This is a genomic window from Micromonospora solifontis, from assembly GCF_003725545.1.
In the GTDB taxonomy this organism is placed as follows: Bacteria; Actinomycetota; Actinomycetes; order Mycobacteriales; family Micromonosporaceae; genus Micromonospora; species Micromonospora solifontis.
In genome coordinates this window covers 1-56,658 of sequence record NZ_RJLN01000013.1, presented here as the reverse complement: position 1 = coordinate 56,658, position 56,658 = coordinate 1, and the positions used below count along the sequence as shown (strand labels likewise).

52 protein-coding genes and 2 pseudogenes (1 of these 54 only partly in view) are annotated in these 56,658 nt (G+C 72.4%); 16 read left to right on the top strand and 38 right to left on the bottom strand.

What is annotated here, in order from left to right; genetic code table 11:
• The 6 genes and pseudogenes from EFE23_RS07000 to EFE23_RS06975 form a co-directional block, all read right to left on the bottom strand.
• Positions 1-708 (bottom strand): annotated as a pseudogene (locus EFE23_RS07000) (arginase family protein); its annotated part reaches 393 nt to the left of the window's first position; the annotation flags it as partial.
• Between the two features lie 67 nt (positions 709-775).
• Entirely contained in the window at positions 776-1,696 is a 921-nt protein-coding gene (locus EFE23_RS06995; protein ID WP_123240071.1) for a tetratricopeptide repeat protein, read from the bottom strand.
• Between the two features lie 138 nt (positions 1,697-1,834).
• The gene (gene icmA, locus EFE23_RS06990; protein WP_123240070.1) at positions 1,835-3,523 is read right to left on the bottom strand and encodes a coenzyme B12-dependent isobutyryl-CoA mutase large subunit; all 1,689 of its coding nucleotides are present in this window, start codon (positions 3,521-3,523) and stop codon (positions 1,835-1,837) included.
• 97 nt (positions 3,524-3,620) lie between these two features.
• A complete protein-coding gene (locus EFE23_RS06985) occupies positions 3,621-4,034 on the bottom strand; it encodes an Asp23/Gls24 family envelope stress response protein (protein WP_123240069.1) in 414 nt (137 codons plus the stop codon).
• A 74-nt stretch (positions 4,035-4,108) separates the two neighbouring features.
• Positions 4,109-5,044 (bottom strand): methylmalonyl Co-A mutase-associated GTPase MeaB, encoded by a 936-nt coding sequence (meaB, locus tag EFE23_RS06980; protein WP_204335078.1) that lies wholly within the window; start codon positions 5,042-5,044, stop codon positions 4,109-4,111.
• A 59-nt stretch (positions 5,045-5,103) separates the two neighbouring features.
• Positions 5,104-6,303, bottom strand: coding sequence for an acetyl-CoA C-acetyltransferase (locus EFE23_RS06975; RefSeq protein WP_123240067.1), 1,200 nt, complete (start codon positions 6,301-6,303; stop codon positions 5,104-5,106).
• Between the two features lie 1,196 nt (positions 6,304-7,499).
• Here EFE23_RS06975 and mce point away from each other — a divergent pair.
• The 5 genes from mce to EFE23_RS06950 all read left to right on the top strand — a co-directional run bounded on the left by mce (position 7,500) and on the right by EFE23_RS06950 (position 14,853).
• A complete protein-coding gene (mce, locus tag EFE23_RS06970; protein ID WP_123240066.1) occupies positions 7,500-7,973 on the top strand; it encodes a methylmalonyl-CoA epimerase in 474 nt (157 codons plus the stop codon).
• Between the two features lie 282 nt (positions 7,974-8,255).
• Positions 8,256-9,611 (top strand): crotonyl-CoA carboxylase/reductase, encoded by a 1,356-nt coding sequence (ccrA, locus tag EFE23_RS06965; RefSeq protein WP_123240100.1) that lies wholly within the window; start codon positions 8,256-8,258, stop codon positions 9,609-9,611.
• A 276-nt stretch (positions 9,612-9,887) separates the two neighbouring features.
• Entirely contained in the window at positions 9,888-11,144 is a 1,257-nt protein-coding gene (locus EFE23_RS06960) for a cell division protein DivIVA (RefSeq protein ID WP_123240065.1), read from the top strand.
• A 167-nt stretch (positions 11,145-11,311) separates the two neighbouring features.
• Positions 11,312-13,327, top strand: coding sequence for a coiled-coil domain-containing protein (locus EFE23_RS06955; RefSeq protein WP_123240064.1), 2,016 nt, complete (start codon positions 11,312-11,314; stop codon positions 13,325-13,327).
• 449 nt (positions 13,328-13,776) lie between these two features.
• Positions 13,777-14,853: an AI-2E family transporter gene (locus EFE23_RS06950; protein WP_123240099.1), complete on the top strand. Its 1,077-nt coding sequence runs from the start codon at positions 13,777-13,779 to the stop codon at positions 14,851-14,853.
• 3 nt (positions 14,854-14,856) lie between these two features.
• Here EFE23_RS06950 and EFE23_RS06945 read toward each other — a convergent pair whose 3' ends face one another.
• The 7 genes and pseudogenes from EFE23_RS06945 to EFE23_RS06915 form a co-directional block, all read right to left on the bottom strand.
• Positions 14,857-15,666, bottom strand: coding sequence for an alpha/beta hydrolase (locus EFE23_RS06945; protein WP_123240063.1), 810 nt, complete (start codon positions 15,664-15,666; stop codon positions 14,857-14,859).
• Positions 15,667-15,732: 66 nt separating this feature from the next.
• Entirely contained in the window at positions 15,733-16,059 is a 327-nt protein-coding gene (locus EFE23_RS06940) for an Rv1322 family protein (protein WP_500786051.1), read from the bottom strand.
• A 66-nt stretch (positions 16,060-16,125) separates the two neighbouring features.
• Positions 16,126-17,202: a hypothetical protein gene (locus EFE23_RS06935; protein WP_123240061.1), complete on the bottom strand. Its 1,077-nt coding sequence runs from the start codon at positions 17,200-17,202 to the stop codon at positions 16,126-16,128.
• A pseudogene (locus tag EFE23_RS06930) lies at positions 17,199-17,694 on the bottom strand (SigE family RNA polymerase sigma factor). Before EFE23_RS06930 ends, EFE23_RS06935 begins: the two are co-directional and overlap by 4 nt.
• Before the next feature lie 40 nt (positions 17,695-17,734).
• Entirely contained in the window at positions 17,735-19,525 is a 1,791-nt protein-coding gene (locus tag EFE23_RS06925) for a 3-hydroxyacyl-CoA dehydrogenase family protein (protein ID WP_123240060.1), read from the bottom strand.
• Between the two features lie 125 nt (positions 19,526-19,650).
• On the bottom strand, positions 19,651-20,715 hold the full coding sequence (locus tag EFE23_RS06920) for an alpha/beta fold hydrolase (protein ID WP_123240098.1): 1,065 nt from the start codon (positions 20,713-20,715) through the stop codon (positions 19,651-19,653).
• Between the two features lie 83 nt (positions 20,716-20,798).
• Positions 20,799-21,338, bottom strand: coding sequence for an FHA domain-containing protein (locus EFE23_RS06915; RefSeq protein WP_233600903.1), 540 nt, complete (start codon positions 21,336-21,338; stop codon positions 20,799-20,801).
• Positions 21,339-21,491: 153 nt separating this feature from the next.
• On the opposite strand from EFE23_RS06915, the gene EFE23_RS06910 reads away from it, so the two are divergent.
• The gene (locus EFE23_RS06910) at positions 21,492-22,994 is read left to right on the top strand and encodes an aldehyde dehydrogenase family protein (protein ID WP_123240058.1); all 1,503 of its coding nucleotides are present in this window, start codon (positions 21,492-21,494) and stop codon (positions 22,992-22,994) included.
• Positions 22,995-23,012: 18 nt separating this feature from the next.
• On the opposite strand, the gene nucS is transcribed toward EFE23_RS06910, so the two are convergent.
• Complete coding sequence (nucS, locus tag EFE23_RS06905; protein WP_123240097.1) at positions 23,013-23,672, bottom strand: endonuclease NucS; 660 nt, start codon at positions 23,670-23,672, stop codon at positions 23,013-23,015.
• Positions 23,673-23,743: 71 nt separating this feature from the next.
• On the opposite strand from nucS, the gene EFE23_RS06900 reads away from it, so the two are divergent.
• A complete protein-coding gene (locus tag EFE23_RS06900) occupies positions 23,744-24,361 on the top strand; it encodes a DUF4126 domain-containing protein (RefSeq protein ID WP_123240057.1) in 618 nt (205 codons plus the stop codon).
• Between the two features lie 63 nt (positions 24,362-24,424).
• Here the strand turns inward: EFE23_RS06900 and EFE23_RS06895 are convergent, their stop codons facing one another.
• The gene (locus EFE23_RS06895; protein WP_123240056.1) at positions 24,425-25,012 is read right to left on the bottom strand and encodes a hypothetical protein; all 588 of its coding nucleotides are present in this window, start codon (positions 25,010-25,012) and stop codon (positions 24,425-24,427) included.
• Positions 25,013-25,682: 670 nt separating this feature from the next.
• Between EFE23_RS06895 and EFE23_RS06890 the strand changes: the two genes are divergently transcribed.
• Positions 25,683-25,979 carry a DUF1540 domain-containing protein gene (locus EFE23_RS06890; protein ID WP_123240055.1) on the top strand — a complete coding sequence of 99 codons (297 nt, stop codon included), beginning with the start codon at positions 25,683-25,685 and terminating at the stop codon, positions 25,977-25,979.
• A 15-nt stretch (positions 25,980-25,994) separates the two neighbouring features.
• Here the strand turns inward: EFE23_RS06890 and EFE23_RS06885 are convergent, their stop codons facing one another.
• Positions 25,995-28,001 carry a protein meaA gene (locus tag EFE23_RS06885; RefSeq protein WP_123240096.1) on the bottom strand — a complete coding sequence of 669 codons (2,007 nt, stop codon included), beginning with the start codon at positions 27,999-28,001 and terminating at the stop codon, positions 25,995-25,997.
• Between the two features lie 166 nt (positions 28,002-28,167).
• On the opposite strand from EFE23_RS06885, the gene EFE23_RS06880 reads away from it, so the two are divergent.
• Genes EFE23_RS06880 through EFE23_RS06870 form a run of 3 tightly spaced genes read left to right on the top strand, consistent with a single transcriptional unit; the run spans position 28,168 to position 30,197 of the window.
• Complete coding sequence (locus EFE23_RS06880; protein WP_123240054.1) at positions 28,168-29,013, top strand: ABC transporter ATP-binding protein; 846 nt, start codon at positions 28,168-28,170, stop codon at positions 29,011-29,013.
• On the top strand, positions 29,013-29,858 hold the full coding sequence (locus EFE23_RS06875; RefSeq protein WP_123240053.1) for an ABC transporter permease: 846 nt from the start codon (positions 29,013-29,015) through the stop codon (positions 29,856-29,858). The genes EFE23_RS06880 and EFE23_RS06875 overlap by 1 nt, the downstream gene beginning before the upstream one ends.
• Positions 29,859-29,918: 60 nt before the next feature.
• Complete coding sequence (locus tag EFE23_RS06870; RefSeq protein WP_123240052.1) at positions 29,919-30,197, top strand: hypothetical protein; 279 nt, start codon at positions 29,919-29,921, stop codon at positions 30,195-30,197.
• Here the strand turns inward: EFE23_RS06870 and EFE23_RS06865 are convergent.
• Together EFE23_RS06865 and murA are read right to left on the bottom strand one after the other, a co-directional pair.
• On the bottom strand, positions 30,185-31,069 hold the full coding sequence (locus EFE23_RS06865; protein ID WP_369410320.1) for a 3-hydroxyacyl-CoA dehydrogenase family protein: 885 nt from the start codon (positions 31,067-31,069) through the stop codon (positions 30,185-30,187). The two genes, EFE23_RS06870 and EFE23_RS06865, sit on opposite strands and share 13 nt — an antisense overlap.
• 42 nt (positions 31,070-31,111) lie before the next feature.
• The gene (gene murA / locus EFE23_RS06860) at positions 31,112-32,551 is read right to left on the bottom strand and encodes a UDP-N-acetylglucosamine 1-carboxyvinyltransferase (RefSeq protein ID WP_123240050.1); all 1,440 of its coding nucleotides are present in this window, start codon (positions 32,549-32,551) and stop codon (positions 31,112-31,114) included.
• Here murA and EFE23_RS06855 point away from each other — a divergent pair.
• Both EFE23_RS06855 and EFE23_RS06850 read left to right on the top strand, forming a co-directional pair.
• A complete protein-coding gene (locus EFE23_RS06855) occupies positions 32,550-33,122 on the top strand; it encodes a cob(I)yrinic acid a,c-diamide adenosyltransferase (protein WP_123240049.1) in 573 nt (190 codons plus the stop codon). The genes murA and EFE23_RS06855 overlap by 2 nt on opposite strands.
• A complete protein-coding gene (locus EFE23_RS06850) occupies positions 33,098-33,517 on the top strand; it encodes a VOC family protein (protein ID WP_123240048.1) in 420 nt (139 codons plus the stop codon). Before EFE23_RS06855 ends, EFE23_RS06850 begins: the two co-directional genes overlap by 25 nt.
• 57 nt (positions 33,518-33,574) lie before the next feature.
• Here EFE23_RS06850 and EFE23_RS06845 read toward each other — a convergent pair whose 3' ends face one another.
• From EFE23_RS06845 to glyA, 14 genes are all read right to left on the bottom strand, one after another.
• A complete protein-coding gene (locus EFE23_RS06845) occupies positions 33,575-34,159 on the bottom strand; it encodes a hypothetical protein (protein WP_123240047.1) in 585 nt (194 codons plus the stop codon).
• Between the two features lie 1,181 nt (positions 34,160-35,340).
• Complete coding sequence (locus EFE23_RS06835) at positions 35,341-35,796, bottom strand: DUF2550 domain-containing protein (RefSeq protein WP_123240045.1); 456 nt, start codon at positions 35,794-35,796, stop codon at positions 35,341-35,343.
• A gap of 12 nt (positions 35,797-35,808) precedes the next feature.
• Positions 35,809-36,087, bottom strand: coding sequence for a F0F1 ATP synthase subunit epsilon (locus EFE23_RS06830; RefSeq protein ID WP_123240044.1), 279 nt, complete (start codon positions 36,085-36,087; stop codon positions 35,809-35,811).
• 135 nt (positions 36,088-36,222) lie between these two features.
• Complete coding sequence (locus EFE23_RS06825; RefSeq protein ID WP_123240043.1) at positions 36,223-37,365, bottom strand: LCP family protein; 1,143 nt, start codon at positions 37,363-37,365, stop codon at positions 36,223-36,225.
• A gap of 216 nt (positions 37,366-37,581) precedes the next feature.
• On the bottom strand, positions 37,582-39,018 hold the full coding sequence (atpD, locus tag EFE23_RS06820) for a F0F1 ATP synthase subunit beta (protein WP_123240042.1): 1,437 nt from the start codon (positions 39,016-39,018) through the stop codon (positions 37,582-37,584).
• On the bottom strand, positions 39,018-39,947 hold the full coding sequence (locus tag EFE23_RS06815) for a F0F1 ATP synthase subunit gamma (RefSeq protein ID WP_123240041.1): 930 nt from the start codon (positions 39,945-39,947) through the stop codon (positions 39,018-39,020). Before EFE23_RS06815 ends, atpD begins: the two co-directional genes overlap by 1 nt.
• A gap of 2 nt (positions 39,948-39,949) precedes the next feature.
• A complete protein-coding gene (atpA, locus tag EFE23_RS06810) occupies positions 39,950-41,602 on the bottom strand; it encodes a F0F1 ATP synthase subunit alpha (RefSeq protein ID WP_123240040.1) in 1,653 nt (550 codons plus the stop codon).
• 85 nt (positions 41,603-41,687) lie between these two features.
• Entirely contained in the window at positions 41,688-42,509 is an 822-nt protein-coding gene (locus EFE23_RS06805; RefSeq protein ID WP_123240039.1) for a F0F1 ATP synthase subunit delta, read from the bottom strand.
• Positions 42,509-43,048: a F0F1 ATP synthase subunit B gene (locus EFE23_RS06800; protein WP_123240038.1), complete on the bottom strand. Its 540-nt coding sequence runs from the start codon at positions 43,046-43,048 to the stop codon at positions 42,509-42,511. Before EFE23_RS06800 ends, EFE23_RS06805 begins: the two co-directional genes overlap by 1 nt.
• Positions 43,049-43,077: 29 nt before the next feature.
• Positions 43,078-43,311 carry an ATP synthase subunit C-like protein gene (locus tag EFE23_RS06795; protein WP_046563803.1) on the bottom strand — a complete coding sequence of 78 codons (234 nt, stop codon included), beginning with the start codon at positions 43,309-43,311 and terminating at the stop codon, positions 43,078-43,080.
• Positions 43,312-43,379: 68 nt separating this feature from the next.
• Entirely contained in the window at positions 43,380-44,177 is a 798-nt protein-coding gene (atpB, locus tag EFE23_RS06790) for a F0F1 ATP synthase subunit A (protein ID WP_123240037.1), read from the bottom strand.
• 11 nt (positions 44,178-44,188) lie between these two features.
• Positions 44,189-44,425 carry an AtpZ/AtpI family protein gene (locus tag EFE23_RS06785; protein ID WP_123240095.1) on the bottom strand — a complete coding sequence of 79 codons (237 nt, stop codon included), beginning with the start codon at positions 44,423-44,425 and terminating at the stop codon, positions 44,189-44,191.
• A gap of 174 nt (positions 44,426-44,599) precedes the next feature.
• Complete coding sequence (locus EFE23_RS06780; protein ID WP_123240036.1) at positions 44,600-45,034, bottom strand: hypothetical protein; 435 nt, start codon at positions 45,032-45,034, stop codon at positions 44,600-44,602.
• Positions 45,027-46,316 carry a serine hydroxymethyltransferase gene (glyA, locus tag EFE23_RS06775; protein ID WP_123240035.1) on the bottom strand — a complete coding sequence of 430 codons (1,290 nt, stop codon included), beginning with the start codon at positions 46,314-46,316 and terminating at the stop codon, positions 45,027-45,029. The genes EFE23_RS06780 and glyA overlap by 8 nt, the downstream gene beginning before the upstream one ends.
• Positions 46,317-46,351: 35 nt before the next feature.
• Between glyA and EFE23_RS06770 the strand changes: the two genes are divergently transcribed.
• Complete coding sequence (locus tag EFE23_RS06770; RefSeq protein ID WP_123240034.1) at positions 46,352-47,818, top strand: SDR family oxidoreductase; 1,467 nt, start codon at positions 46,352-46,354, stop codon at positions 47,816-47,818.
• Positions 47,819-47,906: 88 nt separating this feature from the next.
• Here EFE23_RS06770 and EFE23_RS06765 read toward each other — a convergent pair whose 3' ends face one another.
• From EFE23_RS06765 to prmC, 4 genes are all read right to left on the bottom strand, one after another.
• Complete coding sequence (locus EFE23_RS06765; RefSeq protein ID WP_123240033.1) at positions 47,907-50,021, bottom strand: transglycosylase domain-containing protein; 2,115 nt, start codon at positions 50,019-50,021, stop codon at positions 47,907-47,909.
• Between the two features lie 111 nt (positions 50,022-50,132).
• Positions 50,133-50,744: an arsenate reductase/protein-tyrosine-phosphatase family protein gene (locus tag EFE23_RS06760; RefSeq protein ID WP_123240032.1), complete on the bottom strand. Its 612-nt coding sequence runs from the start codon at positions 50,742-50,744 to the stop codon at positions 50,133-50,135.
• On the bottom strand, positions 50,745-51,389 hold the full coding sequence (locus EFE23_RS06755) for an L-threonylcarbamoyladenylate synthase (protein ID WP_123240094.1): 645 nt from the start codon (positions 51,387-51,389) through the stop codon (positions 50,745-50,747).
• Positions 51,389-52,336, bottom strand: a complete 948-nt coding sequence (gene prmC / locus EFE23_RS06750; protein WP_123240031.1) for a peptide chain release factor N(5)-glutamine methyltransferase — start codon at positions 52,334-52,336, stop codon at positions 51,389-51,391. Before prmC ends, EFE23_RS06755 begins: the two co-directional genes overlap by 1 nt.
• A 76-nt stretch (positions 52,337-52,412) precedes the next feature.
• On the opposite strand from prmC, the gene EFE23_RS06745 reads away from it, so the two are divergent.
• The gene (locus EFE23_RS06745; RefSeq protein WP_123240030.1) at positions 52,413-53,966 is read left to right on the top strand and encodes a GGDEF domain-containing protein; all 1,554 of its coding nucleotides are present in this window, start codon (positions 52,413-52,415) and stop codon (positions 53,964-53,966) included.
• 120 nt (positions 53,967-54,086) lie between these two features.
• Here EFE23_RS06745 and prfA read toward each other — a convergent pair whose 3' ends face one another.
• Both prfA and rpmE read right to left on the bottom strand, forming a co-directional pair.
• Positions 54,087-55,175 carry a peptide chain release factor 1 gene (prfA, locus tag EFE23_RS06740; RefSeq protein WP_123240029.1) on the bottom strand — a complete coding sequence of 363 codons (1,089 nt, stop codon included), beginning with the start codon at positions 55,173-55,175 and terminating at the stop codon, positions 54,087-54,089.
• 112 nt (positions 55,176-55,287) lie between these two features.
• Positions 55,288-55,512, bottom strand: coding sequence for a 50S ribosomal protein L31 (gene rpmE, locus EFE23_RS06735; protein WP_120679469.1), 225 nt, complete (start codon positions 55,510-55,512; stop codon positions 55,288-55,290).
• A gap of 250 nt (positions 55,513-55,762) precedes the next feature.
• On the opposite strand from rpmE, the gene EFE23_RS06730 reads away from it, so the two are divergent.
• The coding region (locus EFE23_RS06730; RefSeq protein ID WP_123240028.1) for a phosphatase domain-containing protein at positions 55,763-56,658 on the top strand (896 nt) is incomplete at its 3' end.

Genomic DNA, 56,658 nt, shown 5'->3' with positions numbered 1-56,658 from the left:
GTCGAGCACGTCCACGTCGATGTGCACCCAGTAGCCGGCGCAGTCGGCCAGCTGCTCGTGCGCCCACTGGGCGGTGCGGGCCGCCCCCTCGGCGCGCAGCGCCGGCACCGGCCGGGTGGTGATGCCGGCGGCCTGCAGGTCCAGCCGGTACTCGTCCTGCGCCCGGATGCCGAGCACCACCACGTCGATGTCGCGGAAGTAGGGGCGTCGCCCCTCGATGGCCGCCAGGTCGGCCTGGCCCCGGCCGGTGACCAGGGCGAGGTCCTCGCCCGCCGCCGCGCCCACGTACGAGGCGTTGCCGGGGTGGCGGAAGTCGGAGTGGCCGTCGACGAAGACCAGCCCGACCCGGCCGCCGACGGCCTCGCCGAGCCGGTGCATGGCCAGCGCCGAGCCGAGCAGCACCGAACAGTCCCCGCCCAGCACCAGCGGAAACTCGCCCCGGTCGATGATCGCGCCGATCCGGTCGGCCAGCGCCACCGAGTAGCCCGAGATCTCCCGGGCGTGGCAGACGCCGTCGCCGGGGCGCCAGTCGCCGGGATCGTACCGGGGCGGGGTGAGACAGCCGGCGTCGCGGGCCCGCAGCCGGGCGAGCAGCCCGTGGTCGCGCAGCGCGCCGGGCGCCTTCGCGCAGCCGGGGACGGAGGTCGACGTCGGCGGCCGCAGGCCGAGGTTCGTCGGCGCGTCGAGGACGGCGATCCGGCGCATCATGAGCTCCCGTCCTCGGTGGTCGGGGCGGGCCGGCCGGAACGCCGGCCCGCGCTGGCGTGCTACGAACCTAGAACAACGCGCTGGCCAGTGCCCGCCGGGCGGACGCCACGGCGGGGTCCTCCGGGCCGGCGATGGTGAACAGCGAGACGAGGTGCTGGCGGACCTTCTCCCGGTCGTCGCCCGCGCTCCGCCGGACCAGGGCGACGAGCCGGGCGTACGCCTGCTCGGCCAGGCCGCTGAGCACCTCGATGTCGGCGGCGAGGAGCTGGGCCTCGACGTCGTCGGGGGCCTGCTCGGCGGCGGCGAGCGCGGCCCGCGGGTCGGCGCCGGCCACCCGGCGGGCCACCCCGACCTGGGCCAGGCCGGCCTCGGCCGCGGCGTCCGCCGGGCTCTCGGCGAGGATCTTCTTGTACGCCGCCTCGGCGGCGTCCAGGTCGCCGGACATCAGCGCGTCGTCGGCCTCGGTGAGCCGCGGGTCCTCGGGCTCGGCGACGCTCACGCCGCCGGCCTTCAGCACGGCCTGGATCCACTGCCGGAGCTGCGCCTCGGGCACCACCCCGGAGAAGGCGTCGATCGGCTGGCCACCGACCACCGCGTAGACCATCGGGATGCCCTGGACCCGGAACATCTGGGCGAGCCGCGGGTTGGCGTCCACGTCGATCCGGGCGAGCACCCAGGCCCCGTTGCCCTCGGCGGCCAGCCGCTCGAGCACCGGCGACAGCTGCTTGCAGGGCTCGCACCACTCGGCCCAGAAGTCCACGACCACCGGGGTGGTCAACGACCGCTCCAGCACCTCGGACTGGAAGGTCGCCTCGGTCACGTCGATCACGGCCACGCCGCCGGCTGGCGTGGGGCCGCCGGGGACGCCCGCGGGCGGACCGGCCTGGGCCGGGGTGGTGGGGCGGGAGGGTTCGGGGGTGCCGCGCAGCGCGCTGAGGTCGACCGCGCCGCGGGTGAAGATCGACGAGGTGATCCGTGGGTCGCTCATGGTTATCTAGTCTCGCACGGGCCGCGCGGATCTCCGATCAGCCGCCACGGCGACAGTCGCAACTCCCACCCCGCCCGGCGTGCAAGGAAGGGCCCCTTCTTAACGCCTCGTGTAGAGAAGGGGCCCCCTGTTAACGCCTCAGAAGCGGGCGGGTTCGCGGTAGACGCCCCACTCGGCGCGGAGGGCGTCGCAGATCTCGCCGAGGGTGGCCTCGGCGCGGACCGCGTCCAGCATGGCCGGGATCATGTTCTCGCCGGTACGGGCGACGTCGACCATGCGCTGCACGGCGGCCTTGACCGCGGCGTCGTCGCGGGCCGACTTGCGCTCGGCCAGCACCCGGCGCTGCTCCAGCTCGACCTCGTGCGAGATGCGCAGGATCTCCAGGTCCTTGGCGACCGTGCCGGTGTGGCAGTTGACCCCGACGATCTTCTTCTCGCCCTTCTCCAGCGCCTGCTGGTAGACGAAGGCCGACTCGGCGATGTGGCCGGTGAACCAGCCGTCCTCGATGCCGCGCAGGATGCCCGACGTCATCGGGCCGATCTGGTGCGGGCCCTCGCCGCCGAGCTGCCGGATCCGGGCGAAGATCTCCTCCGCCTCGGCCTCGATCCGGTCGGTCAGCGCCTCGACGTACCAGGCGCCGCCGAGCGGGTCGGCCACGTTGGTCACCCCGGTCTCCTCCATCAGCACCTGCTGGGTACGCAGGGCGATCTCGGCCGACTCGTCGGTGGGCAGGGCCAGGGTCTCGTCGAGGGCGTTGGTGTGCAGCGAGTTGGTGCCGCCGAGCACCGCGGCGAGCGCCTCCACGGCGGTCCGGACCACGTTGTTGACCGGCTGCTGGGCGGTCAGCGACACGCCGGCGGTCTGGGTGTGGAACTTCAGCCAGAGAGCCTTCTCGCTGGTGGCGCCGTACACGTCGCGCAGCCAGCGGGCCCAGATCCGGCGGGCGGCCCGGAACTTGGCGATCTCCTCGAAGAAGTCCACGTGCGAGTCGAAGAAGAAGCTCAGGCCCGGGGCGAAGACGTTGACGTCCAGGCCGCGGGAGAGCCCCAGCTCGACGTAGCCGAACCCGTCGGCGAGGGTGTACGCCAGCTCCTGCGCGGCCGTCGCACCGGCCTCCCGGATGTGGTAGCCGGAGACCGAGAGCGGCTTGTACTTCGGGATCTCCCGGGCGCAGTACTCCATCAGGTCGCCGATCAGGCGCAGGTGCGGCTCCGGGTCGAAGAGCCACTCCTTCTGCGCGATGTACTCCTTGAAGATGTCCGTCTGGAGCGTGCCGTCCAGGGCGGACAGCGTGGCACCCTGCCGCTCGGCGGCGACCAGGTACATGCAGAAGACCGGCACGGCCGGGCCGGAGATGGTCATCGAGGTGGTCACGCCGGCCAGGTCGATGCCGTCGAAGAGCACCTCCATGTCGGCGGCCGAGTCGATGGCCACCCCGCAGTGGCCGACCTCACCGAGCGACTGCGGGTCGTCGGAGTCGCGGCCCATCAGGGTCGGCATGTCGAAGGCGACGGAGAGACCGCCGCCACCGGCGCCGAGGATCATCTTGTAGCGCTCGTTGGTCTGTTGGGCGTTGCCGAACCCGGCGAACTGCCGGATGGTCCAGGTCCGCCCGCGGTAGCCGGTCGGGTAGAGCCCCCGGGTGTACGGGAACTCGCCCGGCCAGCCGATCCGCTCGAACCCCGGGTACGCCACTCCCTCCGGCGGACCGTAGACCGGGTCGACGGTCATGCCGGAGAGCGTGGTGAAGTCCGCGTCGCGCTTGCGGGCGGCGTCGTAGCGGGCCTGCCAGCGGGCCCGGCCGGCGGCGATCTCGTCAGCGTCCATGCGCGGAGCTCCTCCTCGAGTCCTCGACTGAAGACCGAGTGTAGAACGGGTGCCTGAACGATCGCTAAGGATGTGCGTACCGGCCGGTAACCTCGGCTCAGGCGGAGGGCACCGCCGGCCCGCCCAGCGCCACGTCGTCGACCCGGATGTTGATCTCATCGGCCCGCAGCCCGTACGCCTCGACCGCCGCGGTCACCGCCGAGCGGACGGCGTCGGTCACCTCGGGCACCGGCCGGCCACCGTCGATCACGATGACCAGGTTGATCACCGCCGCGCCGTTGGTGACGTGGGCCGAGCAGCCGCGCCGGGCGTCGCCCACCTGGTCCAGGCCGACCTTGTCCAGCACCGCGTTGAAGAAGCGCGCCACGTCGCCGCCGAGCTCGGCCACCCCGGGCACCGACTTCGCGGCGGCCACCGCGATCTTCTCCACCACCTCGTCGGAGACGTGCGTCGCCCCGCCCGCCACCGCGTCCGGCAGCACCGACAGCTCCTGGGTCGCCTCGTCAGCCATGCTCTCCCCACCAGGTTCGTCCGGCCCCACGCGCTCGGTGAGGCGGTGCGAGCGTACTAGGTGGACGACGACCGTCAGGTGCCCAACTGCGCCAGCAGTTCACCGGCGGCCGCGTACGGGTCGATCGCGCCCTCGGCCACCTTGGCGGCGAGCGTCGGCAGCTGCGTACCGTCGCGCAGCGAGCCGATCCGGTCCCGGAGGGTGCCCAGCGCGATCGCCTCGATCTCGGCGGCGGCCCGGGCCTCCCGCCGGCGGCGCAGCTCGCCGTGGCGCTCCAGCCAGTCGCGGTGCTTGTCGATCGCGGCGGCGATGTCGTCGATGCCCTCGCCGCGCGCGGCGATGGCCCGCACCACCTGCGGCCGCCACTCCCCCGGGCCACGCTCGCCGAGCGCGATCATGCCCTGGATGTCGCGGACGGTGGCGTCGGCGCCGTCCCGGTCGGCCTTGTTGACCACGAAGACGTCGGCGATCTCCAGGATGCCCGCCTTGACCGCCTGGATGGCGTCGCCCATGCCCGGCGCGAGCAGCACCAGGGTGGTGTCCGCGAGGGAGGCCACCTCGACCTCGGCCTGCCCGACGCCGACGGTCTCCACCAGCACCACGTCGCAGCCGGCGCCCTCCAGCACCCGCACCGCCTGGGGGGTGGCCGCGGAGAGCCCGCCGAGGTGGCCCCGGCTGGACATCGAGCGGATGTAGACGCCGGGGTCGGTGGCGTGGTCCTGCATCCGGACCCGGTCGCCGAGGATCGCCCCGCCGGTGAACGGGCTGGACGGGTCGATGGCCAGCACCCCGACCCGGTGGCCGCGCGCCCGCAGCGCCCGGACCAGCTCGTTGGTGGTGGTCGACTTGCCCACTCCGGGGGAGCCGGTCAACCCGACCACCTGGGCGTGCCCGGCGTACGGCGCGAGGGCCGCCGCGACCTGCGGCAGCACCTCGTCGCCGGACTCGACCAGGGTGATCAGCCGGGCCACCGCGCGGGGGTCGCCCGCGCGGGCCCGGTCCACCAGCATCGGTACGTCCCGGCTGCGGCGCACCGGTCCGGTGGCCGCGGCCGGGCTGTGCTCGTCGGTCACTGCGCGGACTCACCACCGGACGGCACGTGGATGATCAGGGCGTCGCCCTGCCCGCCGCCGCCGCAGAGCGCGGCCGCGCCGGTGCCACCGCCCCGCCGCTTGAGTTCCAGCGCCAGGGTGAGCACCAGGCGGGCGCCCGACATGCCGATCGGGTGGCCGAGCGCGATGGCGCCGCCGTTGACGTTGACCTTGTCCGGGCTGATGCCCAGGTCACGGGTGGACTGGATGCCGACCGCGGCGAACGCCTCGTTGATCTCGATGAGGTCGAGGTCGCCGACGCCCAGGCCGGCCTTCTTCAGCGCGTGGTTGATGGCGTTGGACGGCTGCGAGTGCAGGGAGTTGTCCGGGCCGGCCACGTTGCCGTGCGCGCCGATCTCGGCCAGCCAGGTCAGCCCCAGCTCCTTGGCCTTGGCCTTGCTCATCACGACCACGGCGGCGGCCCCGTCGGAGATCGGCGAGGAGCTGCCGGCGGTGATGGTGCCGTCCTTGGTGAACGCCGGACGCAGCTTGCCCAGCGACTCGGCGGTGGTGTCCGGACGGATGCCCTCGTCCTCGCTGATCACCAGCGGGTCACCCTTGCGCTGCGGGATGATCACCGGGGTGATCTCGTCGGCGAAGTGACCGTTCTTCTGGGCGGCGGCGGCACGCTGGTGGCTGGCCGCGGAGAAGGCGTCCTGCTCCTCGCGGGTGATGCCGTGCTTCGCCCCGTGCCGCTCGGTCGACTCGCCCATCGAGCAGCAGTCCCAGGCATCGGTGAGGCCGTCCAGGGCCATGTGGTCCTTGATCGTGACGTCGCCGTACTTGTAGCCGGCGCGCTGGCCGAGCAGCAGGTGCGGCGCGTTGGTCATGGACTCCATGCCGCCGGCCACCACGATGTCGAACTCGCCGGCCCGAATGAGCTGGTCGGCCAGGGCGATCGCGTCCAGGCCGGAGAGGCAGACCTTGTTGATGGTCAGCGCCGGGGTGGACATCGGGATGCCCGCCTCGACCGCCGCCTGGCGGGCCGGGATCTGGCCCGCGCCGGCCTGGAGCACCTGCCCCATGATCACGTACTGCACCTGGTCGGGGGCGACGCCGGCCCGCTCCAGCGCCGCCTTGATCGCGACGCCGCCGAGCTTGGTCGCGGGGAGGTCCTTGAGGTTGCCCAGCAGCCGCCCCATCGGGGTCCGCGCGCCGCTGACGATCACCGAAGCCATGCCTGCCTCCGAGGGGGTGCCAAGCTGTCCGCCTTAACGATTGTTAGGACGCACCATATCTGCCGGGGACAGCGACAGTACGGTGACCCCGAGCACGTCCGCAATGCGCACGAATCATGACGATCAATACCTTGGCGGGCGCGCCACGGCTCTCGGCAGCCCCGGTCCGGCCGGCCCGACGGGCGATCCAGCAGGCCGCGGCGCGGCGGCGGGCTCAGCCCCGCCCCGGTTGCCGCCGGCGCGGTGGTACCGGACCCCTGGGCGCCGACGCCGCCGACGGGTGGGCCGGTCGGCCGGCGACCTCGATCCGCGGGGTCCGGTCCGGCGGCAGGTGCCCCAGCTCCGCGACCACCACCACGTCGACCTTCCCGTCGACCATCAGCTGCCTGACCTCGTCCCAAGGCGGGCTCCACGCCCTTGAGGCGGCGCTCCGCGTCGTTGACCGCGTCCCGCAGCGTCCCGCCACCGTTCGGGTGCAGCTCCGTCTCGATCCGCCACAGCCGCTCCGGCACCCCCGGGACGGCGTCGTGGCCCGGCCTGGCCGGCACCCCGTACCAGTCCCTCCCGGAACTCCTCGTTCTGCCGGGCCAGCCGACGCAGCGGCCGGCTCACCGTCGCGGCCAGGGTCAGCGCACTGAGGATGGCACCCAGCACCACACCGGCCGCCGCCCACTGCTCCAGCGTCATGCCGACCGCTCCCGGGGCCGAGCGCCCGCGAGCGCCTCCCGGCCGCCCGACTCTCGCCGGTCAGGCCGGCGGCGACCCCCGGATCGGCACCGGTGTCGCCGGCCAACCGCCAGGCCGGGCGGCGCCCGGTGGCCGGACGCGCTGCCCTCCGGCGTCCTGCCGCGCTGCTTCCCTACCGTGCACACGGCTCGGACCTCCCCGAGTCCGGTCGGTGCCCCCGGGTCGGGCCGCGAGCGCTGGCCGGGGGCGACCATTGCTGATGAGCGTGCCGGTTCGAATCCTGCTCGCCACCGGTCCAGCAGGGCATCCTCCGTACAGCAGGACGACGGGAACGCGGCCGCGCGCCGCTCGGGCGTACGGCGGATGTCGGCGGGATGACCTCCTCCGGGCTCGGCCGTTCGACCGAGGCTCGCGCCCGGGACGCCGGCGCATGGCCCGGTCAGTGGGAGTGACATGCCCGACTGGCTGCGACCTCCCTCCGGAACGATCGTTAGGTCAGACTTGACGCCATGGCTGAGAACTCCCCCGTCGAGCCCGCTGCCGACGTCGTCACGGACATCGGTCTGCGCCGCATCGACCATGTCGGGATCGCCGTGGCCGACCTGGACGCCGCGATCGACTTCTACGGACGCACCTTCGGGATGCGCTGCGTGCACACCGAGACCAACGAGGAGCAGGGCGTCCGCGAGGCGATGCTGGCGGTCGGCCCGACCACCGAGGGCGGCTGCGTGCAGCTGCTCGCCCCGCTGTCGCCCAGCTCGACGATCGCCAAATTCCTGGACCGCAACGGGCCGGGGGTGCAGCAGGTGGCGTACACGGTGGCCGACATCGACGCGGCCTGCGCGACGCTGCGCGAGCGCGGGGTCCGGCTGCTCTACGAGACCCCGAAGCGGGGCACCGCCGACTCGCGGATCAACTTCGTGCACCCGAAGGACGCCGGCGGCGTCCTGGTCGAGCTGGTCGAGCCCGCCGCGGGGCGCTGACCCGGAGGGAGGGGCCCGGACGCGAGGGCCCCTCCGATTCCGGAAACCGAGCACGCCAATGCGTGGTTCCGCGTTCCCATGGACAGCTCCACGCATCGGTCGATGCAGTTTTTCACACAGACCTTCCGACCCTAGCTACCGTTCAGTAACGTCCGGCCCCACAGGAACGCGACCGGTGCCGGATGTGTCGATTGCCGACATGGCGGTCCCGTCGCACCGGCGCCGACGATGGCAGCACCCCTGCCCGCCCCGGTGCGGGTGCGCAACGAACGGGAGGTCACCGTGCAGGACATCCTCGAAGCGATCATGGCGGCGGAGGGATCCGCGCAGCCGGAGCGGGAACTCGCCGGCCTCGCCGGCCTGCCGGTACCGGAAAGCTACCGGGGCGTGGTGGTCCGCGCCGAGGACACCCGGATGTTCGACGGCATGGCCACCCGGGACAAGGACCCGCGCAAGGCGCTGCACATCCAGGAGGTGCCCACCCCCGAGCTCGGCCCGGGCGAGGCGCTGGTGGCGGTGATGGCCAGCGCCATCAACTACAACACCGTCTGGACCAGCATCTTCGAGCCGCTGCCGACCTTCAAGTTCCTCCAGCGCTACGGCCGGCTCTCCGAGCTGACCCGCCGGCACGACCTGCCGTACCACGTGGTGGGGTCGGACGCGGCCGGCGTGGTGCTGCGGACCGGGCCCGGGGTGACCCGGTGGAAGGCCGGCGACGAGGTGGTCGCGCACTGCCTCTCCGTCGAGCTGGAGGACGCCGCCGGCCACGACGACACGATGCTCGACCCGCAGCAGCGGATCTGGGGCTTCGAGACCAACTTCGGCGGCCTGGCCGAGCTGGCCGTGGTGAAGGCCAACCAGCTGATGCCCAAGCCCCGCCACCTGAGCTGGGAGGAGGCGGCCAGCCCCGGGCTGGTCAACTCCACCGCGTACCGGCAGCTGGTCTCGCACCACGGGGCGAACATGAAGCAGGGTGACGTGGTGCTGATCTGGGGCGCCTCCGGCGGCCTCGGCGGCTACGCCACCCAGATGGCGCTCAACGGCGGGGCCATCCCGGTCTGCGTGGTGTCCTCCCCGGAGAAGGCCGAGCTGTGCCGGAAGATGGGCGCCGAGCTGGTGATCGACCGCACCGCCGAGGGCTTCCGGTTCTGGAAGGACGAGGAGACCCAGGACCAGGACGAGTGGCGCCGCTTCGGCGAGCGGATCCGCGAGCTGACCGGCGGCGAGGACCCGGACATCGTCTTCGAGCACCCGGGCCGGGAGACCTTCGGCGCCAGCGTCTACGTCGCCAAGAAGGGCGGCACGATCGTCACCTGCGCCTCCACCAGCGGCTATCTGCACCAGTACGACAACCGCTACCTGTGGATGCACCTGAAGCGGATCGTCGGCAGCCACTTCGCCAACTACCACGAGGCGTGGCAGGCCAACCGCCTGGTGGCGCTGGGCAAGGTGCACCCGACCGTGTCGAAGACCTACCCGCTGGAGCAGACCGGCCAGGCCGCGTACGAGGTCCACCGCAACGCGCACCAGGGCAAGGTCGGGGTGCGCTGCCTCGCCCCGGCCGACGGCCTCGGCGTCCGGGACGCCGAGTTGCGGTCCCGCCACGAAACGGCGATCAACCGGTTCCGCGGGCACTGACCCGTCCGGCTGATCCCGGCACGACCAAAGCGCGGAGTGGGCATTGCCTTTCCATCGCGCCGGACACCATTTGATTGCCGTCCGACAAAGGGCCGCGGGCGATCCGCCCGCGGCCTTTTCGTGCCCACCCCGGGTGCCGGCCGGCGTGCCCGGGACCTGCCAAGATCGCCGTTTGGTCCGGTCCCGCCGGACCAGCGAAGTTGACCATGTAATGAGGACACGAAAGCTGCCCACCGCTCTTGCGAAGCACCCTGGGGCGTCTGCCAGTATGTCCCAATGCCCCAGCAGCAGTCCTCCCCTCTTGCGTTCTTCGACAACGCGAACTCCCAGCCCGATTTCACGGTCACCCTCCGCGGATACGAAAAGGGTCAGGTCGACGACTTCATCGGCCGGCTGAGCGCCGCGCTGACCCAGTCCGAGCAGGCCCGCGCCGAGGCCGAGCAGCGGATGAACGACGCCCAGCGTCGGCTCCGCCAGGCCGAGCAGCGCCAGGGCGCGCTCGAGCAGAAGCTCGCCGACACCAACAAGCAGCTCGAGGAGAACAGCCGGCCCACGCTCTCCGGCCTGGGCACCCGCGTCGAGCAGATCCTCCGGCTGGCCGAGGAGCAGGCCAACGACCACCGCAACGAGGCCAAGCGCGAGTCGGAGGGCATCCTGTCCGCCGCCCGGCTGGAGGCGCGGGAGATCACCGACAAGGCGCGCGCCGAGGCCGCCGCCATGAAGGCCACCGCCGAACGGGAGGCCGGCAGCGTCCGGACCGCCGCCGAGCGCGAGGCCGCCGAGGTCCGGGTGCAGGCCCGCCGCGAGGCGGACACCCTACGCGCCGACGCCGAGCGGGAGACCAAGCAGCTGCGTACGGTCACCGCGCACGAGGTGGCCGAGCTGAAGTCCACGGTCGAGCGTGAGGTCGCCACCCTGCGGGCCACCGCCGAGCGGGAGATCACCCAGCAGCGGGCGAAGGCCGCCCGGGAGGCCGAGGAGAAGCGGGCCGAGGCGACCAAGCTGCTCACCGACGCCCGGGACAAGCGGGACAAGGACCTGCAGGCCCTGGAGCTGCAGCTCGCCGAGCGGCGGGAGAAGGCCGAGCGCGAGGAGTCGGAGCGGCACGCCGCCCAGGTCGCGCAGACCCAGAAGCTGGTCAGCGAGGCGGAGCAGCGGGCCCGGGCCGCCCAGGAGCGGGCCAAGGAGATCGAGCAGCGGGCCGAGGCCCGCCGGGTCGAGTCCGAGCGCACCGCCAACGAGACGGTGGACAAGGCCAAGGCGCTGGCCGACAAGACGCTGAACGAGGCGAAGGCCGAGGCGCAGCGCGTGCTCAGCGAGGCCCGCACCGAGGCCGAGCTGACCACCCAGGCCGCTCGCCGCGAGGTCGAGGACCTGACCCGGCAGAAGGACGCCGTCACCTCCCAGCTCGGTCAGATGCTCTCCGGTCTCGCCGGCATCGTGCCGGGCGTGCCGCAGGGCGGCGCCAAGCCGGAGGCGGCGGCCAAGGCCGACGGCGGCGAGCAGAAGGTCACGGCCGAGTCGGCCAGCTGAACACCACCCACAGCGGGGCATGAGCCGCGGCGCGGGGTGACACCGGGTGACCGGTGTCGCCCCGCGCCGTCATGCTTTCCGGTCCGTTTCGCCACCTCAGTGAAGTAGGTCCCAACAGGGGCGTCCGTATCGCCCCAGCAGAGCCGGATGCGTGTGAGGATGGGGGCATGTCGCACGGCGAGGAACTGTTCGCGCTCGGCGGTGATGTGACCACGGAGCCCAGCTTCGAGTCCGCGCTGCGGGGTTACGACAAACGACAGGTCGACCGGTACGTCGCTCGCGCCGAGCACGAGATCGCGGCGCTGACGGGCGAGCGGGAGCAGGCGTACACCCAGATCCACAAGCTGGCCGGCCAGGTGGAGGTGCTGCAACGCGACCTCGCCCAGGTGCGCAAGCAGGTGGGTGTGGTCGACCGGGCCTCGTTCCGGCACCTCGGCCCCCGGGTCGAGCAGATCCTCACCATGGCCGAGGAGCAGGCGGACGAGATCCTCGCCGCCGCCAACGAGGAGATCGAGGCCCGTCGGGCCGCCGCCGAGCACATCGTCGAGGAGGCCCGGGAGCAGGCCGCCCAGGCGCTGAAGGACTTCGAGATCGCGCTCGCCGCCCGGCGGGCCGAGGAGGAGCGGCACACCGCGACCCGCAAGGCCGAGGCGGAGGCCACCCTCAAGGCCGCCAAGGACGAGGCGGCGAAGCTGCGGAAGAACGCGCAGGACGCCCTGGCCACCGCGCAGCAGGAGGCGACCCAGCTCCGGGACACCGCCAAGGAGATCCACGCCCGGGCCCAGCAGGAGGCCGCCCGGCTGCGCGAGACGGCCAAGGAGGCGCTGGCCAAGGCCCAGCAGGAGGCCACCCAGCTCCGCGAGGCGGCCAAGGAGGTGCACGCCAAGGCGCAGCAGGAGGCGAAGCGCCTCACCGAGGCCGCGGCCGAGGCCGGCCGGGCCACCCACGCGAAGGCGCTCGCCGAGGCCAAGAAGATCGTCGACGACGCGGAGGAGGCGGCGAAGGCCACCCGGGGGCGGGCGCGGACCGAGGCCAACCGGCTCACCAGCGAGGCCGTCGAGGCCGGCAAGCGCAACCGCGCCGAGGTCGAGGCGTACGTGCAGCGGATGCGCAGCGAGACCGAGGCGTACGTGCAGCAGGCCCGGGCCCAGACGCAGCAGGAGCTGGGCACCTGGCGGGCCGGCGTGGAGAAGGAGGTCAACGCCCGGCGCGAGGCGGCCGACAAGGAACTGGCCCAGCGCCGCGCCGCCGCCGAGCAGGAGTACGCCAAGCGCCGCGACGAGCTCGACAAGCAGCACAAGAAGCGGCAGGACGAGCTGGAGAAGACGTACGCCGACCGGCAGCGGGAGGTCGAGCAGGGCGCGGCCACGATCCGGCAGGCGGCCGAGCAGGACGCGCTGACCATGCGCCGGCGGGCCGAGGAGGAGGCCGCCGAGCTGCTGAAGCGCGCCGAGGAGGAGGCCACCGGGAAGCGCCGCAAGGCCGACGAGCACGTCGCCGCCTCCCGGCGCCAGTTCGAGGAGTACGCGGCCACCACCCAGCAGCACCTGGCCACCACGCAGCAGCACCTCGCCGCCACCCAGCAGGAGGTGGCCGCCGGCCGGCAGCAGCTCGCCCAGGTGATGCTGGAGATCGCCCAGGCCCAGCAGGAGCTGGCCGACCTGCGCACGGAGACCTGGAAGTCGCGGCAGGAGTCGGACGACCTCCAGCGCCGGCTGGCCGAGCTGCGGATCGCCGGGGCCAGCGCAGGGCTGACCGCCACGCCGGTGGATCCCGACGAACTGGCCGTCGCGGCCGGCGGCGACGCCGGGCAGGGTTCGGACTCGACGGGCACCGCCGGGAAGGGCGCCGCACCGGTGACCGCCCGGGGCAGCGCGGCCGTCTCCCCCAACGGCAAAGGACCGGCGACGGCCACCGAGCCGGCGACGACGACCGCCGAACCGGTGGCGGAGACCGACGCGGACGCCGGGAAGGCTCGGCCGGTCGCCGAGCCGGTCACCACGGTGGACGGCGCCGGCGGAGTGGACGGCGAGCCGACCGTGGCCGCCGTGCCGGGCGAGGGTGGCCGGGGCGCCACCCCCACGAAGATCACCAGCACCGGTGAGAACGGCAAGCGTCCGACCAAGCCGACCACCGACGAGCGCAGCGCCAAGCCGAGCACGGTCACGGTCGAGAAGGAGTGAGCACCCGGGCGTCCGGCACCTCGCCGGACCGCCCGGGCCGCCCCACCACCGCCGCGGCGCCCCTCGCTGCGCCCGGAGCGCGGCAGCCCACCGGGCCCGTCGGATCGGCCCACGGCCGGCCCGCCGGCGCCCGATCCCGATTCGTACTGCCGACCCGGGTCGTCCCCGCCCGTACCCGGGGCACGCCGACGGGAGCGACCGGCCGGACGCCGGAGCCCCGGCAGGGATGGCCGGTGGGCGACCCTGCGGCTACCCTCCGGGCAGGAGATCACCCGTTCCGGTACGGGTACGCCGGGGCGCAGTCCGGGGGAGGTCGCGTGACGCAGGACGGGCCGTCGGGCGAGGTGCGACCGGAGGACCCGGACCCCCTGGGCGCGTCGCGTCCCGAGGCCGAGCGCGTGGCCGGGGCCGAGCCGGCCGGCGGCCGCCCGGACAGCGGCGTCGACGAACTGGCCGAGCCGACCGAGTTCGAGCCGAGCGGACGGTTCGGCGTACCGGGCAAGCCGCTGCGGCGCAGCAGCTTCCTGGTCGGCTTCACCGGGGCGCTCGGCGTCTTCCTGGCGTACGCGGTCTTCCTGGGCGTCCGCAACTCCGCCGGCATCCTGGTGCTGGTGGTGATCGCGCTCTTCCTCGCGGTCGGCCTGCACCCGGCGGTGGTCCGGCTGCGCGGCTGGGGCGTGCCGCACGGGCTGGCGGTGGCGGCCGTGACGCTGACCGTGGTGCTGCTCATCGTCGGCGGCCTGCTGGCCCTGGTGCCGCCGGTGGTGACCCAGTCCGGGCAGTTCATCCAGCACCTCCCCGGCTACGTCGAGGACCTGCGCCGCAATCCCACGGTCAACGACCTGGTCGTGCGGTACGACGTGATGCAGCGGGTCCAGTCCGTGGCGAACGCCGACACCCTCGGCCGGCTCCTCGGTGGTGTGCTGGGCGGGGCACAACTGATCTTCGGCACCCTCTTCCGGGCCCTGACCATCCTGGTGCTGACCATCTACTTCCTGGCCTACTTCGACCGGCTGCGCGACCTCGGGTACGCGCTGGTGCCGCGCTCCCGCCGAGAGCGGGTCCGGCTGATCGGCGACGAGATCCTGACCCGGGTCGGCGCGTACATGGTCGGGGCGCTGGCCATCGCGGTGCTGGCCGGGGCGACCACCTTCGTCTTCGCGCTGGTGGTCGGCCTGCCGTACCCGTTCGCGCTGGCCGTGGTGGTCGCGGTGACCGACCTGATCCCGCAGATCGGCGCGACCCTGGGTGCCGTGGTGGTGACCCTGGTCGGCCTGGCCACCGACCTGCCGGTCGGGATCGCCTGCCTGGTCTTTTTCGTGATCTACCAGCAGGTGGAGAACTACCTCATCTACCCCAAGATCATGCGCCGGGCGGTCTCCGTCAACGAGGTGGCGGCGCTGCTCGCCGCGCTGCTCGGGGTGTCGCTGCTGGGCGTGGTCGGCGCGCTGATCGCGATCCCGACGGTGGCCGCCCTCCAGCTCATCCTCCGCGAGGTGATCCTCCCCCGCCAGGACTCCCGCTGACGGTCAGCCCGCCCGCCGCTGCTGCGGACCGGGGACCGGGGTGTCGGCGAACGCGGCCACCGTGCGATCCGCGTACGCGCTGACGTCGCCGGTCTCCATCGGGCCGTCCCAGGTGGTGGGCAGCGGCACCGGCACGGCCGGGTTGACCCGCCGGACGATCTCGTCGAGCACGGTCTCCGCGTCGCCGACCCAGAGGTGCTTGGCGCCGGGCACCCCGACCACCTCGGCCTGGGGCACCGCCGCGAAGCGCTGCCGGGCCTCGTCCGGGCGCAGGTAGTCGTCGAACTCGGGCACCAGCGCGGTCAGCGGCTTGCCCGACCCGGCCCAGACGGCCAGGTCCTCGGGCGTGGAGTAGCGCAACGGCGGGGAGAGCAGGATGGCGCCGGCCACCCCCGGGTCGCAGCCGTACCGGATCGTCAGGTCCGTGCCGAACGACCAGCCCACCAGCCAGATGTTGGGCAGCTCGGCGAACTCGGCGTACTCGATCGCGGCGGCCACGTCGAAGCGCTCGCCGACGGCGTTGTCGAACGCCCCCTCGCTGGTGCCGCGGACGCTGCTGGTGCCCCGGGTGTTGAACCGGAGCACGGCCAGGTCGGCCAGCGCGGGCAGCCGCCAGGCCGCCTTGCGGAACACGTGGCTGTCCATCATCCCGCCGTGGGTGGGCAGCGGGTGCAGGCAGACCAGGGTGCCGGCCGGCTCCCGGTCCAACGGTCGGGCCAGCTCACCGACCAGGGTCAGCCCGTCAGCGGTGTGCAGCTCGATGTCCTCCCGGTGACCGGGCAGGATCGACGACGCACGGATCGGTGTGCTCACCGTCCCAGTTTCCCGCGCCGCCGCGCCCGCCGCCCGCCGGGGCGGAAACAGGGTGATCCAGATCGCTCAGCCGTGCCGGGGGGCGCCCCGGCCGCGCTGGAGGTTCGGCCCGCGCCGGTCCCGCGCCCGCCAGCAGCCGCTGTGCCAGTGCCGCCGGTCGGTCAGGTCACCCCGGTCGTCGGCCGGCCAGGCGACCACGTGCGCCACCCCGGGGCGGATCTCCTGGTCGCAGCCGGGACAGCGGTACGTCTTGACCGACGCCCCGCCGCTGATCCCGCGTACCTGCCAGTCGCCGTCGCGCCACTGCTGGACGGTCGGCACGCCCTGGCGTACCCGCTCGGCGTCCAGCTGGGTGTTCTCGTCCCGGCGGGGACGGTTGCGACGGGGGCTCACGGTCACCAAGCGTACGGGCCGCCGGCCGGACCGGCCCGGGTCGGGCGGTCCGGCCGGCGGTGCCGGTCACTTCCAGGTCTCCGGGTCGGTCAGCTCCTTCGCCACCTGCGCTCCGGCCAGCACGCTCGTCGCGTCGGCCTCCGTGAAGGAGACCTGACCTCTGGGTGGGTCGCCCAGCCACGGCCAGCCGAAGTCGGCGGTCAGGTGTGCCCTCGGAATGCCGAGCAGTTCGAGCTTCGTGCCATCCGGATACAGGTAGCCGGGACGGCCACCGACGGTGCGGTTGCCCTGGACGCGATCGGCCACGATCTGCGCCCCGTACTGCAACCGCACCCACATGTTCGTCGACGGCTGCCGGTAGAGGACCAACTCGACGTTGAGACCCTCGGGGAAGGCGGCGGCGTCGACGGAGCAGCTGGCCAGCCGCGCACCCGCCGGCAGGTCGCCCAGCCGCAGGGGCGTGGCGCACCGGCGTGCCTCACCCCAGCGGATGGCGTCCACGGCCTTGGCCAGCATGCGCCGGTCGACGCTGCCGAGCACGCTCGCCCGGGCGTACAGGCCGGGGACGGGCTGCCAGGCCTTCACCAGACCACCGGCACCGTTGCTGAACGGCCGGACGACGCCGTCGAAGGTCACCGGAATCGCCCCCTGCTCGGCCGGGAGACCATCGAGCAGCAGCTCGCCGACCGCCTTCGCGGAGCGGCCGACCTGGAGCACGACCGCCGGCCCGCCCCCGACACTCAACCGGATCGACTCGATCTGGCCGCCGTACACCGCCCAGCCCAGATAGCGGGCCCGGGCGGTGTCCACGCCCACGTGCAGGACCTGGGCGTTTGTGCCGACCAGGTCGGGGCGCTCGGCAGCGCCGGGCACCCCGTCGGCGCGGGGTGGCACCGGCGCGGCGGCGGTGGGCGTGGCCGCGCCCCAGGGCACCCGCCCGGAGAGCCCGCCGAGATCCGTGCCGGTCACCCCGACGAAGCCGAGCACCCCGACCAGGGCCAGGGCGGTGCCGGTGGCGGCCCGGCGGCGCACCTGCCGGCGCCGGCCGAGCGTACGGGAGTTCCGCAGCAGGCGGTGCGTGTCGGTCTCCCCTTCGGCGCGTTCCCGCAGCACCGAGGCGATCCGCTGGTCGAGGTCGGTCACGGCCGGCTCCCCTGGGTCGTCGGGGCGCCGCAGCGCTCCCGGAGATTGGCGAGCGCCCGCATCGCGTGGGTACGGACGGTGACCGGCGAGCAGTCGAGAATCTGGGCGATCGTGGCGTCGTCCAGGTCCTCGTAGTAGCGCAGCACCAGCACGGCGCGCTGGCGGTCGGGCAGCGCCCGGATCAGCCGCCACATCGCGTCCCGATCGGCCGCCTCGCCGCCGAGGTCGCCCCGGTGGGCCCGGTCGGCGAAGGTGTCCACGGCCAGCTCCCGGCTGGACCCGGCGCCGCCACCAGGAGTTGTTGGCGTTGACCAGCATCCGGCGCACGTACACGTCGGGCCGGTCGGCCCGGGCGATCTTCCGCCAGTGCACGTACGCGCGCGCCAGCACGTCCTGGGTCAGGTCCTCGGCGCGGTGCTCGTCGCCGGTCAGCAGCCGGGCCAGGCGCATCAGGGCCGGGCCGCGGCTGCCGACGTACTCCTCGAAGGTCACACCCTCAAGACGCCGTCACCGGCGCCCGGTGTTGACCGGGTCAGCGGTTGGTGTGGTCGCGGAAGCCACGGCCGCTCTTGCGGCCCAGGTAGCCGGCGGTGACCAGGTGCTCCAGCAGCGGCGCGGGCGCGAAGCCCGGCTCGCGCAGCTCCAGGTAGAGCTCCCGCTGGATGGCCAGCGAGACGTCCAGCCCGACCACGTCCAGCAGCTCGAACGGGCCCATCGGGTAGCCGCAGCCGAGCTTCATCGCGTGGTCGATGTCGTCGGCGGTCGAGTAGCTGGCCTCCAGCATCTTCACCGCGTCGTTCAGGTACGGGAAGAGCAGCGCGTTGACGATGAAGCCGGACCGGTCCCCGCAGACCACACCGGTCTTGCCCAGCGCCGCGCAGACCGCGCGGGCGGTCGCGGTGGTCTCCGTCGAGGTGCGGATGGTCTGCACGATCTCCACCAGCGGCATGATCGGCGCCGGGTTGAAGAAGTGCAGGCCGACCACGTCGGCCGGGCGCTGGGTGGCCATCGCCACGTCGATCACCGGCAGCGACGAGGTGGTGGTGGCGAGCACGACGCCCGGCTTGCAGATCTCGTCGAGGCTGGCGAACAGCGCCTTCTTGACGCTCAACTCCTCGACCACCGCCTCGACCACCAGGTCGACGTCGGCGAGGTGTTCCAGGGTGGCCGACCAGGTGACCCGGCCCAGCGCGGCATCCCGGTCGGCCTCGCTGAGCTTGCCCCGGACCACACCCTTGTTCAGCGAGGTCTTGACCGTCTCGCAGACCTTGGCGGACTTCTCCGCGCCCCGGGTCACCGAGATGACCTCGTACCCGGCCTTGGCGAAGACCTCGATGATGCCGGTGGCCATGGTGCCGGAGCCGACCACGCCGACCTTGGCGATGGCCCGGGCGCCGTCGGCGAGCGCGGCGCCCGTCGCCACCGGGGTGTGCTCATCCGGTACGACCTTCGGCGACCCCGGCCGCTCGTAGGTGTAGAAGCCCCGGCCGGACTTCCGGCCGAGCAGCCCGGCGGTGACCATCTGCTTGATCAGCGGCACCGGGGCGTGCCGGCGGTCCCGGCCGCCGCGCCGGTACATGGTGTCCAGGATCTCGTACGCGGTGTCCAGGCCGATCAGGTCCATCAGCGCGAGCGGCCCCATCGGCAGGCCGCAGCCGAGCTTCATCGCGGCGTCGATGTCCTCGCGGGTGGCGTACCGCGCCTCGAACATGCTCACCGCGTGGTTCAGGTAGCCGAAGAGCAGCGCGTTGGCGATGAAGCCGGCGCGGTCGTTGATGGTCACGTCGACCTTGCCGAGCCGCTCGCAGAGCGCCTCCACGTCGGCGACCACGTCGGCGGAGGTGACCACCGTGCGGACCACCTCGACCAGCTTCATGACCGGGGCCGGGTTGAAGAAGTGGATGCCGATGACCTGGTTCGGCCGGGTGGTGGCGACCGAGATCTCGGTGACGCTCAGCGACGAGGTGTTGGTGGCCAGGATGGCCTCGGGCTTGCAGACCCGGTCCAGCTCGGCGAAGATCCGCTGCTTCAGGTCCAGGTGCTCCGGGACGGCCTCGACGACCAGGTCCACCGAGTGCAGCGCGTCCAGCCCGACCTGGAAGTCGACCCGGCTCAGCAGGGCGTCCCGGTCGGCCTCGGCGAGCTTGCCCTTGGCCACCGCCCGATCGGTGGAGCCGGTGAGGGTGGCCCGGCCGCGCTCCACGGCCGCCGCGGAGATCTCCACGGCCACCACGTCGATGCCGTTACGGGCGAAGACCTCGACGATGCCGGCACCCATGGTGCCCAGACCCACCACACCCACACTGGTGAACTCGCGCGCCACGACCGGCCTCCCCTTGGTTGACTCCACCGTTGCCGACATGAACGGCCGCTAAGGTTATGCGCCGGAGTCTGCCACGTGACGCTGCGTTGTCGAGACGCCGTGGGATATTTCACGGTCCGGGCGGTTCAGACCGTCGTCGGCACCTCCGCGACGGCCAGCAGCTCGGCGACGAACTCGGCCGGCCGCTCCAGGTGCGGGCTGTGCCCGCAGCCGGGCAGCACGACCTCCCGGTACGTCCCGCCGGCTGCCGCGTACCGCTCCAGCACCGCCCGGGTCTGCCCGATCATCGGCTGCGGCGGGCAGTCCGCCGCCCCGGGCCAGCCCGGCACCACGCCCAGCGACCCCAGGTACGCCAGGTCGAACAGCGAGGTGTCCGAGACGATCACGTCGGCGTCGCCGCGTACCCAGGTCACCGGCGGCTTGACCGGAACGGCGACCAGCTCCTCGGCGACCCGGAAGTGAGCGGGGGCCAGCGCGTTGAGCACGCCCCGCTCGCCGGCCGCGACGCCGGGCCAGTGCGCGGAGGCGACCGCGGTGCCCGGGTAGTTGTCGTCGCCGGTGGCGGTGCTGAGCAGGCTGTCCAGCAGCAGCTCCTCGTCCGCGCCGAGCGACGCCGGGTCGGCCACGTACGCCGACCGCAGCACGTTGCGCGGGCTGGTCGGGCCGTCCGCGCCCCGATCCCCGGCGGCCAGCCGGGACACGAAGTCGGCGTTCGCCGTGCCACCGCCGGTGCCGGCGAAGTCGGGGGTGGTGGGCGTGCCGTCGACGTCCCGGGTGCCGCCGAACCCGTACGGCGAGACGGATGCCGCCAGCAGCAGGCCGGCCACCCGGTCGGGGTGGTCGATCAGCAGCCGCATCGCCACCCCGCCGCCGAGCGAGTGCCCGACCACCACCGGCCGGGCACCCGAGGCGAAGAGCCCCGGCACGTCGAGCAGGGCGGCCACGTCGTCGGCGAAGTCCCCCAGGCCCCGGGTCGCGTCCACCGGGGCGGTGTCGGTGTCGCCGTACCCGCGCAGGTCGGGGGCGACCACCCGGAGCGTCTCCGGCAGCCGGGGCAGCAGCGGCTCCCAGAACGCGGCCGACGAGCAGTTGCCGTGCACCAGCAGCACCGGTACGCCGTCCGGCGGGCCGGCCACCCGGACCGCCTGGGTGATGCCGTTGGCCTGGACGGTGTGCCGCGCGCTCTCCATCCGCGCATGCTGGCACGTCGGCGCGGTCCGGTCCAGGTACGCGGCCACCACACCGCGCCCCCGGCCGGTGTCGGCCGGCCAGGTCAGCGGGGGACGTCGGCCGGCAGCGGCACGGTGCCGGCGCGCGGCGGCACCGGCTCGGTCGGCTCGATCGGCTCGACCGGCTGCCGCGGCGTCGGCACGGGCAGCGGAAGGGTGGGCCGGTGGTCCCGGCGCGGCATCCCGAAGTGCAGCCCGACCGGGTCGGTGCGGGCCAGGCCGGGATCGAAGAACCGCAGCTCGGTGCGGCCCACCCGGACCACGTCCCCGTCCGCGAGCGGCACGCTGCCGCTGATCCGCCGATCGTTGAGCCAGGTGCCGTTGGTCGAGCCGAGGTCGGTCAGCGACACCCCCTCGGCGGTCAACTGGACCGTGGCGTGCCGCCGGCTGAGGTGCGCGTCGACGAGCACGATGTCGGCGCTCGGCGCCCGGCCGATAACCTGCGCGCCCCGGCCGACCCGGAAGCTCAGTCCCCGCATCGCCCCACCCGCCACGGTCAGCAGCGGCATCAGCTCCGGGTGCTCCTCCATGGACTTCTCGCCCCTCCGCCCCACCATCGCCCCCGCGTCAGCGTGCCACCTCACCGTAGCCGCCTCCACCGCCGCGTGGTCACCCCCGCGACTCCGGCCGGTCACCTCCCGTTCGCCGTTCGGCGGCCCGCTCCCCGCCGCAGGTCCGTCGATCCCGCCGACCGCCAGCACCTACCGGTGAGTAATGTTCGGGTCTAGACTTCGGCCATGACGGCTGTGCATGTCCCGGGGACCCCGATCATCGAGGATGGCCGGCTGGTGTCCACCAGCCCGGCGACCGGCGCGGAGGCCGGACGTCTCCCGGTGGCGACCGAGGCGGACGTGCGGGACGCGGTCGCGCGCGCCCGGGTCGCCGCCGACTGGTGGGCCGGGCTCGGCTTCACCGGCCGGCGGGAGCGGCTGCTGCGCTGGCGGGGCGTGATCGCCCGGCGGATCGAGGAACTGGCCGAGCTGGTGCACACCGAGGGTGGCAAGCCCGTCGCGGACGCCGTCGTCGAGATCCTCACGGCGCTGGAGCACATCGACTGGGCGGCGCGCAACGCGAAGCGGGTGCTCGGGCCCCGGCGGGTCCGCACCCGGCTGATCCTCGCCGAGTTCACCGGCCACCTCGAATACCAGCCGTACGGCGTGGTCGGGGTGATCGGCCCGTGGAACTACCCGGTCTTCACCCCGATCGGCTCCGCGGCGTACGCGCTGGCGGCGGGGAACGCCGTGGTGTTCAAGCCGAGCGAGTACACCCCGGCCGTCGGGCAGTGGCTGGTGGACCGGTTCGCCGAGGTGGTGCCGGAGCAGCCGGTCCTGCAGGCGGTGCACGGCCTCGGCGACGTGGGCGCGGCGCTGTGCCGCGCCGGGGTGGGCAAGCTGGCCTTCACCGGCTCCACCCGCACGGCCAAGAAGGTGATGGCGGCCTGCGCCGAGACGCTGACCCCGGTGCTGCTGGAGGCGGGCGGCAAGGACGCGATGATCGTGGACGCCGACGCCGACCTGGACGCGGCCGCCGAGGCGTGCGTCTGGGGCGCGCTGACCAACGCCGGGCAGACCTGCATCGGGATCGAACGGGTCTACGCCGTCGACCAGGTCTTCGACGCCTTCGTCGACAAGGTGGTGGCGAAGGCCGGCCGGTTGACCGTCGGCCCCGACGGCGCCGACATCGGCCCGATCACCATGCCGTCCCAACTGGACATCATCCGTCGGCACATCGAGGACGGCGTGGCGGCCGGCGGCCGGGCGGTGCTCGGCGGCGCCGACGCGGTCCAGCCGCCGTACGTCCACCCGACGGTGCTGCTGGACGTGCCGGAGGACTCGGCCGCCGTCCGTGAGGAGACCTTCGGGCCGACGCTGACCGTCAACCGGGTCCGCGACGTGGACGAGGCCGTCGAGCGGGCCAACGCCCTCCCGTACGGTCTGGGGGGTTCGGTCTTCGGCCGCAAGCGGGCGGTGGCGGTCGCGCGGCGGCTGCGCTCGGGGATGGCGTCGGTCAACTCGACGCTCACCTTCGCCGGGATGTCCACCCTGCCGTTCGGCGGCGTCGGCGAGTCCGGCTTCGGCCGGATCCACGGCGAGGACGGGCTGCGGGAGTTCGGCCGGGCGAAGTCCATCACCAAGCGCCGGGCCAGGTCGATGCTGCCGGCGATGACCTTCGAGCGCACCCCGGCCGACGTCGCCCGCCTGGTCAAGGCCGCCAAGCTGATGTACGGCCGGGGGCGCTGACGACCCCGGCCGCGCCACTCAGAACAGCGTCAGCTCGTCGCGCTCGATGCCGCGCAGCTTGTCGTAGTCGACCACCACGCAGCGGATGCCGCGGTCGGTGGCGAGCACCCGCGCCTGCGGCTTGATCTCCTGCGCCGCGAAGACGCCGGTGACCGGGGCGAGCAGCGGATCGCGGTTCATCAGTTCGAGGTAGCGGGTGAGCTGCTCCACGCCGTCGATCTCGCCGCGCCGCTTCACCTCCACCGCGACCGCGCCCTGGTTGGCGTCCCGGCAGAGCAGGTCCACCGGGCCGATCGCGGTCATGTACTCCCGCCGCACCAGGGTGAAGCCCGTGCCGAGGGTCTCCGGGTTGGCGGCGAGCAGCTCCTGCAGGTGCGCCTCGACGCCGTCCTTGCGCAGGCCCGGGTCGACGCCCAGCTCGTACGAGGTGTCCTGGAAGATCTCCTCCAGGGTGATCCGCAGCTCCTCGCCGGCCTTGTTGACCACCCGCCACACCCCGGGGGCCTCCTCCAGCCGGCACGGCGGGCTCATCCAGTTCAGCGGCTTGTACGCCCGGTCGTCCGCGTGGATCGACACCGAGCCGTCCGCCTTCACCATGAGCAACCGGGTGGCCAACGGCAGGTGTGCCGAGAGCCGTCCGACGTAGTCCACCGAGCACTTCGCAATCACCAACCGCACCCGACGAGGGTAGCCGAGCACCGGGCCGTCGCCGACGAGCGCCACTGGCGTACCGGTGCGATATTGAGATCGTGCTCGAAGTCCTCACCGGTTCCGGTCTCGCCGCCTCGGCCGGACTGAACGCCTACATCCCGCTGCTCCTGATGGGTCTGCTGGCGCGCTACACCGACCTGGTCGACCTGCCCAGCGGCTGGCAGTGGCTGGGCAACGGCTGGGTCATCCTGATCCTCGCCGTGCTGCTCGCCGTCGAGGTGGTCGCCGACAAGGTGCCGGTGGTGGACCACGTCAACGACGTGGTGCAGACGGTGGTCCGGCCGACCGCCGGCGGCCTGGCGTTCGGCGCCGGCTCCAGCTCGCAGACCGTCACGGTCAGCGATCCGGACACCTTCTTCTCCTCACACCAGTGGGTGCCGGTGCTGGTCGGCGTACTGATCGCGCTCGGCGTGCACCTGCTCAAGGCGGCGGCCCGCCCGGTCATCAACGCGACCACCGCCGGCTTCGGCGCCCCGGTGGCCAGCACCGCCGAGGACGCGACCAGCGCCGTCATGTCGGTGGTGGCGATCCTGCTGCCCGTACTGGTGTTGGCGTTCCTGCTCGGCCTCGTGGCGTTCCTCTTCTGGTTCCTCCGCCGCCGTAAGGATCGGCGACGGGAACGGGCGGCGGCCCGCGCCGCCGGGTTCCGGGTCTGATCCGGATACGCCGCTGGCCGGCACCCCGGTTCGGGGTGCCGGCCAGCGTGTTGCTCAGGTGTGTCAGTTGTTCCAGTGCTGGGCGACGATGTCGGCGGCCTGCTGCTCCCACTGCGCGTACGCGTCCGGGTAGGCCGACACCTGCACGGTCTGGGCGGCCTCGGTCAGCGGCATGTCCTGCCAGCCGTCGACCTGCTTGAGGCCCTTCTCGAACGCCAGGGTCGCGTACTCGGGGTCGGTGATCTGCTCCGGCGTGCCCCAACCGCTGGACGGGCGCTGCTGGAACAGGCCCAGCGAGTCATGGTCGTTCTTCTCGCCGAGGTGGCCCAGGTTCTCCAGCTTCGACTCCTGCAGGCTGGTGGCGATGGAGATCACCGCGGCCCGCTCCGGCAGGCCGGCCTTCTTCGTGGCGGCGATGATCGCCTTGGCGTTGGCGGTCTGCTCGTCGTTCAGATCAATCTTCGACTGGGTGCCCTGGACACCGTGCGGGATCAGCTTGCCCATGTCGGGCTTGTCGGCCTGCATGACCGCGACGGGCTTGGCGTCCACGGGACGAGCGTCGGCGTGAGCGGCGATCGGACCGGCGAACACACCACCGGTGAAAGCCAGACCAGCAATACCAAGAACGCTCTTACGGAAGATCGTGTTCATGGCGAAGCTCCATTCGGGGGTCGGCGCACCATCACCGATGGGGGTCGGCAGGGTGTGCGCAAGCACCGTCAGGCGCTCAAAGTCTCGGGGAATCCGGCGCGCGGGGCTGGGCCGCTTCGCGGCGCCGGGACCATGTGTAACGACCGGCCGGCCACCATCATTCCCGGCCATCTGCCGGCGGGGTTGTCATCCCGCTGGGCGGGGCGGTGGTCTTCCTCGGCCGTACACCGGTGTTCAACGCCCCCGACCCGGCCACCATTCCGCCCCCACGATGTCCCCGGCCACACCCCCAAACCGGACACCACACCCCACGCAACCCAGGCCATCCCGGTAGCCGGCCCTGCTCGGTGGAACGCCATGTAGGTATCCGGGCCCCGATGACCTCCATAGCGTTCCACCGAGCACGCCCATCGCTTGACGAACCGGACATGGGCGACATAACGCCTCGCCGTCTCCGGCAGGACCGTCGTGATCCACTCGCCATGCCGCAGAGCGCCCTGACCGGCGGCCCGGACACCGCGAGCTGCCGCAGAGCGAGCCGCTCACCGAGCCGCTGATCAGGGCGGGGCACCGCTGCAGAGCAGGGACCGGGGGACGAGGCCACGAACGCCGCGAAGGTGAATCGGCCAAATGCCTAAAATCGCCTCAGACACCTAAGGAGGACGCCGCCATGACCGCGTCGATGGAGATGCCCCGGGTGCAGGAATGCACCGTCAGGTCCTGCGCCTACAACCACACCAACGACTGCCACGCCTTCGCGATCACGATCGGCAGCAGCGACCACGCGCACTGCCACACCTTCGTCGAGATGCCGGTACGCGGCGGCACCGACCAGATCAACGCCCAGGTCGGCGCCTGCACCCGGTCGGACTGCCAGCACAACTCGGATCTGGAGTGCCACGCCCCGGCGATCACCGTCGGCCCGCGGACGGACCTGGCCGACTGCCAGACCTACGTGAGCCGCTGAGGCGTTGAAAGGGGCTCAACCCAGGGCGTTGGCCTCGCGGATCACCGTCACGAGGTCGTCGATGATGCCGGTGAGCGCGAAGTCCTTCGGCGTGTAGACCCGGGCCACCCCGGCGGCCCGCAGCGTCGCCGCGTCGGCGGTCGGGATGATGCCGCCGACCACCACCGGCAGGTCACCCCGCCCGGCGACGCGCAGCCCGTCCAGCACCGCCGGCACGGCGGCGAGGTGCGAGCCGGAGAGCACGGAGAGGCCGACCAGGTCCACGTCCTCCTCGACGGCGGCGGCCACGATCTGCCCGGCGGTCAGCCGGATGCCCTGGTAGACCACCTCGAAGCCGGCGTCGCGGGCGCGTACCGCGATCTGCTCGGCGCCGTTGGAGTGCCCGTCCAGGCCCGGCTTGCCGACCAGCAGCCGCAGCCGGCCGCTGCCCAGCTCCCGCGCGGTGGCGGCGACCCGCTCCCGGACCGCCGCGAGGCCCGCCTCGCCGCCGGCGCCGGCCGCCCCCGCGAGGCCCGTGGGGGCCCGGTACTCGCCGAAGACCTGGCGCAACGCGCCGGCCCACTCCCCGGTGGTCACCCCGGCCCGCACGCACTCCAGCGTCGCGGCCATCAGGTTCGTGGTGGTCGCGGCGTCCGCGCGGAGCCGGGCCAGTGCCGCGTCCACGGCCGCCGCGTCCCGGCCGGCCCGCCACTCGCGTACGGCGTCGGCGGCGGCCGCCTCGACGGCCGGATCGACCTGCTCGATCGCCTCGGCGCCGGCCGCGGTCAGCGGCGACGGCTCGGTCTCGGTGTACCGGTTGACGCCGATCACCACGTCGGTGCCGGCCTCCATCCGCCGGCGACGGTCGGCGAGCGAGGCGACCAGGGCGCTCTTCAGGTAGCCGGTCTCCACGGCGGCCACCACGCCGCCCATCTCCAGCACCTTCTCCAGCTCGACCCGGGCACCGGCGACGATGTCGTCGACCAGCGCGGTCATCACGTGCGAGCCCTCGAAGAGGTCCGGGTACTCCAGCAGGTCCGACTCGTACGCCAGCACCTGCTGCATGCGCAGCGACCACTGCTGGTCCCACGGGCGGGGCAGGCCGAGCGCCTCGTTCCAGGCGGGCAGCTGCACGGCGCGGGCCCGGGCGTCCCGGGAGAGGGTCACGCCGAGCATCTCCAGCACGATGCGCTGGATGTTGTTCTCCGGCTGCGCCTCGGTGAGGCCGAGCGAGTTGACCTGGACGCCGTAGCGGAACCGGCGCTGTTTCGGGTTGGTCACGCCGTACCGGTCGCGGGTGATCTCGTCCCAGAGCGCGCCGAACGCGCGCATCTTGGCGATCTCCTCGACGAAGCGCACCCCCGCGTTGACGAAGAAGGAGATCCGCTGGACGACGTCGCCCATCCGCTCGGCGGGCACCTGGCCGGAGTCCCGGACCGCGTCGAGCACGGCGACGGCGGTGGCGAGCGCGAAGCCGACCTCCTGCACCGGCGTCGCGCCGGCCTCCTGGAGGTGGTACGAGCAGATGTTGACCGGGTTCCACTTCGGCATCTCGCGCAGCGTGTACGCGATGACGTCCGCGGTCAGCCGCAGCGACGCGGCCGGCGGGAAGATGTACGTCCCCCGGGACAGGTACTCCTTGATGATGTCGTTCTGCGTGGTGCCGGCGCAGCGGTGCAGCTCCGCGCCCTGCTCGGCGGCGACCGTGCCGTAGAGGCCGAGCAGCCACATGGCCGGCGCGTTGATGGTCATCGAGGTGTTCATCTCGGCCAGCGGGATGCCGTCGAAGAGGGCCCGCATGTCGCCGAGGTGCGCCACCGGGACGCCCACCCGGCCCACCTCACCGGTGGCCAGCTCGTGGTCCGGGTCGTACCCGGTCTGGGTGGGCAGGTCGAAGGCGACGGAGAGACCGGTCTGCCCCTTCGCCAGGTTGCGGCGGAAGAGCGCGTTGGTGGCCGCGGCGGAGGAGTGCCCGGCGTAGGTGCGCATCACCCAGGGGCGGTCGCGCTCCGGCAGTCGAGCCGAGGGAGCCTTCTCATCCATGCCCTTCTCACCCATGGCCGGAGTCTAAGTTACCGTTCAGTAAAACGGGCTGTGGAAAACCACACAGGTCCATGGAGCGGACCGACGGACACGAGCGGCGCGACATGGCCGACACCACCACACCCCGGCCCGTCGCCGATTGCGCCGCGGACGCACACTGGACGTCATGGATGACCAGCTCGCGATCTCCGTACGGGGGCTGCGCAAGGCGTACGGGGACAACGTCGCCGTGGCGGGCGTGGACCTGGACGTGCACCGGGGCGAGGTGTTCGCCCTGCTCGGCCCGAACGGCGCCGGCAAGACCACCACGGTGGAGATCCTGGAAGGCTACCGGCGGCGCGACGCCGGTGAGGTACGCGTGCTCGGCGCCGATCCAGCCAGTCCGGACCCGAACTGGCGTTCCCGGGTCGGCATCGTGCTCCAGGGCACCGGCGAGTTCGACGAGCTGACCGTCGCCGAGGTGGTCCGGCACTTCTCCGGCTTCTACCCGGGGGCCGACGACCCCGACAAGGTGATCGAGCGGGTCGGGCTGGGCGCCAAGGCGAAGGCCCGCACGCACACCCTCTCCGGCGGGCAGAAGCGCCGGCTCGACGTGGCGCTGGGCATCATCGGCCGCCCCGAGCTGCTCTTCCTGGACGAGCCGACCACCGGCTTCGACCCGGAGGCCCGCCGGGAGTTCTGGGAGCTGATCCGCGACCTGGCCGCCGCCGGCACCACCATCGTGCTGACCACGCACTACCTGGACGAGGCCGAGGCCCTCGCGGACCGGGTGGGCGTGATCGCCGCCGGCCGGCTGGTCGAGGTCGCCCCGCCGAACCGGCTCGGCAACCGGCAGGAGGGCCTGGCGACCGTCTCCTGGCGTACCCCGGACGGGACGCCGGAGTCGGCGGAGACCGCGACGCCGACGGCGCTGGTGGCGGAGCTCGCCGCGCGCTTCGGCGGTGAGGTCCCCGGCCTCACCGTGACCCGGCCGACCCTCGAAGACGTCTACCTGCGGATGATCGGACACTGATGACGACCACGACGAAGCCGGCGGCCCCGGTCGCCGCCGCACCGGCCCGGCGGCTCGGGGCGGGCGCCCTGGCCCTGCGCCAGGGGCGGTTGGAGATCACCCAGTTCCTGCGCAGCCGGGAGTCCGTCGTCTTCACGATGGGCTTCCCGATCATCATGATCCTGATCTTCGCGGCGATCTTCAACGACGAGATCGCACCGGGGGTCAGCTACACGCAGTACTTCATCACCGGCATGATCGCGACCGGCCTGATGACGGTGAGCTTCCAGAACCTCGGCATCTGGATCCCCATCGAGCGGGACCGGGGCGTGCTCAAGCGCTACCGGGGCACGCCGATGCCGAAATGGGTGTGGTTCGCCGGCAAGGTCCTCATGGTGGTCGCCATCGGGATCGCCGAGACCGCACTGCTGCTCGCCGTGTCGGTGGCGCTGTTCGACCTGAAGCTGCCCGACACCGCCGCCAAGTGGGCGACCTTCGGCTGGGTCGCGGTCCTCGGCGTCACCGCCTGCACGCTCTGCGGCATCGCCATCTCCTCGCTGGCCCGGACCGCCCGCAGCGGCTCGGCGGTGGTCACCCCGGTGGCACTGGTCCTCCAGTTCATCTCCGGGGTGTTCTTCGTCTTCACCAGCCTGCCGACCTGGATGCAGCAGGTCGCCGCGCTCTTCCCGCTCAAGTGGATGTGCCAGGGACTGCGGTCGGTCTTCCTGCCGGACAGCTTCGGCGGGCAGGAGCCCGGCGGCTCGTTCGAGCTGGGCAAGGTGGCCCTGGTGCTCGCCGCCTGGTGCGTCATCGGCCTGGTCCTCTGCCTGACCACCTTCCGCTGGACCACCAAGCGCGACGGCTGACCCGGCGGCCCCCGCAGCGGCCCGGGGCCTAACGTCGCCGCAGGTGGAACACTGTGCGGCATGGCTCACACCCTGACCCGGCGTCGGCTGCTGGCGGCCGCCGCCGGTACGGCGGGCGTCGTGGCGGTCGGTGGGCTCGCCGCCCGCCAACTGGCCGCCCGGAAGGCCGTCACCGACGGACCCGACGTCCCGGCCGGAGACATCCGGCTGATCCGGATCGGTTCGCGCTGCTGGGCGGCGCCCTCACCCCGACCCGGGCGAGCTGATCCCGCTGCGGTCACCGAGGACGGACGGGCCCTGCGGCGTGCCGCAGGGCCCGGGTCGGCTCAGTACGAGTAGAAGCCCTGGCCGGTCTTGCGGCCCAGATCGCCGGCGGTGGCCATGCGCTGGAGCAGCTCCGGCGGGAAGAACTTCTCGTCCGCGGTGTCGGTGTAGATGTTCTTCGTGGCGTTGAGCAGCACGTCGACGCCGGTCAGGTCGACCGTGGCCAGCGGGCCCATGGCGTGGCCGAAGCCCAGCTTGCAGGCGGTGTCCAGGTCCTCGGCCGAGATCACCCCGGACTCGACCAGCTTGACCGCCTCCATGGCCAGCGCGCAGATCAGCCGGGTGGTGACGAAGCCGGCGATGTCCCGGTTGACCACCACCACGGTCTTGCCGATCTCCTCGGCGAACGCCTTCGCGGTCGCCAGGGCGGCGTCGCTGGTCTTGTAACCCCGGACCAGCTCGCAGAGCTTCATCATCGGCACCGGCGAGAAGAAGTGGGTACCGACGACCGACTCCGGGCGCTCGGTCGCCGTGGCGATCTGGGTGACCGGGATGGCCGAGGTGTTGGTGGCCAGCACCGCGTCGGCCTTGCAGATCTTGTCCAGCGCGCGGAAGACCTCGTGCTTGATCTCGATCTTCTCGAAGACCGCCTCGACCACGATGTCCGCGTCGGCCGCCGCCTCCAGCTCGGTGGTCGGGGTGATCCGGGCAAGGGTCGCCTCGACCTCGGACGCCTCGATCTTCCCCTTCTCGGCGAACTTCTCCAGCGACTTCCGGATGCCGTCGACGCCCCGCTTGGTGGCCGCGTCGTCCAGGTCCCGCAGCGTCACCTGCCAGCCAGCCTGCGCCGCCACCTGGGCGATGCCCGAGCCCATCAGCCCGGCACCGACGACCGCGAGTCGACCCGCCATCTGCTTCTCCCTCGCCTGTTGATGTGTCTGCCACACCCTAATCGGCGAGCCTGAACGAGGGCTAAGCCCTCTCCCCCATCAGATCTCGAGGGCCGGTTCCTCGGGTACGGTGCCGCGTTCCACCGCCACGCCGAGCGCCCGCAGGTCGGCGACGAAGTCCGGGTAACCGCGGTCGACGTGGTGCACGTGGGAGACCTCGGTGACCCCGTCCGCGCAGAGCCCGGCGATGATCAGGCCCGCCCCGGCCCGGATGTCGGTGGCCCGCACCGGGGCACCGGAGAGCCGCTCGCGGCCGCAGACCAGGGCATGGTGACCGTCGGTCCTGATGTCCGCGCCGAGCCGCATCATCTCGTTGGCGAACATGAACCGGCCGTCGAAGATGTTCTCGGTGATCAGAGAGCCCCCGTCGCTCACCGCGGCCAGGCCGATCGCCATCGGCAACAGGTCGGTGGCGAAGCCCGGGAACGGCAGGGTCACCACGTCCACGGCGGTCGGGCGGTCGTCCATCCGTACCCGGAAGCCCCCGCCCCGGGTCTCGACCAGGCCGCCGGCCGAGACCAGCTTGTCCAGCGCGACCTCCAGGTAGGCCGGCTCGACCCCGGTCACGGTGACGTCCCCACGGGTCATCGCGGCGGCGAACGCCCAGGTCCCGGCGACGATCCGGTCCCCCACCGTGGCGTGCCGGACCGGGTTCAACTCGGGCACCCCGACGATGTGCAGGGTCGAGGTGCCCTCGCCCTCGATCCGGGCGCCCATCCGGATCAGCATCGAGCAGATGTCGACGATCTCCGGCTCCCGGGCCGCGTTGTCGATCGTCGTGCTGCCCCGCGCCAGCACCGCCGCCATCACCAGGTTCTCGGTCGCGCCGACGCTGGGAAAGTCCAGCACGATGTCCGCGCCGTGCAGCCCGTCCGGGGCCTCGGCGATCACGAACCCGTGCTCACCGGAGATCTCCGCGCCCATCCGGGCCAGCCCGGCGATGTGCATGTCCAGGCCGCGCGAGCCGATGGCGTCACCGCCAGGGTGGGCCACCCGCACGTACCCCCGGCGGGCCAGCAGCGGGCCAAGCACGCAGATCGACGCGCGCAGCCGGCGGACCAGGTCGTAGTCGGCCTCCGCGCCGGGCTGCTCCGGCACGTCGATGACCACCGACCGGGAGCGTTCCACGCCGCCGCGGGCCACCATCGGGTCGACCGGGTCGTCGGCGGTGAACCGTACGCCGCAGCCGAGCCGGCGGAGCACCTCCCCCATGATCGCGATGTCGGTGATCCGCGGCACGTTGGTGATCACACTGCGGCCGGGGGCGAGCAGCGCGGCGGCCATCAGTTTGAGGGCGGAGTTCTTCGCGCCGACCACGTGCACCGTGCCCGCCAGCCGGGCCTCGCCGGACACCCGGATGACGTCGACGTCGTTGACCGCCGGGTCGCCGGCGTCACCCGGACCGACCCCGGCCGACCACCCGGTCTGGCCCGGCCGCGCCGGGATGGTCAGGTCCGGTATCCGTAGGCTGTGCGTCATGGCCGTCCACCTCACGCGCATCTACACCAAGGCCGGCGACGCCGGCATGACCAGGCTGAGCAACAACGAGCAGGTGCCGAAGACCGATCCGCGGATCGCCGCGTACGCGGACGTGGACGAGTGCAACGCCGCGATCGGCGTCGCGCTCGCCCTCGGGCAGCTCCCCGACGAGCTGCGGGCAGTGCTGGAGTCGATCCAGAACGACATGTTCGACGTCGGCGCGGACCTGGCGACCCCGGTGGAGCCGGACCCGAAGTATCCGCCCCTGCGGGTCACCGAGGAGTACGTCGAGCGCCTCGAAGGCTGGTGCGACGAGTACAACGCGCGCCTGAGCAAGCTCGACTCCTTCATCCTCCCCGGCGGCACCGCCGGCGCGGCACTGCTGCACGTGGCACGGACGACCGCCCGGCGCGCCGAGCGTGCGGCGTGGGCCCTGGTCGCGCACGACGCCGACCGGACCAGCCCTCTTCCGGCCAAGTATCTCAACCGGCTCTCCGATCTGCTCTTTATCCTGGCAAGAACGGCAAATCCGGACGGAGACGTGCTATGGGTGCCGGGCGGGAAGCGCTGACCGTCGGCGCGCTGCACCACGTCGAGCTCTGGGTCCCCGATTTCACGGCCGCCACGCATAGCTGGGGCTGGCTTCTCGGCGAGCTGGGCTGGACGCCGTACCAGGAGTGGCCCGCCGGCCGCTCCTGGCGGCTCGGCCCCACGTACCTGGTCCTGGAGGAGTCCCCGGCGCTCAGCGGACGGGTGCACGACCGGCTCGCCCCGGGCCTCAACCACCTGGCCTTCCACGCCGGGTCGCCGGCCGCGGTGGACCGGCTGGTCGCGGCCGCGCCCGAGCACGGATGGGAACTGCTCTTCCCGGACCGCCATCCGCACGCCGGCGGCCCGCGGACGTACGCCGCGTACCTGTCCGACACTCAGGGGTACGAGGTCGAACTGGTCGCCTCGGTCGGGTAGAGCGCCGCCGGCCGGCACCCCGTTGGTTGGGGTGCCGGCCAGCGGCGTTAGTTAGGGTCAGTTGTTCCAGTGCTGGGCGACGATGTCGGCGGCCTGCTGCTCCCACTGCGCGTACGCGTCCGGGTAGGCCGACACCTGCACGGTCTGGGCGGCCTCGGTCAGCGGCATGTCCTGCCAGCCGTCGACCTGCTTGAGGCCCTTCTCGAACGCCAGGGTCGCGTACTCCGGGTCGGTGATCTGCTCCGGCGTGCCCCAACCGCTGGACGGGCGCTGCTGGAACAGGCCCAGCGAGTCATGGTCGTTCTTCTCGCCGAGGTGCCCCAGGTTCTCCAGCTTCGACTCCTGCAGGCTGGTGGCGATGGAGATCACCGCGGCCCGCTCCGGCAGGCCCGCCTTCTTCGTGGCGGCGATGATCGCCTTGGCGTTGGCGGTCTGCTCGTCGTTCAGATCAATCTTCGACTGGGTGCCCTGCACACCGTGCGGGATCAGCTTGCCCATGTCGGGCTTGTCCGCCTGGACCGCGACGGGCTTGGCGTCCACGGGACGGGCCTCAGCGTGAGCGGCGATCGGACCGGCGAACACACCACCGGTGAAAGCCAGACCAGCAATACCAAGCACGCTCTTACGAATAATCGTGTTCATGGGAAAGCTCCATTCGGGGGTCGGCGCACCATCACCGATGGGGGTCGGCAGGGCGCAAGCACCACGTCAGGCGCTACAAAAAAGGGGGAAAGTCTTTAAGGGGGGATCCGGCGCCGGGGGGGCACCCGCTCTCGCGGGGCTTCGCGGGGCTCGGCCCTGTGCGGGCTGGGCCGCTTCGCGGCGCCGGGACCATGTGTAACGACCGGCCGGCCACCATCATTCCGGGCCCGGCCACCTGCCGGGCGGGACTGCTATCCCGCTGGGCGGGGCCGTGGTCTTCCTCGGCCGTACACCGGTGTTCAACGCCCCTGACCCGGCCACCATTCCGGCCGCGCGATGCCCCCGGCCACACGCAGTCCCCGGCCCACCTGCGCAAACCGGACAGGCCACTCCACCGAAACCGGACACCCAGGCACCGTGACCGGACGCCCACCTCACCGCGACTCCGGCCCCAGCCCAGCCCACCACGACGGGATGGCCAGCCCGCGGCGACCGGACTTCCAACCCACCAAGACCGGGCCAGCCCAACCCACCGCGACGGGCAGCCCGCCCACCGCGTTCGGACCAACCCAGCCCACCGTGACCGGGCAGCCCGCCCACCGCGTTCGGACCAGCCCAACCCCCCGTAACCCCCGACCAGGACCGGACATACACCCCACAACGACCTGCCCGGCCGGTCCGCGAAGCCTGCCGCGCGCTTGGCCCGACGCGACATCGCCGAGGTGGCGGTATCCGACCGCCCCGTACACCCCCACCTCGGCGACCTGCACGGACCGGCCCGCTCCGACCTGCCCCAAAGCGCGCTGACCGGCAGGCGCCGGCATACCCGCGACCTCCCCGGACCAGTCGATCAGCAGGTGCGGGGCCTTGCCGGCGGGCAGGACCACCGAAATCCACTCGGCCTGCGGCAAGGGGCAGCCACCGGCAACCCGGACACCCCGACCTACCGCAGCATCAGTCGATCATGAACGGGTCGCACCTCTGATCCGGCGACCTGGAGGAGGGCGGACGAAGCCGGCCGAAGCAAACAGGCGGGCGAAGCAGGCGGGCGGAAGCAGGCGGGCGGAAGCCGACGAAGCAGCCGGCGATCCAAGCAGGCCGACGCAGGCCGGCAGCCGGCGGGCAGAGCAGGCCTAGGCAGGCCGACGAAGCCGGCGGGCGACGCCCGCACGGGGGCGGGGTCAGGCGGCCGGCCAGTCCTGGGAGGCCAGACGTGGCGAGGCCGCCCCGGGCGGGGCGGCCTCGAGCCAGGAGAGGAAGCCGGTCACCGTGGACCGCGCCATGGCGATCTCGACCGGAGCGTGGTTGCTGGTACACCGGAGGATCACCCAGTCGGCCGGCATGGAGAGCCGTTCCTGCCCTTCGGGCAGCCGGCGGCGCTCGACGACGAGCCCTTTACGGGAGAGCACCCGCTTAGGGCGCAGGGCGAAGCTGAACATGCGGTACCAGCGGAGTTCGTCGCCGACGAAACGGCCGAAGCCGGGAGACCAGCCTCGGCCGTCGAGGATCGTGGAGACCCGGACACTGAGCCGGATGATGCCTCCGCTGCGGGTGAACAGGGCCCGCCGGATGAAGAGGATCAGGAGCGCGGCGAGCACGACCGCGACGCCGATTCCGATCCCTTCCACGATCTCCATCGGCGGGTCGGCTCAGCGCGCCGGAGTGGCGGGGGTGGCGCTCTCGGCGAGGACCGTGACGCCCTCACCGGTCACCGACAGGAAGCCGCCGGCGATGTCGTACGCGAGCTGCTGGCCACCGGCCTGCTTGATGCGTACCTGACTGGGCTCCACGAGCTGGCCGAGCAGGGGCGCGTGCCCCGGCAGCACACCCAGCTCACCCTCGGTCGTCCGGGCGACGACCATCTCGGCCTCGCCGGACCAGACCTTCTCCTCGACGGCTACGAGCTCGACGTGAAGCTGCTGTGCCACGCTGTCTCCTTGCTGCGGCGGCGGATTGCCGAAAGTCTAGTCGCGGCCCTCGGTGCGCCCCAACGCGGGTGGCGAGAGCTGCGCCACGGTCACACCAGCGGGCCCGGCGCGTGCCGAGGCCCGCTGGCGGTCAGACTAGCTGTTCTTCTGCTTGAAGTCCGGGTGCTCCAGCATGAAGGCGTCGATCTGCTCGTTCCGGATCGCCGCGAAGAAGTCCTCCGCCGCCGGCTGGAGCTTCTCCCCCTTGTACGCCCCGCCGATGGTGACCGGCCCGCCCGGCAGCTTGATCGTCTCGATGGAGTTGGACCGAAGGCCCTTCAGGGCGAGCGCGAAGTCGACCACGCTGTGCCCCCGGCCGTTGAAGATCAGCGACTGCCCGGCCGCGCGGAGCACCTTGTCGAGCTTGATCGGGTTGGTCACCACGTCGGCGCTGAACGCCTGGTTGACCATGGCCTTGACGAACTGCTGCTGGTGCCGCTGCCGGCCGTAGTCGGCGTCCGGCACGCCGTTCTTCGGGTAGCGCTGCCGGACGTAGTCCAGCGCCTGCCAGCCGCTGAGGTGAGCGCTGCCCTTCTGGTACACCGCCTGCGGGCCGAGGTACCCGCCGCCGCCCGGCTTCAACTGGCGAGGCTTGCCGTCCGGCTGCAGGTGTTCCGAGCGGACCTCCCGCTCGATGTTCATGTCGACGCCACCCATCGCGTCCACGATCTTCTTGAAGCCGCTGAAGTTGATGATCGCGCCCGCGTCGAAGCGTTCGATGCCGGTGACCTGCTGGACGGTCTTGGCGAGCAGTTCGAAGCCGCGCGCGGCGTCCGGGTTCTGCCCGGGCACCCGGCTGCCGTACGACATCGCGGCGTTGAGCTTGTCGGTGCCGCCGCGGTAGTTGGCCTTGGGGAACTCGGGGATGTCCACCCGGAGGTCCCGCGGCAGCGAGAAGAGGTAGCCCCGGTCCATGCCCGCCGGCACGTGCAGGATCATGATCGAGTCGGCCAGCGGCGGGGTCTCCGGCTTACGCGGGTCGATGCCGACCAGCAGGATGTTCAGCGGACCCTTGATGTCGCTCTTCTGGTTGGCGCCGGCCGCCTGGTCGCCGAAGAGGTCGGCCTTGCCGACCGCGCCCTCGTAGCGGCTCACCAGGGCGTGGTAGCCGACCAGCACGCTGCCGCTGAGCACCATCAGGACGACGCCGAAGATGGTGCACACCCTGGCCCACCGGGGGACCCCCCGCCAGATGGACGCCTTGCGGCGGCGGTCCGTGCCGGCCTTACCCACGAGCATCTCCAATCGTCACGCCCACGACTGGTAGACGGGCGCGCGGTTCGGTTTGGTTGCGGTGAACGCACCTCCGGGAGGTGAACGTCGCGTCACGAAACGGTACCGCGCTGTGGGCCGAACCGCTTGCTCCGAAAAAGAACATCTGGTAAAGGGCGGCCTGAACAGGCAGAGGCCGCCCCGACTTTCGTCGGGACGGCCTCCGTGGATGTGACGAGAGCCTCAGCCCTCCATCAGCTCCTTGGCCTTGGCCTCCAGGTCCTCGAGACCGCCGCACATGAAGAACGCCTGCTCGGGGAAGTGGTCGTACTCGCCCTCGCTGATCTTCTTGAACGCCTCGATGGTCTCCTTGATCGGGACCGTCGAGCCCGGCACGCCGGTGAACTGCTCGGCGGCGTAGGTGTTCTGCGACAGGAAGCGCTCGATCCGCCGCGCGCGCTGCACGGTGATCTTGTCTTCCTCGGAGAGCTCCTCGATACCGAGGATGGCGATGATGTCCTGCAGGTCCTTGTAGCGCTGCAGGATCCGCTTCACCTCGGTGGCGACCTGGAAGTGCTCCTGGCCGACGAACTCCGGGGCGAGGATCCGGGACGAGGACGCCAGCGGGTCCACCGCCGGGTAGATGCCCTTGTCGGAGATCGACCGCTCCAGGTTGGTGGTCGCGTCCAGGTGGGCGAACGTGGTGGCCGGCGCCGGGTCGGTGTAGTCGTCGGCGGGCACGTAGATCGCCTGCATCGAGGTGATGGCCTGGCCCCGGACGGAGGTGATCCGCTCCTGGAGCTCGCCCATCTCGTCGGCCAGGGTCGGCTGGTAACCCACCGCGCTCGGCATCCGGCCGAGCAGCGTGGAGACCTCGGAACCGGCCTGGGTGAAGCGGAAGATGTTGTCGATGAAGAGCAGCACCTCCTGCTTCTTCACGTCGCGGAAGTACTCCGCCATGGTGAGCGCGGAGAGGGCGACCCGCAGCCGGGTGCCCGGCGGCTCGTCCATCTGGCCGTAGACCAGCGCGGTCTTGTCGATGACGCCGGACTCGGTCATCTCGGCGATGAGGTCGTTGCCCTCACGGGTGCGCTCACCCACTCCGGCGAAGACCGAGGTACCACCGAAGTTCCGGGCCACCCGGGTGATCATCTCCTGGATGAGCACCGTCTTGCCCACGCCGGCGCCGCCGAACAGGCCGATCTTGCCGCCCTTGACGTACGGGGCGAGGAGGTCGATGACCTTGATGCCGGTCTCCAGCATCTCGGTCTTCGGCTCCAGGTCCGCGAAGGCCGGGGCCTTGCGGTGGATCTGCCAGTGGTCGTCCGGCTCGAGCGTCTCGCCCTCGCGGAGGTTCAGGACCTCGCCGATCGCGTTGAACACGTGGCCCTTGACCGCGTCGCCGACCGGCACGCTGATCGGGGAGCCGGTGTCGCGCACCTCGGAGCCGCGGACCAGGCCGTCGGTCGGCTGCATGGAGATGGCGCGGACCACGTTGTCACCCAGGTGCTGGGCGACCTCGAGGGTCAGCGTCTTCTCACCGCCGGAGAGGGTCACGTCAACGTGCAGGGCGTTGAACAGGTCCGGCATGGCGTCGCGCGGGAACTCGGCGTCGACGACCGGGCCGATGACCCGGACCACGCGACCCGTGGCCGTCTTGGTCTCTACTGGGGCAGTCATCACACTTCACTTCCCGCCGCGGCCAGCGCGTTCGCGCCGCCGACGATCTCACTGATCTCCTGGGTGATCCCGGCCTGGCGGGCCGAGTTCATCTCACGCGTGTACTTCTCGATCATCTCTTCGGCGTTGTCGGTGGCGCTCTTCATCGCCCGCCGCCGGGACGCCGACTCGCTGGCCGCCGACTCCAACAACGCCGCGTAGATCCGCGTGTTGATGTACTTCGGCAGCAGCGCGTCGAGCAGCGCCTCCGCCTCCGGCTCGAACTCGTACGCCGGCAGCAGGCCCTCGGACCGGGGCCGGTCCTCGACCTGCATCGGGCCGATGATCTTCGTGACCGGAGTCTGGGTCATCAGGGACTTGAACTCGGTGTAGACGATGTGCAGCTCGTCGATCCCGAGGATCCCGTCCGCCCCGGCCTCGCCGTCCACGTCGTCCGCGCCGGCCGAGAACGCCTTGATCAGCGTCTCGCCCACCTCGCGGGCGTCGGAGAAGCCCGGCTGCTCGGAGAAGCCGGTCCAGCTCGCCGCGATGTCCCGGTTGCGGAACCGGTAGAACGTCACGCCCTTGCGGCCGATGACGTAGAGCACGGGCTCCTTGCCGTCGGCCTTCAGCCGGGCGATCAGCGACTCCGCGGTCCGGATCGCGTTCGAGCTGTAACCACCGGCCAGACCACGGTCGGCGGTGACCAGCAGGACGCCCGCCCGCCGCACCTGCTCGCGCGGGGTGAGCAGCGGGTGGTCGATCCGCGTGTTCGAGGCCAGCGCGGTGAGCACGCCGGTGATCGCCTGGGCGTACGGAAGAGAAGCCTCGACCCGGGCCTGGGCCTTGGCGATGCGGCTCGTCGCGACGAGCTCCATCGCCTTGGTGATCTTCTTCATCCCCTTCGCCGAGCGGATGCGCTGGCGAAGTACGCGAACCTGGGCGGCCATCGTCAGCTCTCAGCCGGGCGGTCGGTCGAGCCCTCGCGGAAGCGGGTCACCGTCTCACGGGTCTCCTCGCCCTCGAGCGGCTTGGCCGGGGCCTCGTTGATCCGGACCTCGTCCTCCTTGCCCAGGAAGACCTGCTTGAACTCGGTGATGGCCGAGTCGAGCGAGCCGATGATCTCGTCGTCCCACTTGTTGTCGGCGATCGTGGCCAGGACGCCCTCGTGCTTGTGCCGGAGGTACTGCAGGAACTCCGACTCGAAGCGGCGGATCTCGCCGACCGGGACGTCGTCCAGCTTGCCCTCGGTGCCGGCCCAGACGGAGACGACCTGCTCCTGCACCGGGTACGGCGAGTAGTTCGACTGCTTGAGCAGCTCGACCAGGCGGGCGCCGCGCTCCAGCTGGGCACGGGAGGCCTTGTCCAGGTCGGAGGCGAAGGCGGCGAACGCCTCCAGCTCGCGGTACTGGGCCAGATTGAGCCGGAGCGAACCCGCGACCTTCTTCATCGGCTTCACCTGCGCGGCGCCACCGACCCGGGAGACCGAGGTGCCGACGTTGATGGCCGGCCGGACGCCCTGGTTGAACAGGTCGGTCTCCAGGAAGATCTGGCCGTCGGTGATGGAGATGACGTTGGTCGGGATGAACGCCGAGATGTCGTTCGCCTTGGTCTCGATGATCGGCAGGCCGGTCATCGAGCCGCCGCCCAGCTCGTCGGAGAGCTTGGCGCAGCGCTCCAGCAGCCGGGAGTGCAGGTAGAAGACGTCACCCGGGTAGGCCTCACGGCCCGGCGGGCGGCGCAGCAGCAGCGACACGGCCCGGTACGCCTCGGCCTGCTTGCTCAGGTCGTCGAAGACGATCAGAACGTGCTTGCCGCCGTACATCCAGTGCTGGCCGATGGACGAGCCGGTGTACGGGGCGAGGTACTTGAAGCCGGCCGGGTCGGAGGCCGGGGAGGCGACGATGGTGGTGTACTCCATCGCGCCCGCCTCCTCCAGCGTCCCCTTGATCGAGGCGATGGTGGAGGCCTTCTGGCCGACGGCGACGTAGATGCAGCGGACCTGCTTCTTCGGGTCGCCGGAGCGCCAGTTCTCCCGCTGGTTGAGGATGGTGTCCAGGGCGACCGTGGTCTTGCCGGTCTTCCGGTCACCGATGATCAGCTGGCGCTGGCCCCGGCCGATCGGCGTCATCGCGTCGACGGCCTTGAGGCCGGTCTGCAGCGGCTCGTCGACCGACTTGCGGGACATCACGTTCGGGGCCTGGAGCTCCAGCTCGCGGTAGCCCTCGTTGGCGATGTCGCCGAGGCCGTCGATCGGCTGACCGAGCGCGTTCACCACGCGGCCGAGGAACGCGTCGCCGACCGGCACGGAGAGCACCCGGCCGGTGCGCTTGACGCGCTGACCCTCTTCGATCCCGCCGAAGTCACCGAGGACGACGACACCGATCTCCCGGACGTCGAGGTTCAGCGCCACGCCGAGCGTGCCGTCCTCGAACTCCAGGAGCTCGTTGGTCATGGTCGAGGGCAGACCCTCGACGTGGGCGATGCCGTCGCCGGCGTCGGCGACGGTGCCGACCTCCTCGCGGGAGACGTCGGCCGTGTAGGAGGAGACGTAGCGCTCCAGGGCGCCGCGGATCTCCTCCGTCGAGATGGTCAGCTCGGCCATCCTCTGCTTCCTTAAGTATCAGGGGCCCGGGATACCTAGTACCGACCGGTCCGATGGCGTCGAATCAGGGCTGCTAAGACGCTGATCAGCGCTTCGCGAGCGCGTTGCGGGTCTCGTTGAGGCGGCGCAGGACGGTGCCGTCGTACAGGTCGGAGCCGACCCGCACGCTCACGCCACCGAGCACGTCGGGGTTGACCGTCTGCCTGACGGAAACCTCTCGACCGTACATCTCGGAGAGGCGGGCACCCAGGCGTCGCTCCTCCTCGTCACTCAGCGGGGCCGCCACGGTCACGTACGCGACCTGACGGTCCCGCCGGTCGGCGGCCAGCTCGACCAGCCGGGTGAGCGCCCCGCTGAAGGAGCGTCCCCCGAAGCCGGCCAGCGCGGCCTCGACGAGGCGGACGGTGACCGGCCGGGCCTTGCCGGAGAGGAGCTGACCGGCCAGGGTGGCCCGCCGCTCGGCCGGGGCCATCGGGTCGGAGAGCGCGTTGGACAGCTCCGCCGAGCCGGCGACGACCTGCCCGAAGCGGAACAGCTCGTCCTCGACCTCGCCCAGCTCACCAGCCTTGTCGGCGCTCGCGAGGAGCGCCTCGACGCCCAGCCGCTCGGCACCGTCGAGCAGTTCCGACGGGGCCGACCAGCGGCCGGAGGCCAGCGCGGCCAGCAGCTCGAGTGCGTCCCCGCCGACCTTGCCGGCGAGGATCGCGTTCAGCAGCCCGGCGCGGTCCTCACCCGAACGGGCCGGGTCCGACAGCGCCCGGCGCAGCCGCGGCTCGCGCCGCAGCAGGGCGGCGACGGAGAGGATGTCGTCGGCGGTGGAGACCACCGCCGACGGCTCCGCGCCGCGGGCGTACGCGTCGAGGCGCTCGGCCGCGACCTTGTACGACTCCCGGCTGGCGGCCTGCATCAGCGGGCCCCCGTGCTCTCGAGACCGCTCAGGAACCGGTCCACGGTGCCCTTGCGGCGCGCCTCGTCGGCGAGCGACTCACCGACGATCTTGCTGGCCAGGTCCACCGCGATGGCGCCGACCTCGGTGCGCAGCTCGCGCACGATGGTGGCCCGCTCGGCGGCGAGCTGCTCCTTGCCGGCGGCGATGATCCGGTCGGACTCCTCGCGCGCCTTGGCGAGGATGTCCTGGCGGATGCCCTCGGCGTCGGCCCGGGCGTCGTCGCGGATCTTGGCGGCGTCGGTACGCGCCTCCGCGAGCTGGGCCCGGTACTGCTCGAGCAGCTGGTTGGCCTCGGCCTGGGCGGCCTCGGCGCGCTTGATGCCGCCCTCGATAGCGTCGACCCGGGCCTGGAACGTCTGCTCCATCCGCGGGAAGACGAACTTCATCAGCACGAAGCAGAGCACGATGAAGGCGATCCCACCGACCACGATCTCCTGCCAGGCAGGAATGATCGGGTTGTGGGCCGCTTCACCACCCTCAGCGGCGAGGAAGTACATGGGAAAACCTCCCGGTCAGAGGGGCTGGATCAGGCGGTGCCGGCCCAGATGAAGCCGAAGGCGATACCGAGCAGCGCCAGGGCCTCGATGACGGCGAAGCCGATCCAGACGTACGGGAGGGTCATCCGGGACGACTCCGGCTGGCGGGCCGTCGACTGGATGTAGGCCGAGAAGACCAGGCCCACGCCGATGCCCGGGCCGATGGCGGCCAGGCCGTAACCGATGGCAGCGGTGCTGCCCGTTACCTCGGCAAGGATGCTCATTGCGGTTCCTCCTGGTTATCACGCGTGACGGTCACGCGGGACGACAACGGTTGGTGCGAAAGAGTGGATCAGTGCTCTTCGGCGAGCGCGCCCTGCACGTAGCTGGCGGTCAGCACCGTGAAGACGTACGCCTGCAGACAGATCACCAGGAACTCGAGGAAGGTCAGCGCGATCGTCATCACCCAGGACAGCACCGAGACCGGCGCCAGCCAGGCGTTGGCGCTGAGCATGGCGAACCCGCCGAGCGTGAAGACCAGCAGGAGCATGTGACCGGCGAACATGTTCGCGAAGAGACGGACGGCCAGCGAGAACGGCCGGACCAGGAAGGTCGAGAAGAACTCGATCGGGATCAGCAGCGGCAGGATGTACCAGGGCGCCGGCGGGACCAGCGAGTTCTTGAAGTACTTCACGAAGCCGTGGTGCCGGATGCCGATCCAGTTGAACATCACGTAGCTGATCACGGCGAGGAACGCCGGGAAGGCGATGTGCGAGTTCGGCGAGATCTGGAAGAACGGGATGATCGCGAACGCGTTCGTCAGCAGGATGAAGCAGAAGAGCGTGGTGAAGTACGGGGCGAACCGCACACCCTGGTGCCCGATCATGTCGACGGCGATGTTGTTCCGCACGAAGCCGTAGATCGACTCGGCGAACCACTGCTTCTTGGTCGGCACCAGCTGCGGCTTCCGGTAGCTGGCCAGGAAGAAGATGATCAGGACGCCGACGGCGAGCCAGACCATGGCGGTGATCTTGGTGAACCAGTAGTTGTCGTGCGCACCCCAGGGCAGGATGCTGGGCAGGTAGAAGTCCTCCACGCTGGGTGGGAATTTCGCCTGGCCCGCTGCCAGGACGTTCGCCTGTCCGAACACCGCGTCCCTTCCTAAGTAGGCGTGCCCAGTCGGCGGACGACCAGGACGATCCCCCCGGCCATGCCGAGCACTACTCCGACGCCGGTGGCGATGCCCCCGGTGTCGAGCCAACGGTCGACCAGCCAGCCGATGAAACCCCAGACGAGCATGCCCCCGATGAGGTACGAGAGCGCGGTCCAACCCTGACCGGCACCGGACGGAGAGTCGCCCGGGCCGCCAGTGTTGGGGGGTTTCTGGTCACCGGCCATGACGGGGCGAACGATATCAGTCGAGGAGACGAGGCTGTGCCTCACCCCCCGCACAACCTGGTTGTGTGGGACACGGGCGGGCGAAGTCGTCTGGAGGCACGCTACTCCTCCCTCGCCACTGAGAGAATGACCGATCGCGGACACACCGGCGCGCCGTCCGAAGGATGGGATCCGTCAGCTGTGGACGCGCCGGGAGTGCACCGTGGCCAGCCACCAGATGTGCACCCCGGTCCAGACCAGCACACCCGCCGCGATGCCGAGGCAGAACGGGATCAGTCCCGGCCAGCCGCTCGCCCCCACCAGCACCATCACCCCACCGAGCAGGGTCATCTTGGCGATGTAGAGGCCCAGGCCGAAGGGGAGCACGAGCTGCGGGTCCCGGGCGTCGGCCCAGGCCAGCACGACCGTGGTGAGCGTGTAGCCGAACGCGGTGACGGCCACGCCGGCCGCCGCGCCGAGCGCGCCGTCCGCCCCCCGGACCGTCCCGCCGACCACCGCCGCCGCCGCGGCCAGCAGCACCGAGGCGACGACCAGCACCGGCAGGTGCCGCAGCCGCCAACCCCGGTCCGCGTTCGCGTCCGCCGCCGCGCGCGTCCCCGGCTCAGCCACGGGGGTACGCCGGGAAGGCGGTGACCAGCTCGGTCACGTCGGCGGCGATCCGGGTCAGCTCGTCGGCGCCCCCGGGTGACCCGGGATCGGTCCGGACGGCCCGGGCGATCAGCGTGGCGATCCGCCGCATCTCCCCCTCGCGCATGCCCTGGGTGGTGACGCTCGGGGTGCCCACCCGGATGCCGGAGGCGACCATCGGCTTCTGCGGGTCGTACGGGATCGCGTTCTTGTTCAGGGTGATGCTCGCGGCGTCGCAGCGCGCCTCGGCGTCCGCGCCGGTCACCCCCGCCTCGCGCAGGTCGATCAGGGCCAGGTGGGTGTCGGTGCCGCCGGACACCGGCCGCATCCCCTCGGCGGCCAGCCCCTCGGCGAGCGCCTGGGCGTTGCTGACCACCTGGGCGGCGTACGTCCGGAACTCGGGCTGGGCGGCCTCGCGCAGGGCGACCGCCTTGGCCGCGACGGCGTGCATCAGCGGACCGCCCTGGGTGAACGGGAAGACCGCCTTGTCGATCCGGGAGGCCAGCGACTCGCGGCAGAGGATCATGCCGCCGCGCGGGCCGCGCAGCACCTTGTGGGTGGTGGCGCAGACGACGTCGGCGTACGGCACCGGGGACGGGACGGCCCGCCCGGCGACCAGCCCGATGAAGTGGGCGGCGTCCACCATCAGGTACGCGTCGACCTCGTCGGCGATCTCCCGGAACCGGGCGAAGTCGATCAGCCGGGGGTACGCCGTCGCGCCACAGATGATCATCTTGGGGCGGTGCGCCCGGGCCAGGTCGCGCACCTCGTCGTAGTCGATCAGCTCGGTGTCCCGCCGGACCGGGTAGCCGACCGGGTGGAACCACTTGCCGGAGAAGTTCACCCGGCTGCCGTGGGTCAGGTGGCCACCGTGCGGCAGGTCCATCGCCAGCACCGTGTCGCCCGGCTGCACCAGGGCGGCGTACGCGGCCAGGTTGGCGTTGGCGCCGGAGTGCGGCTGGAGGTTGGCGTGCTCGGCCCCGAACAGCTCCTTCGCCCGGGCGATGCCGATCTCCTCGGCCCGGTCCACCTCGGCGCAGCCGCCGTAGTAGCGCCGGCCCGGGTAGCCCTCGGCGTACTTGTTGGTGAGCGTGGAGCCGAGGGCGGCAAGCACCGCCGGCGAGGTGAGGTTCTCGCTGGCGATCAGTTGCAGGCCGCCGCGCAGCCGGTCCAGCTCACCGAGCACCACCCCGGCGATCTCCGGGTCGACGGTGCTGAGCTGCTGGAAGTCCGGCCCCCAGAAGGTTTCCCTCGCGTTCTCCACAACGAGGGAGTCTACGGAGCCGCAGACTGGAAGCCGTGAGATGCCTCGTCACCGGCGCGACCGGTTACATCGGCGGCCGGCTCGCGCCCCGCCTGCTCGCCGAGGGACACGTCGTACGCTGCCTGGCCCGCAAGGCCGGGCGGCTGCGGGACGTGCCGTGGGCGGCCCAGGCCGAGATCGCCGAGGGTGACCTGCGGAAGCCGGAGACGCTGCCGGCCGCGTTCGAGGGCGTCGACGTGGCGTACTACCTGGTCCACTCGCTCGGCCAGTCGGGCTTCGAGGCGGCCGACCGGGAGGCGGCGACCAACTTCGCGGCGGCCGCCCACGCCGCCGGCGTACGCCGGATCGTCTACCTCGGCGGCCCGGAGCCGAAGGAACGGGACGGGCTTCCCTCGGCGCACCTGCGGTCCCGGGCGGAGGTGGGCCGGATCCTGCTGGACAGCGGCGTGCCGACCGCCGTGCTCCGGGCCGCGGTGATCATCGGTTCCGGCTCGGCCTCGTTCGAGATGCTGCGCTACCTGACCGAGCGGCTGCCGGCGATGGTCACCCCGCGCTGGGTCCGCAACCGGATCCAGCCGATCGCGGTCCGCGACGTGCTGCGCTACCTGGTCGGCTGCACGACCCTGCCGCCCGAGGTGAACCGGGCGTTCGACATCGGCGGGCCGGAGGTGCTCACCTTCGAGCAGATGATGCGGCGGTACGCCCGGGTGGCGGAGCTGCCCCGGCGGCTGATCCTCCCGGTGCGGGTGCTGACCCCGTCGCTCTCCTCGCACTGGGTCGGCTGGGTCACGCCGGTACCGAGCTCGATCGCCCGGCCGCTGGTGGAGAGCCTGGTCCACGAGGCGGTCGCCCGCGAACACGACATCGCCCGGTACGTCCCCGACCCGCCCGACGGGTTGACCGGCTTCGACCAGGCCGTCGCCCTGGCGCTGGCCAAGGTGCGCGACGCCGCGGTGGAGACCCGCTGGTCCACGGCGAGCGGGCCGGACGCCCCGGCCGAGCCGCTGCCCAGCGACCCGAAGTGGTCCGGCGGGACCGCGTACACCGACCTGCGGGAGCGGGAGGTGGCCGCACCGGCGGGCGCGCTGTGGCGGGTCATCGAGGGGGTCGGCGGCGAGCACGGCTGGTACTCCTTCCCGCTGGCCTGGTCGGTCCGGGGCTGGCTGGACCGGCTGATCGGCGGGGTCGGGCTGCGCCGGGGGCGGCGCGACCCGCACCACCTGCAGGTGGGCGAGGCGCTGGACTTCTGGCGGGTCGAGGAGATCGTCCCCGGCGAGCTGCTCCGGCTCCGCGCCGAGATGCGGCTGCCCGGCCGCGCCTGGCTGGAGATGCGCGCCGAGCCGGACGGCGACGGCCGCAGCCGGTACGTCCAGCGCGCCGTCTTCCTCCCCCACGGCCTCGCCGGCCACCTCTACTGGGGCTCGGTCTTCCCGTTCCACGCGGTCGTCTTCGGCGGCATGGCCCGCAACATCGCCCGCGGCGCCGAACACCCACCCCCGTAACCCCCCCCACCCACCCCGGCGATCTTGCAGGTGGTTCGCGGCCTGTGCCGGCACCACAAGTGCAAGATCGCCGAGGTGGGCCGTGGGGCTAGTTGCCGGTGCGGGGGGCGGTCTGGCGGTAGGCGATGGACTGGCTGGGCGGGACGAAGTCCCGGACGGGTTCGTCCCGCAGGGCGTACGCCAGCAGGTTGCCGACGGCGGAGATCTGCCGGGTCTGCACGCCGCCGCCGACGGCGTCCTGGGGGTTGTCCGGATTCGCGGCGATGGTGGCGACGGCGAGCTGCGGGGTGAAGGCCACCACCGTCTCGGTCGCGTTCCGCTCCGAGCTGCCGGTCTTGCCGGCGAGCGGCCGGCGCAGCCCGGGCGCCAGTTCCTCGGCGGTGCCGCCGTCGCAGCGGCGGTACATCGACTGGTCGCCGACCGGGCAGCGGGAGGCGTCCGCCGCCGCCCGGGCCACGTCGGTGTCGAGCACCTGCCGGCAGTCGGTGTTCCCGGCGGCCACCTTCCGGCCGGTGGCGTCGGTGATCGAGGTGACCGGGGTGGGTCGGCACCAGACCCCCTCGGCCGCCACCGTCGCGTACGCGTTGGCCACGTCCAGCGGGGTGGTGTCGACGACGCCAAGCGTGAACGGGCCCCAGTTCTTCGCGCCCTCGCGGGCCAGCTTGGCGTCCGACGGCGAGCGCAGCACGATGCCGAGCCGCTGAGCCATCTCCACCACCCGGTCCGCCCCCACCCGCTCGGTGAGCCAGGCGAAGTACGTGTTGACCGAGCGGCCGAAGGCGCTCCACATGGTGCGGTGGCCGTCCATCCATGACGGGCTGGCGTTCTCCGGGCACCAGTACCCGCCGCAGCTCGCCGGGCCGCCGTCGACCGGGAAATCGGTGACGTAGATGCGTGGCGCGTCGAAGTCGGTGTCCAAGGGCAGTCCGGACTCCAGCGCGGCGAGCAGCGCGAAGAGCTTGAAGGTCGAGCCGGCCTGGTAGCCGACGATCCCGCCGCCTCCGGCCACCAACTGGTTGACCGTGTTCGGGTAGTTCTGCTGCCCGTCCGGGTTGGCTGCCACGCTGTAGGTCCGGTTCACCGCCATGGCCAGCACCCGGCCGGTGCCGGGTTGCACCACCGCGGTGGGCGCGGCCCGCTGGTTGCTCGTCGCGTAGATCCGCAGCACCTGCTCGGTGGCCATGCGCTGCACGTCCGGGTCGAGCGAGGTGACGATCTTCCAGCCGCCCCGGCGCAGCGTCCGCTGCCGCTCGTCCTCGGACTTGCCGAAGGCCGGCTGGGCGTTCCACCACTGGGTGAACCAGTCGCAGAAGAAGGCCCAGTCGTTGTGCTCCTCGGGAACCGCGGCGCAGTCGTTCGGCGTGGCGCTGGGCTTGAGGTGGAGCTGCTCGGCCTTCGCCCGGACGGCGTCCGCGGCGGCGAGCTGCCCGGTCTCCACCATCCGGTCCAGCACGTACGCCCGGCGCCCGATCGCCGCGTCGGCGTCGCCGTTGATCGGGTCGTCGGTGTCGGGCGAGCGGACCAGCCCGGCGAGCAGCGCCGCCTGGGCCAGGGTCAGCTTGTCCGGCGTGGTGGAGAAGTAGCGCTTGCTGGCCGCGGCGATGCCGTACGCCCCGGCGCCGAAGTACGCGATGTTCAGGTAGCGGCCGAGGATCTCGTCCTTGCTCAGCTCGCGCTCCAGGGCCAGCGCGTACCGCATCTCGCGGACCTTGCGGCCCACGGTGACCTCGGTGGCGGCCGCTCGCTGCTGCTCCGTCAGCCGCGGATCACCCGCCAGCGCGTTGCGGACGTACTGCATGGTCAGCGTGGAGGCGCCCTGCCGGGTGCCGCCCTCCCGCCGGTTGACCGTGAAGGCGCGCACCACGCCCCGCAGGTCGACGCCGTGGTGCTGGTAGAACCGGACGTCCTCGGCGGCCACGATGGCCTGCCGCATCACCGGCGCCACCTCGGCGACCGGCACGTCCACCCGGTCCTCGACGTAGAACGAGGTGATCAGGGTGCGGCCGTCGTTGGCGTAGAGGTTGGACCGCTGTGCCGGCTGCGGCGTACGCAGCGACTCGGGCAGCGCGGTGTAGGGCATCAGGTTCTTGAAGCCGAGCCCGAACACCAGCGCGGCCGGTAGCGCGGCCGCCGCCAGGGCGAGTCCGGCGAGCACGCCGGCGAGCAGGACGGTGAACAGCTTGTCGAGATGGGCCCGGTTCATCAGCTCTCCCCGCAGGAGCCGGCCATGGGACCCGTTCAGAATGACCGGAATCGGCGGTTGTGCCGCCTTCTTCCCTTAAACGCGCAGAAAGTTCGCGAGAAAGGATGAACCTCAGGGCAGGAGGGCTGCGGCCAGCGGCTGGACCGTCTCCTCGATCTCGTCGGCCACCCGGCTGAAGCACTGATCTCCCCGGCCCCAGGGGTCGTCGAGGTCGTCCGTGGGCAGCGCGGCAGCACCCTGCCGGGCCGCGTCCACCGCCGACACCAGCGCCACGCCCCGGGCGTACACCGCGTCCGGGGTCGCCTCGACCGGAGGCAGGGCGGCGACGTCCACCCCGCCCAGCAGCCGGCCGAACTCGCCCAGCACGAAGGTACGCGCGGCGGCGTCCGGCCGCAGCGCCACCACGTACTCCTGCTGGTCGGCGGTGGCGGTGAGGACCAGGTCGGCGGCGTCGATCAGGTCGGAGCGCAGCTTGCGGGCGGCGAAGCCGGCCACCGCACCGCCGCGCGAGGTCACCTGCCGGGCCGCCGGCGGGTTCATCTCCTCGCCGGCGTGCCAGCCGCCGGTGCCGGCGCTGTGACTGTGCAGCAGCTCGTCGGAGCGGTCCGGGTCGGCGCCGAGGCGGCCCAGCCGCTCCCGGACCGCGAGCACCAGTAGCCGCTCGGCCATCGGGGACCGGCAGATGTTGCCCATGCAGACGTGCAGGACGGTGAACGGCGGCACTCAGACCCCCCGCTCGTCGAGGATGTCCGGCACCACGTCGCGCAGCTTCTCCAGGGACACCGCCCCCTGGCGCAGCACCCGGGGCACCTCGCCGGTGAGGTCGACGACGGTGCTCGGCACCGGATCGAGCGCCGGGCCGGCCTCCAGGTAGGCCCGGACGCCGTAGCCGAGCTGCTCGCGGGCCTCCTCGGCGGTGAGCGCGGCCGGCTGGCCGACCTTGTTGGCCGAGGCGACCGCCATCGGGCCGGTCTCCCGCAGCACCTCCAGCGCCACCGGGTGCAGCGGCATGCGGACCGCCACGGTGCCGGTGGAGTCACCCAGGTCCCAGGCCAGGCTCGGCGAGTGCTCCACCACGATCGTCAGCGCGCCCGGCCAGAACGCCTCGACCAGGTCCCGCGCCGAGCGGGGCAGCGAGAAGACCAGACCGTCGAGGGTGTGCCGGGAGCCGATGAGCACCGGGGGCGCCTGCCGGGCGCCGCCCTTGGCGTCCGCGAGCGCCTTGACCGCGTACGGGGTGAAGGCGTCGGCGCCGATGCCGTAGACCGTGTCGGTCGGCAGGACGACGAGCTCCCCGTTCTTGACCGCCTCGATGGCAGCGGCGATGCCGCGGTCCCGGTCGGCGGGCGACCGACAGTCGTAGAGCATCACGAGGAGCCAGTCTGCCACGCCGGGGCGGCGTCGGCGTGCTGGCCGTCCGCCCGCCGGGACGCGGTGGCGAACCGGGGCCGGCCGGCCAGGTCCCGGTGCTCCTCGACGTGCGCGTACCGGCCGTCGGCGGCGAGCAGCCCCGGCACCGCCGCGCCGTGCGTGTCGTCGTGCTCGATCCCCAGCGCGCCGCCGGGGCGCAGCAGCTCCGCCGCCCGGGCCACCACCGGACGGATCACGTCCAGCCCGTCCCCGCCGCCGAAGACCGCCTCGTCCGGGTCGTGCCCGGCCACCTCGGGCGGGACGGCCATCGACCGCGGCACGTACGGCGGGTTGCAGAGCAGGACGTCGACCCGCCCGACCAGGTCGGCCAGGAGGTCCGGGGCGGTGACGTCGGCCGCGACCACCTCGATCGGGGTGTCCCCGGCGGCGGCCCGCGCGGCCGCGTTGCGGCGCAGCCAGTCCAGCGCGGCCGGGGACCGCTCGACGGCCACCACCCGGGCCGCCGGCAGCTCCTGGGCGACCGCCAGGGCGATCGCGCCGGAGCCGCTGCACAGGTCCACCACCAGCGGGGCGGCGTGCCGCCGGCCCTGCGCCACCCCCCAGCCCGCCAGCAGCTCGGTCTCCGGACGGGGCACGAACACCCCGGGTCCGACGGCCAGCTCCAGGTGCCGGAAGCCGGCCACCCCGGTGAGGTGCTGCAGCGGCTCCCGGGTGACCCGCCGCGCCACCAGCGCGTCCAGCCGCTCCCGCTGGGCCGGCGTGAAGCCGTCGGCCAGCGCCAGCCGGCCGCGCGGCACCTCCAGCACGTACGCGCCGAGCAGCTCGGCCTCCGCCCGGGGCGACTCGATCCCGGCCGCGGCCAGCAGCCGGGCCGCCCGGGCGACGACCAGTGAGGGCCGCTCGCGTTCTGTCCCTTCGGACGGGTGTTGCGGGAGGAAGGTCACGACATAATCATGAAGCGTCGCGGGTTCGCAGCACGAGCGGGTGCGTCCGGCAGGCACACCGACAGGGAGGTCGCGGGTGGGCTGGCTCGACCGGGTCGAGGACCAGGTTGACGCCCTGCGGCGTGCCCGGACACTGCAGGAGTCCAGCCGCTCGGCCGAGGCCTGCGGCCTGCTCGACCGGGTGATCCGCACCACCGACGACCCGTACGCCCGGGCCGACGCGCTGGTGCAGCGCCTCTCCGCGCTGATCAATCTCGGTCGCACCGCCGAGTTCACCCGGGCCATCGAGGAGGCGTCGTCCGCCGTCCGGGACCTGGCCGAGCCGTACCTGCACGGGCACCTGAACGCCCTGGCGGCGCTCGCCGCGCACCACCAGGGGGCGCTGGACCGGTGCGTCACCCACCTGGTGAAGGCGGCCCGGGCGCTGACCGCCGACGACGACCCGGACCGGGACACCGCGTGGGGCTGGCACGACCTGGCGATGGCCTACTCGTACCTCAGCTTCCACGGGCACGCCCTCGGCGCGATCGAACGCGCCCGCCAGGTGGGCCTCACCGCCGGCATCCCCGAGGAGACCTTCGCCGCGCCGGGCATCCGGCTGCGCAACGCGGTCGCCCTCGACCACAACGGCGACAGCGACGGCTGCCTGCGGGTGCTGCGCGACGTGGCCGGCGACCTCAACCGCTTCCTGCGCAGCGGGCGGGCCGGCAGCCTCCGGCCGAGCAGCCTGGCCGCGTACGGGTACGCCGCCGCCCGCCGGGCCGCTCTCGGCGACCGGGTGGAGGCCGGCACCGACGCCGACCCCGCGCGGCTGATCGGGCACGGCGGCGACAGCGCCCGGGCCCGGGACCTGCGCCAGCTCGGGCAGGTCTGCCTGGCCATCGCGGACGGCCGGCCGATCGAGGCGGTCACCCGGCTGGACACCATCCGGGTCTCCAGCGAGACGCTCGGCGCGGCCGAGGCACCCCGGCTGCGCAGCATCGCGCTGGCCCGCGCCGGGGACCACGCCGCGGCGCACCGGGCCGACCGGCACGCGTTCCGGCTCGCGGCCCAGCGCAACGACCGGCTGCGGGACGTCTACATCGACGGCATCGCCGCCCGGATCGACCACGAGGAGATGCGCCGCGAGGCCGCCCGCTACGAGGGCGAGGCGCTCACCGACCCGCTCACCGGGCTGCCCAACCGCCGCCGGCTGGAGCGGTACATCGGCGCGGTGGTGGCCCGGGGCGAGCAGGTGGTGATCGGCGTCTGCGACCTGGACGGCTTCAAGGCGGTGAACACCCGGCACGGCCACCATTCGGGGGACCTGGTGCTGCAGCGCATCGCCGGGGTGATCAACCGGGTGATGCGGCGCGGCGACTTCGTGGCCCGCTACGGCGGGGACGAGTTCGTCGTGGTGCTGCCCGAGGCGGGCATGACCGAGGCGGCCGAGGTGGCCCGCCGGATCCAGGCCGCCGTCCGCACCGAGGACTGGGAGTCGCTGGTGCCCGGGACCCCGGTCGGGGTGAGCATCGGCTTCGCCGAGGTGAACGGCGGCTCCGGGGCGAGCGTCCGGGAGGCCCTGGGCGCCGCGTTCGAGCTCGCCGACCGGGAGATGCTCCGCGCCAAGGACCGCCTCCGCGCCTCCTGACCCCACACGCCCCCGCCCGCCAGCGGCGTGCGCGCTCGTTCACGGAAAGAGTGGCCATCCGGGACGGAATGGCCACTCTTTCCGTGAATCAGGGCGGATCTTGGGGGGTGGTGCGGGGCGTCAGCGGCGGGTGAGTTCCGTTTCGCCGGCGAGGCGGGCGGCGCGGTCGGCCTCGGCGAGCGCGTCCAGGACGCCGTCCAGCTCGCCGCCGAGGGCCAGGTCGAGGTTGTACGCCGTGTAGCCGATCCGGTGATCGGTGATCCGGTTCTGCGGGAAGTTGTACGTGCGGATCCGCTCCGACCGGTCCACCGTGCGGACCTGCGCCTTGCGGGCGTCCGAGGCGGCGGCGTCGGCCTGCTCCTGGGCCACCGCGAGCAGCCGGGCCCGCAGGATCCGCATCGCCTGCTCCCGGTTCTGCAGCTGCGACTTCTCGTTCTGGCAGGAGACCACGATCCCGGTCGGCACGTGGGTGATCCGGACCGCCGAGTCGGTGGTGTTGACCGACTGGCCGCCGGGGCCGGACGAGCGGAACACGTCGATGCGCAGGTCGTTCGGGTCGATGGTGACGTCGACGTCCTCGGCCTCGGGCAGCACCAGCACGCCGGCCGCGCTGGTGTGGATCCGGCCCTGCGACTCGGTGACCGGGACGCGCTGCACCCGGTGCACGCCGCCCTCCCACTTGAGCCGGGACCAGACCCCGTTGCCGCCCTCCGGGACGCCCTTGGCCTTGATCGCCAGGGAGACGTCCTTGACGCCGCCGAGGTCGGAGTCCTGGGAGTCGATCACCTCGGTGACCCAGCCGTGCCGCTCGGCGTACCGGGTGTACATCCGGAGCAGGTCGCCCGCGAACAGCGCCGACTCCTCGCCGCCCTCGCCGGCCTTGATCTCGACGATGACGTCCTTGGCGTCGTGCGGGTCGCGCGGGATGAGCAGCTCGGCGAGCTTCTCCTCCAACACCGGCAGGGACGCCGCGATGGCCTCCGCCTCGGCGGCGAACGCCGGATCCTCGGCGGCCAGTTCGCGGGCGGCGGCCAGGTCGGCCCGGGCCTGCTCCAGCTCGCCGGCGGCCTTGTGCAGCGGGACCAGCTCGGCGTAGCGCCGGCCGACCCGTCGGGCGGTGGCCTGGTCGGCGTGGATGGCCGGATCCGCCAGCCGCCGCTCCAGGTCGGCGTACTCGTCGAGGAGGGCGGCCAGGCGCTCACTGCTCATGCTGCGGATGCTCCTTCGACGACGACGAACGGGCGGGGACGGACAGGAAAGGTCGGAAACGGACGAACGCCCGCGCCCGGCGCGGAGCCGGACACGGGCGTCGTCGACGGAGCTACTTGGCCTTCTTGGCCTGAACCTTGGCGTACTTCTGCTGGAACTTCGCGACCCGGCCGGCGGTGTCCAGCACGCGCTGCTTACCGGTGTAGAACGGGTGGCAGGCGCTGCAGGTCTCGACGCTGATCTCACCGCCCTTGGCGGTGCTGCGGGTCGTGAAGGTGTTGCCGCAGGAGCAGCGGACCTCGGTGGTCACGTACTCCGGGTGGATGTTGGGCTTCATGTCGCCTCGGTCCTTTCGTGGATGGTCGCCGGGTCGCCGTCGTGCTCCCCGTCGTCCCGACGGGCTCAGGCGTGAACCGGAACCGGTGGCCGATTGACCAGTGTGCCATGGGCGGCAGCCGACCCGGCGAGCGGGCCGCACACGAGGTCCGGCAGGCTCAACGCTCACCTCCCCCGACGCATTCCCGGGCGGCTCGCGGGCATTCGTCAGGCGGTACGGGGAGGACCGGAACGAACAGGGAGGTACGGGGATGTTCCGCCTGATCGCCACCCGCGGGCTGCCCGCCTCCGGCAAGACCACCTTCGCCCGGCGGCTCCAGCCCGACGTGGTCCGGGTCAACCGGGACGACCTGCGCCGGATGATGCACGGCGCGCGGCTCTTCACCCAGTGGGCCGAGGGGCAGGTCACCCGGGCCCAGCGGGCGCAGGTGGAGGCGCTGCTGGCGGCCCGGGTGAGCGTCTGCGTCGACGACACCAACCTGCGCTCCCGTACCCTCCGGGACTGGGCTGAGCTGGCCGAACGCTTCGGCGCCACGTTCGAGGTGCACGACTTCACCGACGTACCGCTGGACGAGTGCCTGCGCCGGGACGCCGCCCGGGCCGAGGAGGACCGGGTCGGCGAGGCGGCGATCCGCCGGCTGCACGAGCGCTACCTGGCCCACCGCCCGCTGCCGCTGCCGGTGCCGACCGCCCGGACGGGCGGCCCCGGCCGGGTGGCGCCGGGCCGGGCCGAGCGCCCCGACATCGTGCTGGTCGACATCGACGGCACGGTCGCGCTGAACGTCTCGCGCAGCCCGTACGACATGACCCGGGTCGCCGACGACGCGCCGAACGAGGCGGTGATCGCGGCGGTCCGGGCGATGCACGCGGCCGGCCACGGCGTGCTCTTCTGCTCGGGTCGGGACGCCTCGGCGCGGGCCGACACGGTGGCCTGGCTGGCCCGGCACGTCCGGGTGCCGTACCTGGCGCTGCACCTGCGGGCGATCGGCGACCACCGCAAGGACGCCGTGGTCAAGCAGGAGATCTACGAGCGGGAGATCCGGGACCGGTACCGGGTGGTCGGGGTGTTCGACGACCGCCAGCAGGTGGTCCGGATGTGGCGCTCGCTGGGCCTGACCGTCTTCCAGGTCGCCGACGGCGACTTCTG

What these genes read in the sequence shown, in the direction of transcription:
- EFE23_RS06995 (WP_123240071.1), bottom strand. Translation starts at nt 1,696, where the DNA reads ATGAGCGACCCACGGATCACCTCGTCGATCTTCACCCGCGGCGCGGTC.
- icmA (WP_123240070.1), bottom strand. Translation starts at nt 3,523, where the DNA reads ATGGACGCTGACGAGATCGCCGCCGGCCGGGCCCGCTGGCAGGCCCGC.
- EFE23_RS06985 (WP_123240069.1), bottom strand. Translation starts at nt 4,034, where the DNA reads ATGGCTGACGAGGCGACCCAGGAGCTGTCGGTGCTGCCGGACGCGGTG.
- meaB (WP_204335078.1), bottom strand. Translation starts at nt 5,044, where the DNA reads ATGCTGGTGGACCGGGCCCGCGCGGGCGACCCCCGCGCGGTGGCCCGG.
- EFE23_RS06975 (WP_123240067.1), bottom strand. Translation starts at nt 6,303, where the DNA reads ATGGCTTCGGTGATCGTCAGCGGCGCGCGGACCCCGATGGGGCGGCTG.
- mce (WP_123240066.1), top strand. Translation starts at nt 7,500, where the DNA reads ATGGCTGAGAACTCCCCCGTCGAGCCCGCTGCCGACGTCGTCACGGAC.
- EFE23_RS06960 (WP_123240065.1), top strand. Translation starts at nt 9,888, where the DNA reads ATGCCCCAGCAGCAGTCCTCCCCTCTTGCGTTCTTCGACAACGCGAAC.
- EFE23_RS06955 (WP_123240064.1), top strand. Translation starts at nt 11,312, where the DNA reads ATGTCGCACGGCGAGGAACTGTTCGCGCTCGGCGGTGATGTGACCACG.
- EFE23_RS06920 (WP_123240098.1), bottom strand. Translation starts at nt 20,715, where the DNA reads ATGGAGAGCGCGCGGCACACCGTCCAGGCCAACGGCATCACCCAGGCG.
- EFE23_RS06910 (WP_123240058.1), top strand. Translation starts at nt 21,492, where the DNA reads ATGACGGCTGTGCATGTCCCGGGGACCCCGATCATCGAGGATGGCCGG.
- EFE23_RS06895 (WP_123240056.1), bottom strand. Translation starts at nt 25,012, where the DNA reads ATGAACACGATCTTCCGTAAGAGCGTTCTTGGTATTGCTGGTCTGGCT.
- EFE23_RS06890 (WP_123240055.1), top strand. Translation starts at nt 25,683, where the DNA reads ATGACCGCGTCGATGGAGATGCCCCGGGTGCAGGAATGCACCGTCAGG.
- EFE23_RS06885 (WP_123240096.1), bottom strand. Translation starts at nt 28,001, where the DNA reads ATGGATGAGAAGGCTCCCTCGGCTCGACTGCCGGAGCGCGACCGCCCC.
- EFE23_RS06880 (WP_123240054.1), top strand. Translation starts at nt 28,168, where the DNA reads ATGGATGACCAGCTCGCGATCTCCGTACGGGGGCTGCGCAAGGCGTAC.
- EFE23_RS06875 (WP_123240053.1), top strand. Translation starts at nt 29,013, where the DNA reads ATGACGACCACGACGAAGCCGGCGGCCCCGGTCGCCGCCGCACCGGCC.
- EFE23_RS06870 (WP_123240052.1), top strand. Translation starts at nt 29,919, where the DNA reads ATGGCTCACACCCTGACCCGGCGTCGGCTGCTGGCGGCCGCCGCCGGT.
- EFE23_RS06855 (WP_123240049.1), top strand. Translation starts at nt 32,550, where the DNA reads ATGGCCGTCCACCTCACGCGCATCTACACCAAGGCCGGCGACGCCGGC.
- murA (WP_123240050.1), bottom strand. Translation starts at nt 32,551, where the DNA reads ATGACGCACAGCCTACGGATACCGGACCTGACCATCCCGGCGCGGCCG.
- EFE23_RS06850 (WP_123240048.1), top strand. Translation starts at nt 33,098, where the DNA reads ATGGGTGCCGGGCGGGAAGCGCTGACCGTCGGCGCGCTGCACCACGTC.
- EFE23_RS06845 (WP_123240047.1), bottom strand. Translation starts at nt 34,159, where the DNA reads ATGAACACGATTATTCGTAAGAGCGTGCTTGGTATTGCTGGTCTGGCT.
- EFE23_RS06835 (WP_123240045.1), bottom strand. Translation starts at nt 35,796, where the DNA reads ATGGAGATCGTGGAAGGGATCGGAATCGGCGTCGCGGTCGTGCTCGCC.
- EFE23_RS06825 (WP_123240043.1), bottom strand. Translation starts at nt 37,365, where the DNA reads ATGCTCGTGGGTAAGGCCGGCACGGACCGCCGCCGCAAGGCGTCCATC.
- atpD (WP_123240042.1), bottom strand. Translation starts at nt 39,018, where the DNA reads ATGACTGCCCCAGTAGAGACCAAGACGGCCACGGGTCGCGTGGTCCGG.
- EFE23_RS06815 (WP_123240041.1), bottom strand. Translation starts at nt 39,947, where the DNA reads ATGGCCGCCCAGGTTCGCGTACTTCGCCAGCGCATCCGCTCGGCGAAG.
- atpA (WP_123240040.1), bottom strand. Translation starts at nt 41,602, where the DNA reads ATGGCCGAGCTGACCATCTCGACGGAGGAGATCCGCGGCGCCCTGGAG.
- EFE23_RS06805 (WP_123240039.1), bottom strand. Translation starts at nt 42,509, where the DNA reads ATGCAGGCCGCCAGCCGGGAGTCGTACAAGGTCGCGGCCGAGCGCCTC.
- EFE23_RS06800 (WP_123240038.1), bottom strand. Translation starts at nt 43,048, where the DNA reads ATGTACTTCCTCGCCGCTGAGGGTGGTGAAGCGGCCCACAACCCGATC.
- EFE23_RS06795 (WP_046563803.1), bottom strand. Translation starts at nt 43,311, where the DNA reads ATGAGCATCCTTGCCGAGGTAACGGGCAGCACCGCTGCCATCGGTTAC.
- EFE23_RS06785 (WP_123240095.1), bottom strand. Translation starts at nt 44,425, where the DNA reads ATGGCCGGTGACCAGAAACCCCCCAACACTGGCGGCCCGGGCGACTCT.
- EFE23_RS06765 (WP_123240033.1), bottom strand. Translation starts at nt 50,021, where the DNA reads ATGAACCGGGCCCATCTCGACAAGCTGTTCACCGTCCTGCTCGCCGGC.
- EFE23_RS06755 (WP_123240094.1), bottom strand. Translation starts at nt 51,389, where the DNA reads ATGCTCTACGACTGTCGGTCGCCCGCCGACCGGGACCGCGGCATCGCC.
- prfA (WP_123240029.1), bottom strand. Translation starts at nt 55,175, where the DNA reads ATGAGCAGTGAGCGCCTGGCCGCCCTCCTCGACGAGTACGCCGACCTG.
- rpmE (WP_120679469.1), bottom strand. Translation starts at nt 55,512, where the DNA reads ATGAAGCCCAACATCCACCCGGAGTACGTGACCACCGAGGTCCGCTGC.